52 protein-coding genes (2 of these 52 only partly in view) are annotated in these 56,645 nt (G+C 66.9%); 22 read left to right on the top strand and 30 right to left on the bottom strand.

Annotated elements, in window-relative coordinates; genetic code table 11:
* A protein-coding gene (sdhC, locus tag ABDV78_RS06245) for a succinate dehydrogenase, cytochrome b556 subunit (protein WP_343526460.1) crosses the window boundary here: on the bottom strand, positions 1–387 show its 5' portion. Its footprint begins 24 nt before the window's first position; 387 of the gene's 411 nt are visible here — the first part of the coding sequence; it begins with the start codon at positions 385–387; its stop codon lies off the left edge, out of view.
* Positions 388–621: 234 nt separating this feature from the next.
* Between sdhC and ABDV78_RS06240 the strand changes: the two genes are divergently transcribed.
* The 9 genes from ABDV78_RS06240 to ABDV78_RS06200 all read left to right on the top strand — a co-directional run bounded on the left by ABDV78_RS06240 (position 622) and on the right by ABDV78_RS06200 (position 11,891).
* Positions 622–1,980 carry a methyl-accepting chemotaxis protein gene (locus ABDV78_RS06240; RefSeq protein WP_343526459.1) on the top strand — a complete coding sequence of 453 codons (1,359 nt, stop codon included), beginning with the start codon at positions 622–624 and terminating at the stop codon, positions 1,978–1,980.
* Positions 1,981–2,043: 63 nt separating this feature from the next.
* Complete coding sequence (locus ABDV78_RS06235; RefSeq protein WP_343526458.1) at positions 2,044–2,739, top strand: SDR family oxidoreductase; 696 nt, start codon at positions 2,044–2,046, stop codon at positions 2,737–2,739.
* Positions 2,729–3,661, top strand: coding sequence for a 50S ribosomal protein L11 methyltransferase (locus ABDV78_RS06230; RefSeq protein ID WP_343526456.1), 933 nt, complete (start codon positions 2,729–2,731; stop codon positions 3,659–3,661). Before ABDV78_RS06235 ends, ABDV78_RS06230 begins: the two co-directional genes overlap by 11 nt.
* A 102-nt stretch (positions 3,662–3,763) precedes the next feature.
* Positions 3,764–5,290: an acyl-CoA carboxylase subunit beta gene (locus ABDV78_RS06225; RefSeq protein ID WP_343526455.1), complete on the top strand. Its 1,527-nt coding sequence runs from the start codon at positions 3,764–3,766 to the stop codon at positions 5,288–5,290.
* Positions 5,291–5,323: 33 nt separating this feature from the next.
* Positions 5,324–5,743, top strand: a complete 420-nt coding sequence (mce, locus tag ABDV78_RS06220) for a methylmalonyl-CoA epimerase (RefSeq protein WP_343526454.1) — start codon at positions 5,324–5,326, stop codon at positions 5,741–5,743.
* An 8-nt stretch (positions 5,744–5,751) separates the two neighbouring features.
* A complete protein-coding gene (locus tag ABDV78_RS06215; protein ID WP_343526486.1) occupies positions 5,752–6,510 on the top strand; it encodes an enoyl-CoA hydratase-related protein in 759 nt (252 codons plus the stop codon).
* A gap of 86 nt (positions 6,511–6,596) precedes the next feature.
* Positions 6,597–8,744, top strand: coding sequence for a methylmalonyl-CoA mutase (gene scpA / locus ABDV78_RS06210; RefSeq protein ID WP_343526453.1), 2,148 nt, complete (start codon positions 6,597–6,599; stop codon positions 8,742–8,744).
* Entirely contained in the window at positions 8,744–9,775 is a 1,032-nt protein-coding gene (bioB, locus tag ABDV78_RS06205) for a biotin synthase BioB (RefSeq protein ID WP_343526451.1), read from the top strand. Before scpA ends, bioB begins: the two co-directional genes overlap by 1 nt.
* A 118-nt stretch (positions 9,776–9,893) precedes the next feature.
* On the top strand, positions 9,894–11,891 hold the full coding sequence (locus ABDV78_RS06200) for an acetyl/propionyl/methylcrotonyl-CoA carboxylase subunit alpha (RefSeq protein ID WP_343526449.1): 1,998 nt from the start codon (positions 9,894–9,896) through the stop codon (positions 11,889–11,891).
* Between the two features lie 52 nt (positions 11,892–11,943).
* Here the strand turns inward: ABDV78_RS06200 and ABDV78_RS06195 are convergent, their stop codons facing one another.
* Positions 11,944–12,777 (bottom strand): CoA ester lyase, encoded by an 834-nt coding sequence (locus ABDV78_RS06195; RefSeq protein WP_343526484.1) that lies wholly within the window; start codon positions 12,775–12,777, stop codon positions 11,944–11,946.
* 116 nt (positions 12,778–12,893) lie between these two features.
* On the opposite strand from ABDV78_RS06195, the gene ABDV78_RS06190 reads away from it, so the two are divergent.
* From ABDV78_RS06190 to cyoD, 5 genes are read left to right on the top strand one after another with little or no spacing between them, the layout of a single operon-like run.
* Positions 12,894–13,337 (top strand): hypothetical protein, encoded by a 444-nt coding sequence (locus tag ABDV78_RS06190; RefSeq protein ID WP_343526448.1) that lies wholly within the window; start codon positions 12,894–12,896, stop codon positions 13,335–13,337.
* 48 nt (positions 13,338–13,385) lie between these two features.
* Complete coding sequence (gene cyoA, locus ABDV78_RS06185; protein ID WP_343526446.1) at positions 13,386–14,273, top strand: ubiquinol oxidase subunit II; 888 nt, start codon at positions 13,386–13,388, stop codon at positions 14,271–14,273.
* Positions 14,270–16,282 (top strand): cytochrome o ubiquinol oxidase subunit I, encoded by a 2,013-nt coding sequence (gene cyoB, locus ABDV78_RS06180; RefSeq protein ID WP_343526444.1) that lies wholly within the window; start codon positions 14,270–14,272, stop codon positions 16,280–16,282. Before cyoA ends, cyoB begins: the two co-directional genes overlap by 4 nt.
* Before the next feature lie 13 nt (positions 16,283–16,295).
* Positions 16,296–16,931 carry a cytochrome o ubiquinol oxidase subunit III gene (cyoC, locus tag ABDV78_RS06175; protein WP_343526442.1) on the top strand — a complete coding sequence of 212 codons (636 nt, stop codon included), beginning with the start codon at positions 16,296–16,298 and terminating at the stop codon, positions 16,929–16,931.
* On the top strand, positions 16,928–17,311 hold the full coding sequence (gene cyoD, locus ABDV78_RS06170) for a cytochrome o ubiquinol oxidase subunit IV (protein WP_343526441.1): 384 nt from the start codon (positions 16,928–16,930) through the stop codon (positions 17,309–17,311). Before cyoC ends, cyoD begins: the two co-directional genes overlap by 4 nt.
* Here the strand turns inward: cyoD and glgX are convergent.
* From glgX to ubiA, 8 genes are all read right to left on the bottom strand, one after another.
* Positions 17,308–19,107: a glycogen debranching protein GlgX gene (gene glgX, locus ABDV78_RS06165; RefSeq protein ID WP_343526440.1), complete on the bottom strand. Its 1,800-nt coding sequence runs from the start codon at positions 19,105–19,107 to the stop codon at positions 17,308–17,310. The genes cyoD and glgX overlap by 4 nt on opposite strands.
* A gap of 154 nt (positions 19,108–19,261) precedes the next feature.
* On the bottom strand, positions 19,262–20,887 hold the full coding sequence (locus ABDV78_RS06160) for an alpha-D-glucose phosphate-specific phosphoglucomutase (RefSeq protein ID WP_343526439.1): 1,626 nt from the start codon (positions 20,885–20,887) through the stop codon (positions 19,262–19,264).
* Positions 20,884–22,338, bottom strand: a complete 1,455-nt coding sequence (gene glgA / locus ABDV78_RS06155) for a glycogen synthase GlgA (RefSeq protein WP_343526437.1) — start codon at positions 22,336–22,338, stop codon at positions 20,884–20,886. The genes ABDV78_RS06160 and glgA overlap by 4 nt, the downstream gene beginning before the upstream one ends.
* A gap of 8 nt (positions 22,339–22,346) precedes the next feature.
* Positions 22,347–23,609: a glucose-1-phosphate adenylyltransferase gene (gene glgC, locus ABDV78_RS06150; protein ID WP_343526436.1), complete on the bottom strand. Its 1,263-nt coding sequence runs from the start codon at positions 23,607–23,609 to the stop codon at positions 22,347–22,349.
* 68 nt (positions 23,610–23,677) lie between these two features.
* On the bottom strand, positions 23,678–25,831 hold the full coding sequence (gene glgB, locus ABDV78_RS06145) for a 1,4-alpha-glucan branching protein GlgB (protein ID WP_343526435.1): 2,154 nt from the start codon (positions 25,829–25,831) through the stop codon (positions 23,678–23,680).
* Positions 25,828–28,260: a glycogen/starch/alpha-glucan phosphorylase gene (locus tag ABDV78_RS06140; RefSeq protein ID WP_343526434.1), complete on the bottom strand. Its 2,433-nt coding sequence runs from the start codon at positions 28,258–28,260 to the stop codon at positions 25,828–25,830. The genes glgB and ABDV78_RS06140 overlap by 4 nt, the downstream gene beginning before the upstream one ends.
* A 93-nt stretch (positions 28,261–28,353) precedes the next feature.
* Positions 28,354–29,664 carry an Nramp family divalent metal transporter gene (locus ABDV78_RS06135; protein ID WP_343526433.1) on the bottom strand — a complete coding sequence of 437 codons (1,311 nt, stop codon included), beginning with the start codon at positions 29,662–29,664 and terminating at the stop codon, positions 28,354–28,356.
* Positions 29,665–29,751: 87 nt separating this feature from the next.
* A complete protein-coding gene (gene ubiA / locus ABDV78_RS06130) occupies positions 29,752–30,660 on the bottom strand; it encodes a 4-hydroxybenzoate octaprenyltransferase (protein ID WP_343526432.1) in 909 nt (302 codons plus the stop codon).
* Positions 30,661–30,748: 88 nt separating this feature from the next.
* On the opposite strand from ubiA, the gene ABDV78_RS06125 reads away from it, so the two are divergent.
* Positions 30,749–30,895 carry a hypothetical protein gene (locus ABDV78_RS06125; RefSeq protein WP_343526430.1) on the top strand — a complete coding sequence of 49 codons (147 nt, stop codon included), beginning with the start codon at positions 30,749–30,751 and terminating at the stop codon, positions 30,893–30,895.
* On the opposite strand, the gene ABDV78_RS06120 is transcribed toward ABDV78_RS06125, so the two are convergent.
* Both ABDV78_RS06120 and ppk2 read right to left on the bottom strand, forming a co-directional pair.
* A complete protein-coding gene (locus ABDV78_RS06120) occupies positions 30,892–31,902 on the bottom strand; it encodes a glycosyltransferase family 2 protein (protein WP_343526429.1) in 1,011 nt (336 codons plus the stop codon). The two genes, ABDV78_RS06125 and ABDV78_RS06120, sit on opposite strands and share 4 nt — an antisense overlap.
* An 88-nt stretch (positions 31,903–31,990) precedes the next feature.
* Entirely contained in the window at positions 31,991–32,746 is a 756-nt protein-coding gene (gene ppk2, locus ABDV78_RS06115; RefSeq protein WP_343526428.1) for a polyphosphate kinase 2, read from the bottom strand.
* A gap of 78 nt (positions 32,747–32,824) precedes the next feature.
* Between ppk2 and ABDV78_RS06110 the strand changes: the two genes are divergently transcribed.
* Positions 32,825–33,568, top strand: a complete 744-nt coding sequence (locus ABDV78_RS06110) for a 16S rRNA (uracil(1498)-N(3))-methyltransferase (RefSeq protein WP_343526427.1) — start codon at positions 32,825–32,827, stop codon at positions 33,566–33,568.
* A 45-nt stretch (positions 33,569–33,613) separates the two neighbouring features.
* Positions 33,614–34,987, top strand: a complete 1,374-nt coding sequence (locus ABDV78_RS06105; RefSeq protein ID WP_343526425.1) for a glutamate--cysteine ligase — start codon at positions 33,614–33,616, stop codon at positions 34,985–34,987.
* A 57-nt stretch (positions 34,988–35,044) separates the two neighbouring features.
* Here ABDV78_RS06105 and ABDV78_RS06100 read toward each other — a convergent pair whose 3' ends face one another.
* On the bottom strand, positions 35,045–36,328 hold the full coding sequence (locus ABDV78_RS06100; protein ID WP_343526424.1) for a DUF1295 domain-containing protein: 1,284 nt from the start codon (positions 36,326–36,328) through the stop codon (positions 35,045–35,047).
* A 93-nt stretch (positions 36,329–36,421) separates the two neighbouring features.
* Positions 36,422–36,877 (bottom strand): hypothetical protein, encoded by a 456-nt coding sequence (locus ABDV78_RS06095; RefSeq protein WP_343526422.1) that lies wholly within the window; start codon positions 36,875–36,877, stop codon positions 36,422–36,424.
* A gap of 158 nt (positions 36,878–37,035) precedes the next feature.
* Between ABDV78_RS06095 and ABDV78_RS06090 the strand changes: the two genes are divergently transcribed.
* Positions 37,036–37,236: a hypothetical protein gene (locus tag ABDV78_RS06090; RefSeq protein ID WP_343526420.1), complete on the top strand. Its 201-nt coding sequence runs from the start codon at positions 37,036–37,038 to the stop codon at positions 37,234–37,236.
* 8 nt (positions 37,237–37,244) lie between these two features.
* On the opposite strand, the gene trmB is transcribed toward ABDV78_RS06090, so the two are convergent.
* Positions 37,245–37,925, bottom strand: coding sequence for a tRNA (guanosine(46)-N7)-methyltransferase TrmB (gene trmB / locus ABDV78_RS06085; RefSeq protein ID WP_343526419.1), 681 nt, complete (start codon positions 37,923–37,925; stop codon positions 37,245–37,247).
* A gap of 67 nt (positions 37,926–37,992) precedes the next feature.
* On the opposite strand from trmB, the gene ABDV78_RS06080 reads away from it, so the two are divergent.
* On the top strand, positions 37,993–38,802 hold the full coding sequence (locus ABDV78_RS06080) for a formate/nitrite transporter family protein (RefSeq protein WP_343526418.1): 810 nt from the start codon (positions 37,993–37,995) through the stop codon (positions 38,800–38,802).
* Between the two features lie 50 nt (positions 38,803–38,852).
* Here the strand turns inward: ABDV78_RS06080 and metK are convergent, their stop codons facing one another.
* Together metK and lnt are read right to left on the bottom strand one after the other, a co-directional pair.
* The gene (gene metK, locus ABDV78_RS06075; RefSeq protein WP_343526417.1) at positions 38,853–40,052 is read right to left on the bottom strand and encodes a methionine adenosyltransferase; all 1,200 of its coding nucleotides are present in this window, start codon (positions 40,050–40,052) and stop codon (positions 38,853–38,855) included.
* A gap of 41 nt (positions 40,053–40,093) precedes the next feature.
* Entirely contained in the window at positions 40,094–41,644 is a 1,551-nt protein-coding gene (lnt, locus tag ABDV78_RS06070) for an apolipoprotein N-acyltransferase (RefSeq protein ID WP_343526415.1), read from the bottom strand.
* A gap of 216 nt (positions 41,645–41,860) precedes the next feature.
* Here lnt and ABDV78_RS06065 point away from each other — a divergent pair, with 216 nt between their 5' ends.
* Together ABDV78_RS06065 and ABDV78_RS06060 are read left to right on the top strand one after the other, a co-directional pair.
* Positions 41,861–42,292 carry a VOC family protein gene (locus ABDV78_RS06065; protein ID WP_343526414.1) on the top strand — a complete coding sequence of 144 codons (432 nt, stop codon included), beginning with the start codon at positions 41,861–41,863 and terminating at the stop codon, positions 42,290–42,292.
* Positions 42,289–42,591 carry a polyhydroxyalkanoic acid system family protein gene (locus ABDV78_RS06060; protein WP_343526413.1) on the top strand — a complete coding sequence of 101 codons (303 nt, stop codon included), beginning with the start codon at positions 42,289–42,291 and terminating at the stop codon, positions 42,589–42,591. Before ABDV78_RS06065 ends, ABDV78_RS06060 begins: the two co-directional genes overlap by 4 nt.
* Before the next feature lie 133 nt (positions 42,592–42,724).
* Here the strand turns inward: ABDV78_RS06060 and ABDV78_RS06055 are convergent, their stop codons facing one another.
* The 13 genes from ABDV78_RS06055 to ABDV78_RS05995 all read right to left on the bottom strand — a co-directional run bounded on the left by ABDV78_RS06055 (position 42,725) and on the right by ABDV78_RS05995 (position 53,593).
* Positions 42,725–44,053: a sorbosone dehydrogenase family protein gene (locus tag ABDV78_RS06055; protein WP_343526412.1), complete on the bottom strand. Its 1,329-nt coding sequence runs from the start codon at positions 44,051–44,053 to the stop codon at positions 42,725–42,727.
* Positions 44,054–44,573: 520 nt separating this feature from the next.
* The gene (locus ABDV78_RS06050) at positions 44,574–45,479 is read right to left on the bottom strand and encodes a hemolysin family protein (protein ID WP_343526411.1); all 906 of its coding nucleotides are present in this window, start codon (positions 45,477–45,479) and stop codon (positions 44,574–44,576) included.
* Between the two features lie 9 nt (positions 45,480–45,488).
* On the bottom strand, positions 45,489–46,004 hold the full coding sequence (ybeY, locus tag ABDV78_RS06045) for an rRNA maturation RNase YbeY (RefSeq protein WP_343526409.1): 516 nt from the start codon (positions 46,002–46,004) through the stop codon (positions 45,489–45,491).
* 102 nt (positions 46,005–46,106) lie between these two features.
* Positions 46,107–47,105 carry a PhoH family protein gene (locus ABDV78_RS06040; RefSeq protein WP_343526408.1) on the bottom strand — a complete coding sequence of 333 codons (999 nt, stop codon included), beginning with the start codon at positions 47,103–47,105 and terminating at the stop codon, positions 46,107–46,109.
* A 237-nt stretch (positions 47,106–47,342) separates the two neighbouring features.
* Positions 47,343–48,665 carry a tRNA (N6-isopentenyl adenosine(37)-C2)-methylthiotransferase MiaB gene (gene miaB, locus ABDV78_RS06035; protein WP_343526407.1) on the bottom strand — a complete coding sequence of 441 codons (1,323 nt, stop codon included), beginning with the start codon at positions 48,663–48,665 and terminating at the stop codon, positions 47,343–47,345.
* Positions 48,666–48,712: 47 nt separating this feature from the next.
* Positions 48,713–49,108: a hypothetical protein gene (locus tag ABDV78_RS06030; RefSeq protein ID WP_343526406.1), complete on the bottom strand. Its 396-nt coding sequence runs from the start codon at positions 49,106–49,108 to the stop codon at positions 48,713–48,715.
* A gap of 71 nt (positions 49,109–49,179) precedes the next feature.
* Positions 49,180–49,929, bottom strand: coding sequence for a lysophospholipid acyltransferase family protein (locus ABDV78_RS06025; protein WP_343526405.1), 750 nt, complete (start codon positions 49,927–49,929; stop codon positions 49,180–49,182).
* Complete coding sequence (locus ABDV78_RS06020) at positions 49,926–50,348, bottom strand: Fur family transcriptional regulator (protein ID WP_343526404.1); 423 nt, start codon at positions 50,346–50,348, stop codon at positions 49,926–49,928. The genes ABDV78_RS06025 and ABDV78_RS06020 overlap by 4 nt, the downstream gene beginning before the upstream one ends.
* Positions 50,349–50,448: 100 nt before the next feature.
* The gene (locus tag ABDV78_RS06015; protein ID WP_343526403.1) at positions 50,449–50,919 is read right to left on the bottom strand and encodes a GNAT family N-acetyltransferase; all 471 of its coding nucleotides are present in this window, start codon (positions 50,917–50,919) and stop codon (positions 50,449–50,451) included.
* Positions 50,919–51,557: a tRNA (adenosine(37)-N6)-threonylcarbamoyltransferase complex dimerization subunit type 1 TsaB gene (gene tsaB, locus ABDV78_RS06010; protein WP_343526402.1), complete on the bottom strand. Its 639-nt coding sequence runs from the start codon at positions 51,555–51,557 to the stop codon at positions 50,919–50,921. The genes ABDV78_RS06015 and tsaB overlap by 1 nt, the downstream gene beginning before the upstream one ends.
* 7 nt (positions 51,558–51,564) lie before the next feature.
* Positions 51,565–52,155: a malonic semialdehyde reductase gene (locus tag ABDV78_RS06005; protein WP_343526401.1), complete on the bottom strand. Its 591-nt coding sequence runs from the start codon at positions 52,153–52,155 to the stop codon at positions 51,565–51,567.
* Positions 52,155–52,727, bottom strand: a complete 573-nt coding sequence (locus ABDV78_RS06000; RefSeq protein ID WP_343526400.1) for a NifU family protein — start codon at positions 52,725–52,727, stop codon at positions 52,155–52,157. The genes ABDV78_RS06005 and ABDV78_RS06000 overlap by 1 nt, the downstream gene beginning before the upstream one ends.
* A gap of 83 nt (positions 52,728–52,810) precedes the next feature.
* A complete protein-coding gene (locus ABDV78_RS05995) occupies positions 52,811–53,593 on the bottom strand; it encodes an aspartyl/asparaginyl beta-hydroxylase domain-containing protein (RefSeq protein WP_343526399.1) in 783 nt (260 codons plus the stop codon).
* Between the two features lie 218 nt (positions 53,594–53,811).
* Between ABDV78_RS05995 and ABDV78_RS05990 the strand changes: the two genes are divergently transcribed.
* Positions 53,812–56,645: the 5' portion of an insulinase family protein gene (locus tag ABDV78_RS05990; RefSeq protein ID WP_343526398.1), read on the top strand. 133 nt of this gene lie beyond the right edge of the window; only the first 2,834 of its 2,967 coding nucleotides appear in the window; the start codon lies at positions 53,812–53,814; its stop codon lies beyond the right edge, outside the window.

Raw genomic sequence — 56,645 nt, 5'->3', positions numbered from 1 at the left:
GAAGGCGACCGTCATCACGACGGCGAAGATGATGGTGGCTTGCGACTGACGCTTGTTCGACTTCAGCTCGAAGCCCGCACCGACGTCCATGAACAGGTGGCGGATGCCGTTCGCCATATGCTGGAACAGGCAGGCGGTCAGGCCGATGCCCAGGACATAGCCGATGATGTTCAGCCGACCCGAGTCATAGGTGAAGACGTTGCGGAACGTCGCATAGCTGTCCGGGCCGCCGGCAAGGGCGGCCAGGAACCAGACGAGAAGCGCCGCGCCGACGGTCGCCATGCCCGTGCCGGTGACACGATGCAGGATGGAGACCAGCATGTTGGGGCCCCATTTCCAGATCTGGAGATGCGGCGAGAGCGGGCGTGCGGTGTTGCGGGCGGCCAAGGGCGGATCCTCGAACAATCTGAAGTCGGGCTGGTTTGCGGACATGCCTATGATGAAGACGCCGCCAGGATGCAAGTCGTGAGCGCATCGCATCGTGCGCATCCAATGCCATGGCCGGCTCGCAAGCGCCAACGGAGTTGTGGATTCCGGGTGCGGATAACGTCCCCTTAACCCTTGTCGGGCCAATGTCGCGTCCGAACGTTCCGTTGCGTATGGAATGAGGGGAGCCGCGCTTTGAATTCCGATCTGCCATCGCCCACGGTCATCACGGCGAACATCGATCTGGCCGCGCGCATTCTTGCCTTTGACGGCGGCGACGGATCGCTGGTCCAGCGTGCCGCAGAATTATGGTCGGTGATCGAGCCGCGCGCCGACGAGGTGGTCGAAGCCTATTGGCATCACTGGCGGATGACCAATCCGGGCCGCCCGGAATGGACCCCCATGGATCGCGAGCGGCAGATCACCGCCGGGCGCGCCTATCTGCGCAATCGCTTCAGCGATCTGGCCGGGCGCGAATGGGTCGAGTCGCTCGGCCGTGCGATCGCCTCCGCCTATGCCGCGGGCGTGCCGCCGATGGAGGTGCTCGCCATGTCCTGCGCCAGCGACCGCGCGGCGCTGACCGTCGTGCTGGAGGAGCTGGCGCCCGACGATCCCCGCCGGACGGTCGCGGTCGATACGCTGCTGCGCCTGTACGGGATGGAGACGGAATTGACCGTCGCCCTGTTCACGGGCTTCACCGACTGGTCCGCCGAGCGCCAGCGTGAGCGGCTGGCGGGGGACTTCCGCAACGGGATCGCCGCCGTCGTCGAGAATGCGACGGTCGAGGGGCGCGATCTGCGTCGACAGGCGCAGGAGGCCTCCTTTTCGACCCGGGGCATGTTGGGCAAGTCGAGCGAAGTCGCCGCCGCCGCCGAACAGTCGGCGGTCGCGATGCGCGAGGCGGCACAGACTGCCGCCGGCCTCATCCGCGCGATCGAGGACGCCCGGACCGAGGTCGAACAGGCCGCCGATGTCGCCAATCGCGCCGCCGATCAGGCGGGCCAGGCGGTCGGCATGTCGGAGATGCTGTCGGATCACGCCAAGTCGATCGAGTCGATCCTGGGCCTGATCCGCGACATTGCCGGGCAGACCAATCTGCTTGCGCTCAACGCCACGATCGAAGCGGCGCGGGCGGGCGATGCGGGTCGCGGCTTCGCGGTCGTGGCGCAGGAGGTGAAGAGCCTCGCCAGCCAGACTGCCCGCGCGACCGACGATATCGCGACCAAGATCGCCGCGATCCAGGCGGCGACCCGCTGCACGGTTGAGACCAACGCCTCGATCAAGGCGACGGTCAACGAGGTGCAGGTCTCGGCCGAGCGGATCCGCTATGCGATGGAGGCGCAGGCGCAGACGGTGACCGCGATCACCGCGGCGGTCGACGAGACCGCGCTGGCCGCCGACTCGATGTCGCACACCATCGCCGCGATCCGCCAGGATACCGAGCATGTCGCGCAGGAGATCGACCGGGTCGGGCGCGGTTTCGACCATCTCGACACGCGACTGGGCGACCTGAAGACCAGCGCGACGCAGTTCGTCGCGCGAGTCGCGGCCTGACCGGACACTGCCCGGATCCGCGTGCCGGTTGACGCCTTCGCGATCGACCGGCACGGCAGGGGCATGACGACGATATTGGTAACGGGCAGCAGCCGGGGCATCGGCGCGGCCATCGCAGCGACATTGGGCGACCTGCCCGACACGCGGGTCCTGGGGCATGGGACCCGCAGCGGCATCGCGGCCGACCTGTCCGATCCGGCCGCCCCGGCGCAGCTCTGGGCCGCTGCACTCGCCGAGGCGGGCGGCGCGATCGACATGCTGGTCAACAATGCCGGGATTTTCGAGGCCAGCCCGCTCGCCTCCGCCGACTGGTCGGAAAGCTGGGCGCGCACGATGCAGGTCAACCTGACCGCATCGGCCGAAATGTGTCGACTCGCCGTCCTGCACTGGCAGGAGCGCGGGGTCGGCGGCCGGATCGTCAACATCGCCAGCCGCGCCGCCTATCGCGGCGACAGCCCCGCGCACTGGCATTATGCCGCGTCAAAGGGAGGCATGGTCGCGATGACGAAGACCATCGCGCGGGCCTATGCCGCCGAGGGGATCCTGGCCTTCGCCGTGTGTCCCGGCTTTACCATGACCGGCATGGCCGACGACTATCTGGCCAGCCGGGGCGGGGACACGCTGCTCGCCGATATCCCGCTCGGTCGGGTCGCGGCGCCCGAAGAGATCGCCGCGACCGTCCGTTTCCTGTGCGCCGACGCGCCGCCCTCGATGACCGGCGCGGTCCTCGACATCAATGGAGCCAGCTATGTCCGCTGACAGTTGGAAGCTGACGCTGCCCTGCACCCGCGACGAGGCGGAGGCGATCGATGCGGCCGACGATCTCGCGATCGAAGCCGTGATCATGACCACCGAGGAGGTGGAGGACGACCGCGAGCATTGGCGTCTCGATGCCTATTTCGAGGTCGAGCCGGATCCGGCGACGATCGCGGCGATCCGCGCGCTGGTGCCGAGTGCAGGCGATCATCCCGCCACGGTCGAGCATCTGGCGGCGCAGGACTGGGTGACGATGAGCCAGGCGGGGCTGGCGCCGCTCTCGGTCGGACGCTTCTTCGTCCACACGGGCGACGAGTCGGTGCCGGAGGGCCTGCGCGGCTTCCACATCCCGGCGGGTCGGGCGTTCGGGACCGGTCATCACGAGACGACCAGCGGCTGCCTCGCCATGCTGGACGCGATGGCGGGCGAGGCGGTCTTGAACGCGATCGATGTCGGCACTGGCACCGGGCTGCTCGCCTTTGCGGTGCGGCACCTCTGGCCGGGCGCGAAGGTCGTCGCCACCGATATCGATCCGATCGCGATCGACGTGACCGCCGACAATGCCGCGATCAACGGTGTCGGGGGCGTCGAACTGATCGTCGCGGACGGGGCGCTGGCCGACCCGATCATGGCGGGCGCGCCTTATGACCTCGTCATCGCCAATATCCTCGCGGGACCGCTGATCTCGATGGCGCCCGAACTGGCCGCGATCGCCGGGCCGCGGGCGACGCTGGTGCTCGCCGGGCTGCTCGAGACTCAGCGAACGGATGTGGTCGCGGCCTATGAAGCCTGTGGCTGCGTGATGGAGAGCGTCGACCGGCGCGGCGACTGGAGCGTGCTTCGGCTGCGCGCCGGTGCCGAGCGATATGTTCCAAGCGGCCCCTTCGACCCCAAGGGCCGCGACGGCTGGGCCCTGGATATCTAGGGCGATCTCCCCTTTCCGCTTACGAAAACGGAAATCGTCCGTGCCAATTGCCATTCCTCCATTCTCTCAGGCATAAGCCGGGTAAAGACTGAAGGAGAGGTCATGGCATCGACGATGGTCGAACTGGAACGTCGCCGCGAAGGCGCGCGTGCCGGTGGTGGCGAGAAGCGCGTCGCCGCGCAGCACGCCAAGGGCAAGCTGACCGCGCGTGAGCGGCTCGACGTGCTGCTCGACGAGGGCAGCTTCGAGGAGCTCGACATGTTCGTCGAGCATAACTGCACCGACTTCGACATGACCGAACAGGTCATCCCCGGCGACGGCGTGGTGACCGGCAGCGGCACGATCAACGGGCGGCTGGTCTTCGTCTTCAGCCAGGACTTCACCGTGTTCGGCGGCTCGCTTTCGGAACGCCACGCGCAGAAGATCTGCAAGATCATGGACATGGCGATGAAGGTCGGCGCGCCCGTCATCGGCCTGAACGACAGCGGCGGTGCGCGCATCCAGGAAGGCGTGGCCAGCCTGGGCGGCTATGCCGAGGTGTTCCAGCGCAATGTGCTGGCGAGCGGTGTGGTGCCGCAGCTCAGCCTCATCATGGGCCCGTGCGCAGGCGGCGCGGTCTATTCGCCAGCGATGACCGACTTCATCTTCATGGTGAAGGATTCCAGCTACATGTTCGTCACCGGCCCCGATGTGGTCAAGACGGTGACCAACGAGGTCGTGACGCAGGAAGCACTCGGCGGCGCGGTGACGCACACGACCAAGACGGGCGTCGCCGACGTGGCGTTCGAGGACGATATCGAGGCGCTGCTGGCGGCGCGCGACTTCATCGACTTCCTGCCCGCCAACAACCGCGAGGGCGTGCCCGAACGGCCGACCGCTGACGCCTGGGACCGGATCGAGCAAAGCCTCGACACGCTGATCCCGGCCAGCGCCAACCAGCCCTATGACATGCACGAGTTGATCGCCAAGGTCGTCGACGAGGGCGACTTCTTCGAGGTGCAGCCCGCCCACGGCGCCAACATCATCACCGGCTTTGGTCGTATCGAAGGGCGCACGGTCGGCTTCGTCGCGAACCAGCCGATGGTGCTGGCGGGGGTGCTCGACATCAACGCCAGCCGCAAGGCGGCGCGGTTCGTGCGCTTCTGCGATGCGTTCGAGATCCCGATCGTGACCTTTGTCGACGTGCCCGGCTTCCTGCCCGGCACCGCCCAAGAGCATAACGGCATCATCAAGCATGGCGCGAAGCTGCTCTTCGCCTATGCCGAGGCGACGGTCCCGAAGATCACGGTCATCACGCGGAAAGCCTATGGCGGCGCCTATGACGTGATGGCGTCCAAGCATTTGCGTGGCGACCTCAACTATGCCTGGCCGACCGCCGAGATCGCGGTGATGGGGGCCAAGGGCGCGGTCGAGATCATCTTCCGAGGCAAGACTCCGCAAGAGATCGCCGAGCGGACCGCCGAATATGAGGCGCGGTTCGCCAACCCGTTCGTCGCGGCGTCCAAGGGCTTTGTCGACGAGGTGATTCAGCCGCATTCCACACGCAGGCGTATCGCACTCGGCCTGCGCAAGCTGCGCAACAAAGACCTGGCGAACCCGTGGAAGAAGCATGATAATCTCCCGCTGTGACGCATCGTTGATGTTTAGCCGAGAGGCATTGGCATGACCCTCGGCCGCCTCAACCATATCGGCATCGCCACACCTTCGATCGAGCGTTCGGTGGAGACCTATCGCCATCTGCTCGGCGCGGAGGCGATCGGCGCGCCGTTCGACCTGCCGCCTCAGGGCGTGCGGGTGTGCTTCATCGACGCGCCCAACACGCAGATCGAACTGATCCAGCCACTGGACGAAAGCTCCCCCATCGCCAACTTCCTGACGAAGAACCCGGCGGGGGGACAGCATCACCTCTGCTTCGAGGTCGCCGACATGGCCGTTGCCGTGGCCGAGCTTCAGGCCAAGGGGGCGACGCTGCTGGGTCAGCCGCGCATCGGCGCGCATGGCACGCCCGTCGTCTTCCTCCACCCGCGCGACATGGGCGGGGTGCTGGTCGAACTGATGGAAACGCCGGGGGAGGAGCATTGACCGAGCCCATGCTGCTGGCCGAGCGTCGGGGTGGCGTCCTGGTCCTGACGCTCAATCGCCCCGACCGCCTCAATGCCGCACCCCCCGAACTGTTCGACCGGATCGGCGAAGCATTGGCAGAGCGCGGCGATGCCCGTGCGGTCCTGCTGAGCGGCTCGGGCAAGGGTTTCTGCTCGGGGGCGGACATTTCCGGCGGCGATATCGGCCCGGAGACGGTGCACCGCGCGCTGGTCGATCACTTCAACCCGCTGTTCCTGACGCTCGCCGATCTTCCCATACCTTTGGTCAGCGCGGTGCGCGGTGCGGCGGCGGGGATCGGATGCAGCCTGGCGCTGGCCGCCGATTTCTGCGTGGCGAGCGAGACGGCCTATTTCCTCCACGCCTTCGTCAATATCGGCATGGTCCCGGATGGCGGAGCGAGCTGGATGCTGCCGCGCCTGATCGGACGCGCGCGGGCGGCGGAGATGATGATGCTCGGCGAGCGGGTGACGGCCTCGAAGGCGCTGGATTGGGGCATGATCCACAAGATCGTCGCCGACGATGTGCTCGACGCCGAGGCCTTCGCGCTCGCCGAGCGACTGGCGGCGGGGCCGAGCGTCGCATTGGGGCTGATGCGACGTGCGCTCCATGCCGGTTTCGAGAGCGACTATGCCACCGCCCTAGCCCGCGAGGCCGAGGACCAGCGCACTGCCCGCGCCACCCGGGATGGCGAGGAAGGTGGTCGGGCCTTTTTCGAGAAGAGACCACCGCGCTTCCTGGGGGAGTAGGACGCTGCCCCTTGCGACCGTATCATGATTGCGTTTTAGTGAAACAAAATAAGCAATGCGCGCAACGAGTGGATGAGGAGTGGCCGATGGCCGAATGCCCTGACCTGTCCGACTGGGAATCGCTCGCCGCGCGCGAGGTGAAGGACCGCGACCTCGACTGGCGGACGCCGGAGGGGATCACGGTCAAGCCGCTCTACACGGCGGCGGATGTGACCACCGACCCCGGCCTGCCGGGCTTCGCGCCGTTCACGCGCGGGGTGCGCGCGAGCATGTATGCGGGCCGCCCCTGGACGATCCGGCAATATGCGGGCTTCTCGACCGCCGAGGAATCGAACGCCTTTTACCGCCGCAATCTGGCGGCGGGGCAGAAGGGGCTGTCGGTCGCCTTCGACCTCGCCACCCATCGGGGTTACGATAGTGACCACCCCCGCGTGACGGGCGATGTCGGCAAGGCGGGCGTCGCGATCGACACGGTCGAGGATATGAAGATCCTGTTCGACGGCATTCCGCTCGATGCCATGTCGGTCAGCATGACGATGAACGGTGCGGTGATCCCGGTGCTGGCCTTCTTCATCGTCGCGGCCGAGGAACAGGGCGTTCACCGCTCGAAGCTGGAAGGGACCATCCAGAACGACATCCTCAAGGAGTTCATGGTCCGCAACACCTATATCTACCCGCCCGAGCCTTCGATGCGGATCATCTCGGACATCTTCGCCTATACCTCGGCCGAGATGCCCAAGTTCAACAGCATCTCGATCAGCGGCTATCACATGCAGGAAGCCGGGGCGACGCAGCTCCAGGAGCTGGCCTTCACCATCGCCGACGGCATGGAATATGTGAAATATGGCGTGGCGTCGGGCCTCGACATCGACAAGTTCGCAGGCCGCCTGTCCTTCTTCTTCGCGATCGGCATGAACTTCTTCATGGAGGTCGCCAAGCTGCGCGCGGCGCGTGTGCTGTGGCACCGGGCGATGACGCAGCTCGGGGCGAAGGACGAGCGCTCCAAGATGCTGCGCACGCACTGCCAGACGAGCGGCGTGTCGCTGACCGAGCAGGACCCGTATAACAACGTCATCCGCACCACCATCGAGGCGATGGCGGCAATGCTGGGCGGCACGCAGAGCCTCCACACCAATGCGCTGGACGAGGCGATCGCGCTGCCCACCGACTTCTCCGCCCGCATCGCGCGCAACACGCAGATCGTGTTGCAGGAAGAGACGGGGATGACGAAGGTCGTCGATCCCTTGGGCGGCAGCTATTATGTCGAGAGCCTGACGCAATCGCTGGTCGACGGCGCGTGGGAGTTGATCGAGCGGATCGAGGCAGAGGGCGGCATGGCGAAGGCGGTGGCGGCGGGCTGGCCCAAGGCGATGATCGAGGAGGCGAGCGCGGCGCGGGCGGCCAAGGTCGACCGGGGCGAGGATGTGATCGTCGGGGTCAACAAATACCGGCTGGCCGACGAAGCGCCTGTCGAGATTCTCGATATCGACAATCATGCGGTGCGGGCGGGGCAGATCGCGCGGATCGCGGCGATGAAGGCGGCGCGCGACGAAGCGGCGTGCCGGGCTGCCCTCGATGCGCTGCGCGATGGCGCACGCGGCAAGGGCAATCTCCTCGCGCTGGCGGTGGAAGCGGCGCGGGCACGGGCGACTTTGGGCGAGATTTCGGCGGCGTTGGAAGACGTGTTCGGCCGCTATGGGACGCAGCCGAGCCCCGTGTCGGGCGTTTATGGCGGAGCCTATGCCGAGGACGAGCGCTGGGCGCGCCTGATCCGGGGTGTCGAGGCGGTCGAGCGTCGCCTGGGCCGCCGTCCCCGGCTGTTCGTCGCCAAGATGGGGCAGGACGGGCATGACCGGGGCGCGAACCTCGTCTCCTCGATGTTCGGGGACTTGGGGTTCGAGGTGGTGCCGGGACCGCTCTTCCAGACGCCCGAGGAAGCGGCGCAAGTGGCGCTGACCCGCGATGTCGATGTCGTCGGTGCCTCGAGTCTCGCGGCGGGGCACAAGACGCTCGTCCCCGAACTGATCGGCCATCTTCGCGAGGCGGGCCGCGCCGATATCAAGGTCATTGCGGGTGGCGTTATTCCGGCACAGGATTATCAGGCGCTCTACGATGCCGGGGTGCAGGCGATTTTCGGCCCCGGCACCAACCTTGTGAAAGCGGCCGGAGATGTGCTGAGGCTGCTGGGCCATAATATGCCGCCGGAAGCGGACGAACTACAGGACGCCAAGTGATGATGACGACCACCGCGCTTTCCCCGATTGACGGAGCCGGACCGCGCACCGACTGGACCCGCGAAGAGATCGCCGCGCTGTTCGACCTGCCCTTCACCGAATTGCTGTTCCGCGCCGCCGAGGTGCACCGGGCGCACCATGCCGCCGATCAGGTCCAGCTATCGACACTGTTGTCGATCAAGACCGGCGGCTGCCCCGAGGATTGCGGCTATTGCAGCCAGTCGGCGCATGCCGACACGGGATTGAAGGCGACCAAGCTGATGGACCCGCGCGCCGTGTTGCAGGCCGCGGCGCAGGCCAAGGACCATGGCTCGACGCGTTTCTGCATGGGCGCGGCATGGCGCAACCCTAAGGACCGCGACATGCCCGCCATCGTCGAGATGGTGAAGGGCGTGCGTGCCATGGGCATGGAAACCTGCATGACGCTGGGCATGCTGACCGACGCACAGGCGCGGGCCCTGGCCGATGCGGGGCTCGACTATTACAACCACAATATCGACACCTCGCCCGAGCGGTACGGCGACGTCATCACCACGCGCAGCTTCGGCGAGCGGTTGGAGACGCTGGAGCATGTCCGTGATGCCGGGATCAACGTGTGCTGCGGTGGCATCGTCGGCATGGGTGAGACGCGCGGCGACCGGGTCGGCTTCATCCATGCGCTTGCCACCCTGCCGGTGCATCCGGGCAGCGTGCCGGTGAACGCGCTGGTGCCCGTCAAGGGCACGGTGCTGGGCGATATGCTGGCCGATACCCCGCTGGCCAAGATCGACGATATCGAATTCGTTCGCACCGTCGCGGTCGCGCGCATCACCATGCCGCGCTCGATGGTCCGCCTGTCGGCCGGGCGCGAGAGCATGTCGGATGCGACCCAGGCTTTGTGCTTCCTGGCGGGGGCGAACTCGATCTTCACCGGCGACAAGCTGCTGACCGCGGGCAATGCGGGCGACGACAAGGACGCAGCACTTTTCGCCCGGCTGGGGCTCACCCCGATGGCGGCCGAGTGCAAGGTGGAATTGGAAGCGGCGGAGTAAACAGGCTTCGCCGGCTGTCCCCGACGAAAGCCGGGGCCCAGTTGCGGTGAACCAGGGCTGGTGCGCCACTCGAACGGCATTTGACACGGACCAACGACATAAAAGGAGAGGTATCCCCGTGTTCCAGAAAATCCTGATCGCCAATCGCGGGGAAATTGCGTGCCGTGTGATCCGCACGGCGCGCGCGATGGGCATCGCCACGGTCGCGGTCTATTCGGATGCCGATGCGGGCGCGCCGCATGTCCGGCTGGCCGACGAAGCCGTTCGCCTGGGCCCCGCGCCCGCCGCCGAGAGCTATCTCAAGGCCGAACTGATCCTCGCCGCCGCCAAGGCGACCGGGGCCGATGCGATCCATCCCGGCTATGGCTTCCTGTCCGAGCGTGAGAGCTTCGCCAGGGCCTGTGCCGAGGCGGGTGTCGCGTTCATCGGCCCGCCGCCGAACGCCATCGCCGCGATGGGCGACAAGATCGAGTCGAAGAAGCTCGCCAAGGCGGCCGGGGTCAATGTCGTCCCCGGCTATCTGGGTGAGATCGCCGATACCGAGGAAGCGGTGCGCATCGCCACCGAGATCGGCTTCCCGGTGATGATGAAGGCGTCGGCCGGTGGCGGCGGCAAGGGGATGCGGCTCGCCTGGTCGGAAGCGGATGTGCGCGAGGGCTTCGAGGCGACCAAGCGCGAAGGCCTCGCCAGCTTTGGCGACGACCGCGTCTTCATCGAGAAGTTCATCGAGTCCCCGCGCCATATCGAGATCCAGGTGCTGGGCGACAGCCACGGCAACATCGTCTATCTCGGCGAGCGCGAATGCTCGGTGCAGCGCCGCCACCAGAAGGTGGTCGAGGAGGCCCCGTCGCCCTTCGTCACGCCCGAGATGCGCCGCGCGATGGGCGAACAGGCGGTCGCGCTGGCCCGCGCGGTCGGCTATTATTCGGCCGGGACCGTCGAGCTGATCGTCTCGGGCGCGGACCCGACGGGCGAGAGCTTCTACTTCCTCGAAATGAATACCCGCCTCCAGGTCGAGCATCCCGTGACGGAGGAGATTACCGGTCTCGATCTGGTCGAGCAGATGATCCGCGTCGCGGCAGGCGAGCCGCTGGCGTTCGGCCAGGACGATGTGACGCTGACCGGCTGGGCGATCGAGAACCGCGTCTATGCCGAGGACCCGTATCGCGGCTTCCTGCCCTCGACCGGGCGGCTGGTCCGCTACAATCCGCCCGCCGAGCATCGTGACGACGCGACCCGCGTCCGCGTCGATGACGGCGTCGCCGAGGGGGGCGAGGTCAGCATGTTCTACGACCCGATGATCGCCAAGCTCGTCACCTGGGCCCCGACCCGCGAGGCCGCGATCGATGCCCAGATCGCCGCACTCGACGCCTTCGAGATCGTCGGGCCGGGGACCAACATCGACTTCGTGTCCGCGCTGATGCAGCATCCGCGTTTCCGCGCAGGCGCGCTCACGACCGGATTCATCGCCGAGGAATATCCCGAGGGCTTCCACGGCGCGCCCGCGTCGGAGGGCCTGATCCGAACGCTCGCCGCTGTCGCCGCCTTCGCCGCCACCGCCGAGGCGGACCGCGCGCGGCGGATCGACGGGCAACTCGGCCACCGCTTGCAACCGCCCGCCGACTGGACGGTGCGGATCGGCGGGCAGGACCATGCGGTCAACGTCTCGACCGACGGGATCAGCGTCGACGGCGCGGACCTGGACCTCGCCATCGCCTATACGCCGGGCGACCGGATGATCGCGGTCGAGGACGAAGCGGGCGACACCCTCCACATCCGCATCGCCAAGACCCGCACCGGCTTTCGCCTGACGACGCGAGGGGCCAGTCACACCATCCGCGTGCTCCCCGCCCGCGCGGCGGCCTATGCGCAGCACCTGATCGAAAAGGTGCCGCCCGATCTGTCCAAATTCCTCATCGCGCCGATGCCCGGCCTGCTGGTCCGGCTCGACGTGGCCGAGGGCGACAAGGTCGAGGCAGGCCAGCCGCTGGCCGTCGTCGAGGCGATGAAGATGGAAAACATCCTGCGCGCCGCCAAGACCGGAACCGTCAAGACCATCACCGCCAGGACCGGCGACAGCCTCGCCGTGGACGCGGTGATTCTGGAACTGGAGTAACCGGCACAGGCCCAACATATTCCTCCCCTTGCAGGGGAGGAACGAGAAGGGCTTATGGCTGAGCGAGCGCCAATATCCGTTCGGCCTCGGCCAGATGCAGTCGCTCGACCATCTGGCCGTCGAGCCGGATCGCCCCCGCTTCCGCCTGCGACGGATCGGCAAAGGCCGCGACGACGCGGTGTGCCCATTTGATTTCCGCCTCGCTCGGCCCAAATCCCGCATTCGCCGCTGCGATCTGGTTGGGGTGGATCAGCGTCTTGCCATCGAAGCCCAGCCGTCGCCCTTCCGCGCATTCGGCCGCCAGTCGATCGGGCGCATCGAGGGCGTTGCACACGCCGTCGAGCGCGATCAGCCCGGCACTGCGGGCGGCGACGACGATCTGGATGCGAAGCGGCAACAGGGCCTCGGGGGCGGGCGGGGCGGGCAGGCGCATCTCCTTGGCGAGGTCGTTGGGGCCTGCGACCAGGGCCGCCAGCCCCAATTCCGTCGCGACACCGGCGATCGCGCCCAGCGACAGGATGCCGCGACAGGTCTCGATCATCGCCCAGAGGGGAATGCCCGGACCCAGCGCCGCCCGCGCCGCGGCCAAAGTGGCGACGTCATCGACCTTGGGAAGCAGCACCGCCGCCGGACGGACCTCGGCCAGGGCGGCCAGATCGTCCGCCGCCCAGTCGGTCTCGAGTCCGTTCGCCCGCACGACCAGCGATCGTTCGCCGAATCCGCCTTCCCGTACCGCCGCCACCGCCGCCGCGCGCGCGGCGACCTTCAGATCGGGCGCGACCGCATCCTCCAGGTCGAGGATCACCGCGTCGCTCGCCAGCGTGCGGGCCTTGGCGATGGCGCGGGGGTTGGAGGCGGGGAGGAACAGGGCGCTGCGCAGGGTCATGGCAGGACCATAGACGCGCGGGGCGGGCGCCGTCACGCCTCTGGTAATTCGTCGCTGCTCCCCCAATACTTCAAGGGAACAAGGGGGAAGACCATGCAATCGATGGGAATGGCGGAATGACCGCCGCGTTGCTGCTGCTGGGCTTGATGCTCCTGCTTCGCGGCTGTCCGTATTTGCCGGTCAGCCGCTGGTTGTCGCGAATGCTGGTCGAGGCACCGGCGAAGCGCCTTAATCAGGTCAGCCCGGCGCAATGGGGCGTGATGATCGCTGGCGCGGCGCTGATCGGGCTCGCCATCTGGTTCGAGGTCGATGAGATTCGAATGCTTGCCATGGCTGGCGGGTCGATGGGCGATCTCGTCATGATGGTTTCGGCGATCGAATGGGGCGGGGTGGCCGAACTGGGCATGGCGGCGATGCTGTCCTCCTCGATGCTGGCGCGCTGGCCGGTCGTGCGGCGGATGGTGGCACGGCGCTCCGCCAAGCGGGCCGCGCGGCCGCGTCGCACCCAGCGCCCCGCCAATGACAGTGGCGATGGCGAGGGACGCCGCCTAGCCGCCTGAGCCGAACGGGTGAGGAACGAAAGCGAGGACCCGCCGTTCATCGCCTGAATGCCTCGTGAACCGCGCCTAGCCCCCATTTTCGCGCGTTTCGCGTGCCTTGGGCTGTGTGCCGCGCTGGCCGCCTGTGAGCCCGGTATCCTGAATCCCGCGGGGCCGATCGCGGTGGGCGAGCGCAGTATCTTCTTCAACGCGCTCGCCGTGATGCTGGCGATCGTCGTGCCCGTCATCATCCTGGCTTTCGCCTTTAGCTGGTGGTTCCGTGCCGGTAACAGCCGCGCCAGGCATCTGCCAGAATGGGCCTATTCGGGGCGGCTGGAACTGCTGGTCTGGTCGGTTCCGGCGCTCGCCATCATGTTCCTGGGCGGTATCGCCTGGATCGGCAGCCATGATCTCGATCCGCCGAAACCCATCGCCTCACGTGCAAAGACGATGACGGTCGAGGTCGTCGCGACCGACTGGAAATGGCTGTTCCTCTATCCCGAACAGGGAATCGCCACGATCAACCGGCTGGTGGTGCCGGTGGGTACGCCGGTGAAGTTCCGCATCACCTCGGCAGGGGTCATGAACAGCTTTTTCGTGCCGCAACTGGGCAGCCAGACCTACGCCATGTCAGGCATGGACTCGACGCTCCACCTGCGAGCGGACAGGGTCGGGCGCTATCGCGGGCTGTCGGCGCATTATAGCGGGGAGGGCTTTGCCGATATGGACTTCTTCGTCGATGCGGTGTCGCAGGGCGCGTTTGATCGGTTCGTCGCGACCGCCAAAGCGGGGCAGGGCAAGACGCTCGACTGGGCCGAGTTCGTCGCGATGGCGCATCCCAGCCGCAATGTCCGCCCCGCCAGCTATCCCAGGCTTCAGCCCGGCCTGTACGACCGGATCGTGATGAAGAAGGGCGCGCCCGAGGCGGAACAGGCCAGGGATGGGCGCGAGCAATGACACTGACCGGCAAGCTAGGCTGGGACTCGATCCCGTTTCACGAACCTTTGCCGCTGCTGTCGGCGGGCGTCATCGGTCTGGTCCTGCTTGGGGTGTTCATCTGGGTATGGCGGCGCGGGCATCTGCCGTACATCTGGAGTGAGTGGATCACGAGCGTCGACCATAAGCGGATCGGCGTGATGTATTGCCTGTTGGCGGGCGTGATGCTGCTCCGTGGTTTTTCCGATGCGCTGCTGATGCGGTCGCAACAGGCGTTGGCCTATAGCAGCGACGGTTTTCTGCCACCCGATCATTACGACCAGATTTTCTCGGCGCATGGCACGATCATGATCTTCTTCGTGGCGATGCCGTTCATGATCGGCCTCATGAACTTCGTCGTGCCGTTGCAACTCGGCATACGTGACGTGGCGTTTCCGACGCTCAATTCGGTCAGCTTCTGGCTGACGTGCAGCGGGGCGCTGCTCATCAACATGAGCCTGGTCATCGGCGAGTTCGCCAAGACCGGCTGGCTGGTCTATCCGCCGCTGTCGGAGCTGCGCTTCTCGCCGGGTGTCGGCGTCGATTATTATCTCTGGGCGCTACAGATATCGGGGATGGGGACGCTGCTGGCGGGCGTGAACCTCGTCACCACCATCCTCAAGATGCGTGCCCCGGGTATGGGTTACAGCCGGATGCCGATGTTCACCTGGACATCGCTCGCCTCCAACCTGCTGATCGTCGCGGCCTTTCCGGTGCTGACCGCCGTGCTCGGCATGTTGATCCTCGACCGCTATCTGGGTTTCCACTTCTTCACGCCGGAAGCGGGCGGCAACCAGATGATGTTCGTCAACCTCATCTGGGCCTGGGGGCACCCCGAGGTCTATATCCTGATCCTGCCCGCCTTCGGCATTTTCTCCGAGATCATCTCGACCTTTTCGTCCAAGCCCCTGTTCGGATACCGCTCGATGGTCATTGCGACGATGGTGATCTGCATCCTGTCCTTCATGGTGTGGCTGCACCACTTCTTCACCATGGGGGCGGGAGCCGATGTGAACGGCTTTTTCGGCATCACGACGATGATCATCGCGGTGCCGACGGGGGTGAAGGTCTTCAACTGGCTGTTCACCATCTATGGCGGGCGCATCCGCTTCACCTCGATGATGCTGTGGTCGATCGGGTTCATCGTGACCTTTGTGATCGGCGGCATGACCGGCGTGATGCTGGCGGTGCCGCCAGCCGATTTCGTGCTGCACAACTCGCTGTTCCTCGTCGCGCATTTCCACAATGTCATCATCGGCGGGGTGCTGTTCGGGGCCTTTGCGGGCTTCACCTTCTGGTTTCCCAAGATGTTCGGCTTCACGCTGGACGAAATCTGGGGGAAGCGCGCCTTCTGGCTGTGGTTGAGTGGCTTCTATCTCGCCTTCATGCCGCTCTATGTGCTGGGCCTGATGGGCATGACGCGGCGAATGCAGCATTATGACGTGCCGGGCTGGCATCCCTGGCTGATCGCGGCTGGGTTGGGCGCGCTGCTGATCCTCGCCGGGATCGCGTGTCAGGTCATGATGCTCTATGTCTCGATCAAGACGCGGGCCGATCGTATCGACGAGAGCGGCGACCCCTGGGACGGGCGCACGCTGGAGTGGATCACCACCTCGCCGCCACCCGCGTTCAACTTCGCGGTGCTGCCGGATGTGAAGGGCGAGGAAGCCTATTGGGGGATCAAGGCCAAGGCGCGCGAAAACCGCGCCCTGTCCGACCGCCCCGATTACGAACCGATCGCGATGCCGCGCAATTCGCCGACCGGGTTCGTCACGGCCTTTTTCGCCACGGCCATGGGCTTCGCGTTGATCTGGCATATCTGGTGGCTGGTGATCCTGGGCTTTTTCGGTGCCTGGGGGACGTTCGTGGTCTTCGCGTGGCGCGACAAGGCCGAGTATGAAATCCCGATCGAGGAGGTCGAACGGCTGGACCAGACGCGCCGCCGCAGCAAGGCGACCCTGCTCGATCTGCCGGAAGAGGCCCTGTCATGAATAAGGGCCTGTCATGAGCCGGGCGGCACAGACGCACGACCCCAACAAATGGGGCCGGGGAAGCGAGCCCAATCCCGATGGCCCTGCGCCGAAGCGGATCGTCGTGTCCTATGGCTTCTGGATCTTCCTGCTGTCGGACTTCATCCTGTTCGCCTGTTTCTTCGCCGCCTATGCGGTGCTGGTGGACGCGACCGCGGGCGGCCCGTCGGGCAAGGACATATTCGATCTGAAACTGGTCGAGACCGAGACGGTCCTGCTGCTCCTCTCCAGCTTTGCCTGCGGGATGGCCGGGATCGGGACGCTGGCGCGCGACATGCGCTGGTTCCAGATCGCAATGGCGGTAACGGGGGTGCTGGGGGCCGGGTTTCTCGCGCTGGAGGCGTATGAATTCCTCCACCTTATCGGCGAGGCGCATGGACCGGAGCGTAGCGGTTTTCTGTCGGCTTTTTTCGCGCTGGTCGGCTGTCATGGCCTGCACGTCACCCTTGGCCTGCTGTGGCTGACCACGATGATGGCGCAGGCTTATGCCAAGGGATTCCGCGAGGATATCCTGCGCCGCATCCTGTGCTTCAGCCTGTTCTGGCATGCGCTCGACATCATCTGGGTGGCGCTGTTCACCATGGTCTATCTGATGGGAGTGCGCGGATGAGCGAGCGGCCCGACGAGGAAATGGCGCGTGATGAAACCGCGCCCGGCGAGGATGCGGAGCGGGACTCGATCGTCGGCGGTGTGCGCAGCTATGCGGTCGGGCTGGTCGCGGCGGCGATACTGACGGCGGCGTCCTTCGGCTTGGTGCAGAGCGACATTGTCTGGGGGCCCGCCGTGCCCGCCGCGCTGGTGGCGCTGGCGATCGGGCAGATGGGCGTGCATCTGGTCTTCTTCCTCCACATCACGACGGGGCCGGACAACACCAACAATGTCTTGGCGTTGCTGTTCGGGGTGCTGATCGTGGCGCTGGTGCTGCTCGGCTCGATCTGGATCATGGGGCATCTGAACCACAATCTGATGGGGCCGATGGCGACGCCCTAGCTTTCGAGCATCGTGCCGAAAAGGGCGGTGACGCCGCTCATCCGGTCGAAGCGCAGGATCAGGCTTTGCCCGCCCGCCGGCAGTTGAAGCGCGAAGCCGTCGGCCCGATCCCAGTCCTCGGGCTGCATGGGATCACCGCCAAGCGTGCGCCATTGCGCGTTGGCCAGCCAATCCGTCCAGTCGAGCGGCACTCCCCGGCGAAATTCACTGAGCGTCGCGACGAAACGCTCCAGCGCCTCGTCGCGCATGTTCCAGTCGAGCCAGCTTGTCTCGTTATCCTGCGCATAGCCATTGTTGTTGCCCTGCTGACTACGCCCGAATTCGTCTCCGGCGGTCAGCATCGGGGTGCCGCGCGACAGGAACAGCGTGGCGAGCATCGCCCGGACCGAACGGGCGCGCGCCTTGTGGATGGCGGGATCGTCGCCGGGGCCTTCGCACCCATGGTTCCACGACACTTCGTCGCCGTGTCCGTCGCGATTGTCCTCGCCATTGGCATGGTTGTGCCGCCCGGCATAGGTGACGAGATCGGCCAGGGTGAAGCCGTCATGCGCGGCGATGAAATTGACCGACCGGCTCGTCGGGCTGGTGAACAGGTCCGCCGAGCCCGCCACACGCGTCGCCAGATCGCCCGCCCGCCCGTCGCCGCGCCAGAAGCGCCGCACCTGGTCGCGATAGCGATCGTTCCATTCCAGCCAATGTTCGGGGAAGGCCCCGAGTTGATAGCCGCCGGGGCCGATGTCCCAGGGCTCGGCGATCATGATGCGGGTCGACAGGATGGGATCGGCGGCGATCTCGGCAAAGATGGGCGCATCGGGATCGAAGCCGGGCCCGCGCGCCAGCACCGGCGCCAGGTCGAAGCGGAATCCGTCCACCCCTGCACGAGCGAAATGGCGCAGGGAGTCGAGGATCATCGCGCGGACGCCCGGACGGCTGGCGTCAAGCGTGTTGCCGGTGCCAGCATCGTTGATCAGCGTGCCATCGGGCGTGCGGGCATAGGTGTCGGGATCAAGACCCCGGAAGGACAGCGTGCCCCCATGGATGTCGCTTTCGCCCATATGGTTGAAGACGAGGTCGAGGATCACGCCGATCCCCGCCTCGCGCAGCGCGGCGATGGTCGCGACCAGTTCGGCGACTCCGCCGGGCACCCGTTCGGGGCAGAGCGCCATGGGCACGACCGGGTTATAGCCCCAGGCATTGCGCAGCCCGAGCGGTGGCAGATGGCGCTCGTCGATCGCGGCGGTGATCGGCATCAACTCGACCGCGCCGACGCCCAGCTTATGCAGATGGTCCAGCACCGCCGGATGCGTGAGCGCCGCCAGCGTACCGCGCCGTCCCGCCGGGATAGCGGGGTGGCGCATGGTGAAGCTGCGCAGGTTGAGTTCGTAGATGAGCTGCCCCGGCCGGAAGAGCGGCGAGGCAGGGATGGTGGTCAGCGGCGCAACGACGCGGGCGCGGGGGATGATGTCGGCGGTGTCTTCGCCAGGGATGGCAAGGCGCGGCGACTGGACGAAGGGGCGGTCGAGTTCGAGCGCATAGGGATCGACCAGCAGCTTGGCCGCGTCGAACCACAGGTTGCGGGCTGGGTCATATTCGCCATGCGCGCGGTAGCCATAGAGGTGGTCGGTGCCGGGAATGGTGGTGATCCACACATCATCGTCGCGAGTCATGGCGACGCGGCGTTCCCGGGGGCCGTCAAACAGGCAAAGCTCGACACGCTGGGCGGTCGAGCGCACGGCGAAGCGGGTGCCGCCGGGGACGGGTGTCGCGCCGAGAGCGGAGAGGGGCTGATTCGTCATGGCCTGTACACCCTAACGCACCGCGACCGTCCCGGCGAAGGCCGGGAGCCAGTGGCATCGATCTCTCGGGACGTCCACCGACCTGATGGCAACTACGCCCCGGCAGTCGCCGGGGGCAAGGGGGGAGGGCGTTTCACTCTCCCCCCGATGCCAATCAGGTCACCACATCGGGTTCGGTGCGGCCCGTATGCCGGGTGATGCCGGCGATCTCGTCCGCCGCCGCAATGATGTCGGCGAGCATGTCAGGCGTCTCGCGGTCGAGTTGGTCGGCGGAATAGCGCTCCAGATAGACACGGAGCGTCGCGCCGCTGGTGCCGGTGCCCGACAGGCGGAACACGACGCGGCTGCCCCCTTCGAACAACACGCGAATACCCTGGTTGCGGCTGACCGACTGATCGGTCGGGTCGGTATAGGCGAAGTCGTCGGCCGTCTCGACCGTCAGCCCCGCGAAGCGTTCCCCCGGCAGGCTGGCGAGCTTGCCGCGAAGATCGGCCATCAGCGCATCGGCACGCTCGCTTTCGACGCCCTCATAGTCATGGCGGGCATAGTAATTACGGCCATAGGTCGCCCAGTGATCGCGTGCGATCTGGTCCACCGACTTGCCCGAGACGGCCAGGATGTTGAGCCAGAGCAATACCGCCCACAGCCCGTCCTTCTCACGCACATGGTCCGAGCCCGTCCCTGCACTCTCCTCGCCGCAGATGGTCGCCATCCCGGCGTCGAGCAGATTGCCGAAGAACTTCCAGCCGGTCGGCGTTTCGTAAGCCGGAATGCCCAGCTTCTCCGCCACGCGATCGGCGGCGGCGCTGGTCGGCATCGAGCGCGCAATGCCCTTCAGGCCACCGGCATAAGCGGGCGCGAGATGCGCGTTCGCCGCCAGCATCGCCAAGCTGTCTGACGGCGTGATGAAGCGTCCGCGCCCGATGATCAGGTTGCGATCGCCGTCCCCGTCAGACGCTGCACCGAAATCGGGCGCGTCGGAGGCCATCATCCGGTCATACAGCTCTTTCGCATGGACCAGATTGGGGTCGGGATGATGCCCGCCGAAATCCGGGAGCGGGGTGCCGTTGCGGACCGTGCCCTTGGCAAAGCCCAGCCGGTTCTCCAGGATTTCGGTCGCGTAAGGCCCCGTCACCGCGCTCATCGCGTCGAAGGACATGGTGAAGCCGCCCGCGACCGCCGCCCGAATCGCGGCGAAGTCGAACAGGCTCTCCATCAGCGCGGCATAGTCCGTGACCGAATCGATCACCTCGACGGTCATGCCGCCGACCGTCACCTCGCCCAGCGTATCGAGGTCGATGTCATCGGCCTCTACCGTCAGCCAGCGGTTGATCGTCCTGGTGTTGGCATGGATCGCGTCCGTGACCTTTTCCGGCGCGGGCCCGCCGTTCGAGATGTTGTACTTGATGCCGAAATCCTCGCCCGGGCCGCCAGGATTGTGGCTGGCCGACAGGACCAGGCCACCCATCGCCTTGCGTTGCCGGATCACGTTGCTGGCCGCCGGGGTGGACAGGATACCGCCCTGGCCGACCACCACGCGGGCAAAGCCGTTCGCCGCCGCCATGCGGATCGCGACCTGGATCACCTCCCGGTTCAGGAAGCGACCATCGCCGCCGATCACCAGCGTCTGGCGGGTCTTTTCGTCACCCAGCGCGTCGAAGACCGACTGGACGAAATTCTCGGCATAATTGGGTTGTTGAAAGACGCGGACCTTCTTGCGCAGGCCCGAGGTGCCCGGCTTCTGGTCGAGATAAGGCTCGGTCGCGACAGTCTTGATCATGGGTTCCCCAGGACGGATCGATAGAGTTCGGCATAGTGGCGGCCGCTATGGTGCCAGCTATAATCGGCGTTCATGCCATTCACTTGAATGGTCCGCCATTGGTCTTGGTCGGCATAGAGTCTCATAGTGCGACGCAGCACCGCGACGATATTGTCGGCGTTGACGGTATCGAACTGCAATCCCGTCGCCACGCCCGCCGCCAGCGCCGCTTCATTGGCATCGATGATCGTGTCGGCCAGCCCCCCGGTCCGCGCCACCACGGGCACGCAGCCATAGGCCAGGCCATAGAGCTGGGTGAGCCCGCACGGCTCGAACCGCGAGGGGATGAGGATCGCGTCGCTCCCGCCCTGCAGCAGGTGGGAGACGGGTTCGTCATAACCGATCCGCACCGCGACCCGCCCAAAATGGCGCAGCGCAGCGGTGGCGAAAGCGATCTCCAGTGCCGGGTCGCCGGTGCCCAGCACCACCAGCCGTCCGCCCATCGCGACCAGATCGTCCACCACCTCGACCAGCACGTCCATGCCCTTTTGCCAGGTCAGGCGGCTGATGACGGTGAAGATCGGGCTGTCATCCTGCTCCAGCCCGAATTGCTGCTCCACCGCGCGCTTGTTGGCGATGCGGTCGTCCAGCGTGTCGACGGTGAAGGGGGCGGGCAGGGCGGCGTCGACCCTGGGACTCCAGACGGCGGGGTCGATGCCGTTGACGATGCCACTGACGCATTCGGTACGCGCCGCGATCAGCCCTTCCAGGCCCATGCCATACTGGGGCCGATGAATTTCCTCGGCATAGGTCGGGCTGACCGTGGTGATCGCATCCGCCGTGCGCAGGCCGGCCTTCAGATAGCCGATCTGGCCATAATATTCGACGCCGTCGACCGACCACGCCTCGGGCGGCAGGCCGAGATCGGGGAAGTGATGCGCGGCGAACGACCCCTGAAAGGCGATATTGTGGATGGTGACAATGCTCCTGGCGACCTTGCCGGGGCCGGGTGCGTAATGGAGAAAGGCCGGGGCCAGCGCCGCCTGCCAGTCATGCGCATGGAGCAGGTCGAAATCATAGCCCGGCACCGCGCCCGAGGCGAGGTCCGCCCCCGCCCGCGCCAGCACCGCGAAACGCCGCCAATTGTCGTGCCAGTCATTGCCGTCGGTATCGACATAGGGAAGCCCGTCGCGCTCCCAAAGCTGTGGCGCCTCGATCACCAGCAGCCGGTGCTCGCCGATCCGCGCCTCGCGCAGCCATGCCTCGCTGCCGATGATGTGCGGCCAGTAATGGACGCGGGGAGCGCCGTCGCCGATCGCGCGCATCACCTTGGGGAAGCCGGGGATCAGTGTGGTTACGGCGATGTCATGCGGGCGGAGCGCTTCGGGAAGCGCCCCCACGACATCGGCCAGACCCCCGGTCTTGATGAGCGGAAAGGCTTCGGAGGCGACGGACAGGACGGAAAGGGTCATGGTGTCTTTCAGTGTGCCAGACGATCGATCATCGACTGGGTGATGAGGCATATGCCCTTGTCGGTCCGCCGGAAACGATGGGCATCGAGCACCGGATCGTCGCCGACCACCAGCCCGTCGGGAATCTTGACGCCGCGGTCCAGGATCACCCGCCGCAGCCGTGCCCCGCGTCCGATCTGGCAGAAGGGCAGGACCACCGCCTCGTCCAGCATGGCGAAGCTATGGGTCCGAACCCCGGTCGACAGCAGCGACCGGTGGATCGACGAGCCCGACACGATGCAGTCGCCCGCGACCAGGCTGGCCACCGCCGATCCGCGCCGGCCATCGACGTCATGGACGAACTTGGCGGGCGGGGTGATCTCGGCATAGGTCCAGAGCGGCCAGCTGCGGTCATAGAGATCGAGCTGCGGCACCACGTCGGTCAGGTCGAGGCTGGCCTCCCAATAGGCGTCGACCGTCCCGACATCGCGCCAATAGGCACCGGGCTCGTCGCTGGACCGGACGCAGGAGGCGGAGAAGCGGTGCGCCTGGGCTTTGCCATGCTCGACCAGATAGGGGATGATGTCCTTGCCGAAGTCACGGCTCGACCCCGGCGTCCCGGCATCGCGGCGCAACTGCTCGAACAGGAAGGCGGTGCGGAAGACATAGATGCCCAGCGACGCCAGCGACACATCTGGATTGCCGGGGATGGAGGGCGGATCGGCGGGCTTCTCGACGAAATCGACGATGCGGTCGGCCTCGTCCACATGCATCACGCCGAACGCGCTGGCTTCCGCGCGGGTGACTTCCAGACAGGCGACGGTGACGTCGGCCCCGCTATCGACATGCTGCTGGAGCATCAGCTCATAGTCCATCTTGTAGACATGGTCGCCCGCCAGGATGACCATGAATTCGGGCGCATAGCTCTCGATGATGTCGATATTCTGAAACACCGCGTCGGCGGTGCCCTCATACCATTGGAATTCGCTGATCCGCTGGCTGGCGGGGAGGATGTCGAAGCTCTCATTGCGTTCGTCGCGCAGGAAGTTCCAGCCGCGCTGAAGGTGACGGATCAGCGAGTGGGCCTTGTACTGGGTCGCGACGCCGATGCGACGAATGCCGGAGTTGATCGCGTTGGACAGGGCGAAGTCGATAATCCGCGCCTTGCCGCCGAAATAGACGGCGGGCTTGGCGCGATTGTCAGTCATTTCCATCAGCCGACTGCCACGGCCGCCCGCCAGCACATAGGCCATGGCATCGCGCGCCAGCGGTTGTCCGCGCCTCAGGTCCATTCTCCGTCTCCCGTCCCGTGTGTTGATATATGTGCGTGCTTTGGTATTTCCGGCGATATCGACCGGGGTCAGCCGTCGAAGCGAAGGATGACGGTCGCGAGCGGCGGCAGCGTCACCCAGGCTACGCCGTCGCTGGCATCCACTCCGCCCATATTGCCGAGGCCGGAGCCCCAATATTGGGTCGCGTCGGAGTTCAGCACCTCGGTCCAGCGCCCGTCATGCGGCAGCGGCAGGCGATAGGGTGCACGGGCGACCGGCGTCATGTTGACGACCACCGCGACCGGCCTTTCGCCCGGTGCCTTGCGCAGCCAGGCGAAGACCGAATGGGCGCTGTCGTCGGCGACCAGCCATTCGAAGCCCTCGCGCTCGCAGTCGCGGGCATGGAGCGCGGGCGTGTCGCGATAGAGATGGTTGAGGTCGCGGACCAGCGAGCGGACGCCCTCATGCGCATGGCTGGACCGCAGATGCCAGTCGAGCGCGCGGGCTTCCGACCACTCCTCCCGCTGGGCGAATTCCTGGCCCATGAACAGCAGCTTCTTGCCCGGATAGGCCCACATAAAGGCATAATAGGCGCGCAGATTGGCGAATTTCTGCCAGTCGTCGCCCGCCATCTTGGTCAGCAGGCTGCCCTTGCCATGCACCACCTCGTCATGGCTGAGCGGCAGGACGAAATTCTCGTCGAAGGCGTAATGCAGGCCGAAGAGGATCTCGCCATGATGGTGGCGGCGATGCACGGGCTCGCGCGCCATATATTGGAGCGTGTCGTGCATGAAGCCCATGTTCCACTTGAACCCGAAGCCCAGGCCACCGTCATGCGCGGGGGCTGAGACGCCGGGCCAGGCGGTCGATTCCTCGGCGATGGTGAAGACGCCGGGATGCTGGCCATAGACCTGCCGGTTGACCTGGCGGAGGAATGCGACTGCTTCCCAATTCTCGCGCCCGCCCTGTTCGTTGGGCACCCATTCGCCGTCCTTGCGGCTATAGTCGCGGTACAGCATCGAGGCGACCGCATCGACGCGAAGACCATCGATATGATAGCGCTCGGGCCAGAACAGCGCGTTGTTGACCAGGAAGCTCGCCACCTCGCGCCGTCCGAAATTATAGATGGCGGTGTTCCAGTCGGGGTGGAAACCCTGGCGCGGGTCCTCATGCTCGTAGAGCGCGGTGCCGTCGAAATGCGACAAGCCATGCGCGTCGGTAGGAAAATGCGCGGGCACCCAGTCGAGGATCACTCCGATGCCGGCCCGGTGCGCGCCGTCGACGAAGCGGGCAAAGCCCTCGACATCGCCGAACCGCGCCGAGGGCGCGTAGAGGCCGGTCGTCTGATAGCCCCAGCTCGGGTCGTAAGGGTGTTCGGAAATGGGCAGGAACTCGATATGGGTGAATCCCATCTCGACCACATAGGGGATCAGCCGGCCCGCCAGCGCATCCCAGCTGAGGTACCAGCCATTCTCGTCGCGGTCCCACGACCCGGCATGGACTTCGTAGATGCTGATCGGCACGCGGCGCGGGTCGACGCTCGACCAATGCTCGCGGTGGGCAGCGTCGTTCCACACATGCCGCGGCGGGGCGGTCGTCACCGAGGCCGTCATGGGGCGAAGCTCGGCCGCGAAGGCGAAAGGGTCGGCCTTCATCGGCTGTTCCGCGCCATGCGGGCCGGTGATGGCGAATTTATAGGCGCGGCCCTGGCCGATATTGGGGATGAAGATTTCCCACACGCCGACATCCAGGCGGCGGCGCATGACGTGGCGGCCGGGATTCCAGTCGTTGAAGTCGCCGACCACGGCCACCCGCTCGGCATTGGGGGCCCAGACGGCGAAGTGCACGCCCGCCACGCCCTGATGCTCGATCAGATGCGCACCCATCTTGTCATAGAGGCGGAAGTGATTGCCTTCGCCCATCAGGAAATCATCAACGGGCCCGAGCACCGGCCCGAAGCTGTAGGGATCGGTGATCCACCACTCCGCGCCGTGCCCCCTGGCGCAATATCGAACCGGCTGCGGCTCGCCCGACACGGCGCCCTCGAACAGGCCGCGCGGATCAACCTGCTTCAGGTCCCCCAGCACCTTGCCGGACAGGTCGAAGGCCGTCACCTCCTCGGCACCCGGCACCAGCGCGCGAAGGAACGTGCCGCCCGGTCCCCGATGCGGTCCCAGCAACGCGAAGGGATCGGCGTTGCGGCCCTCGATCAGGGCTTCCAGAGCGGCACGGGGTGGCTTCACATCACGTTCCAGATTTCCTCGGCATATTGCCGGATGGTGCGATCGGAGGAGAACCATCCGACTTTCGCGACATTGTGGATGGCCGACGTCGCCCAACCCGTCTGGTCCTGCCAGCGCACATCGACGCCACGCTGCGCGGCGGCATAGGCGTCGAAATCGGCGGCGACCATGAACCAGTCGCCGTCATACAGTCCGCCCATCAGCCCGGCATAACGGCCGGGATCATCATGCGAAAACACGCCGGAGGCGATGGCGGACACGGCCTGGCGGAGTTCCGGGCTGTTCTCGATAATCTCGCGCGGATTATATCCGTCACGACGCTTGGCGGCCACCTCGTCGGCGGTCAGGCCGAAGATGACGATATGATCGTCGCCGACATGCTCCTTGATCTCGACATTGGCACCGTCGAGCGTGCCGATGGTCAGCGCGCCGTTCAGCGCGAACTTCATGTTGCCGGTGCCCGACGCCTCCATGCCCGCGGTCGAAATCTGCTCGGACAAATCGGCGGCGGGGATGATCTTCTCGGCCAGGCTGACATTGTAGTTGGGAATGAACCCGACCTTCAGCAAATGGCCGACGCTGGGGTCCGAATTGATGCGGCGGGCGACATCATTGGCCAGTTTGATGACCAGCTTGGCATTGTGATAGCTCGATGCCGCTTTCCCCGCGAACAGCTTGACGCGCGGAATCCAGTCGCGCTCGGGATGGCTTCGGATCTGGTCGTAGAGCGCCACCGTCTCGATGATATTGAGCAACTGGCGCTTATATTCGTGGATACGCTTGATCTGGACGTCGAACAGCGCGTCGGGGTCGACACGCAGTCCGCTCGATTCCCGAAGATAATTTGACAGCCCCACCTTGTTGGAACGTTTGATCGCCAGAAAGCGTTCCCGGAAATTCGCGTCCTGCGCAAAATCCGTTAGCGCTATCAACTGCTCCGCATCATCCTCGAAACCGGGGCCGATCGCCTCGCGGATCAGCGCGGTCAATTGCGGATTGCATTGTTGCAGCCAGCGGCGCGGGGTGATGCCGTTGGTCTTGTTGTTGATCCGCGTCGGATAGAGGTGATGCAGGTCGGCGAAGACCGTCTTCTTCATCAACTCGGTATGGAGCGCGGCGACGCCGTTCACGCTGTGGCTGCCCGCAAAGGCCAGGTTCGCCATGCGCACCCGTCGCTCACCGCTCTCGTCGATCAGGCTGATCGCGGCGATGGCACGGTCGTCGATCCCCTCCACCGCGCGCGCCTCGCGCAGCAGCTTGGCGTTGATCGCGTAGATCAACTGCATATGACGCGGCAGCAACCGCTCGAACAGATGCAGCGGCCAGCTTTCCAGCGCCTCGGGCAGCAGCGTGTGGTTGGTATAGCCGAAGGTGCGACGGGTGATGTCCCATGCCTGGTCGAAACCCAGGTCGTGATGATCGACCAGCAACCGCATCAGTTCGGCGACCGACACCGCCGGATGGGTGTCGTTGAGTTGGATCGCGGCCTTGTCGGGCAGGGTGCGGATGTCGTCGAAATACTGGATATGCCGCCGAACAATGTCCTGTAGCGAGGCGGAGGAGAAGAAATATTCCTGCCGCAGTCGCAATTCCTGGCCCGCGGGCGAGCTGTCGGACGGGTAGAGGACGCGCACCAGCGTCTCGGCGGCCAGCGCCCCGGCGAGCGCCCCGGTATAGTCGCCCGCGTTGAACCGATCGAGCTGGATGGGATCGATCGCCTGCGCGGTCCATAGCCGCAACGTGTTCACCCGCTTGCCGCGCCAGCCGACAACGGGGGTGTCGACCGCGATCGCCTCGACCGCCTCGGCGGGCTTCCAATGGACCGCGCCCGTCTCGGTGCCCACCACCTCGCCGCCGAAGCCGACGAAATAGGCGCTTTCGCGGCGTTCGAACTCCCAGGGGTTGCCGTGGCTCAGCCAGGTTTCGGGCAGTTCGACCTGCCAGCCGTCATCGATCCGCTGGCGGAACATGCCGTTCACATAGCGGATGCCATAGCCATAAGCGGGCAGGTCGAGGCTGGCGAGGCTCTCCATGAAACAGGCCGCCAACCGGCCCAGGCCGCCATTGCCCAACGCGGCATCGGGTTCGATCTCCTCGAGTTCGGACAGGTCGACGCCCAGCGTCTGGAGCGCGCCCGCGACCTGCGCCATTACGCCCAGATTGGACAGCGCGTCGCGCAGCAGCCGCCCGATCAGGAACTCCAGGCTGAGATAATAGACACGCTTGGCCCCGGCCGCGTGCGCCGCCCGGGTCGAGGCCATCCAGCGTTCGATGATGTCGTTGCGGACGGTCAGGATCGTCGCGGCCAGCCAGTCATGCGGGCGGGCATTGGCGGCGTCCTTGCCGATCCGGTGCACCAGCGTGTCGACGATCGCATCAGCGAGCGGTCCGGTGTCGTCGACGTGCAGGGTGTTGATGGTCATCGTCATTGATTCGGGCGTCCCGTTTGCGTGCCGTTGCCGGGCAGCTTAACGGCGACCGAACCGATGTCACGCGGCTTTACCGTGCGCTCCTGCAAGGTATCAGCCGGTCGCGATTCCCCACAGGAGCGTCAGGTTCAGCGCGATGATCGTGGCGGCGATCACCCAGGCGACGACGCGCAGCCACGCCGCGCTGGCGAACGGTCCCATCATCGCCTTGTCGGCGGTGAAGCGGACCAGCGGCACGACCGCGAAGGGAAGCTGAAGGCTCAGGATGACCTGGCTGAGGACCAGCAGTTTGGTCGCCCCCGCCTGTCCGCTCGCACCCACCACGAGCACGGCGGGGATGATGGCGAGCCCGCGCGTGATCAGCCGCCGCAGCCAGGGGGCGAGCCGCAGGTCGAGGAACCCCTCCATCACGATCTGTCCGGCAAGCGTCCCCGTCACGGTCGAGTTCTGACCCGAAGCGAGGAGCGCAATGCCGAACACCACGCTCGCCGCCCCCGCGCCCAGCATGGGGGCGAGCAGGCGGTAAGCCTGGTCGATCTCCGCGACGTCGGTGCGTCCCGCGACATGGAAGGTGGCGGCGGCGACGATCAGGATCGCGGCGTTGATGAAGAAGGCGAAGAACAGGGCGACGGTGCTGTCGATCGTCGCCATCCTGATCGCATCGCGCTTGCCCTCGGTCGACAGGCCGAAGGCACGGGTCTGCACCACCGAGGAGTGGAGGTAGAGATTGTGCGGCATCACCGTCGCGCCGAGGATGCCGATCGCGATGTAGAGCATCGCCGGGTCGGTCACGATCCGGCTGGTGGGCACGAACCCCGCCAGCACCGATGCCGGGTCCGGGCGCGAGGCGATCAGTTCATAAAGGAAGCAGCCGCCGATGATCAGGAGCAGCGCGATGATGAACGCCTCGACCTTGCGGAATCCGTAACGCTGGAGCGCCAGGATCAGGAAGACGTCGAACCCGGTGATCAGGACGCCCCAGACCAGCGGCAGGTCGAACAGCAGTTGCAGCGCGATGGCGGTGCCCAGCACTTCGGCCAGGTCGCAGGCAATGATCGCTATCTCGCAGAGCAGCCACAGGATGCGCGCGACCGGCCTGGAATAGGCCGCACGGCACGCCTGGGCGAGGTCCAGCCCGGCGGCGATGCCCAGCCGTGCCGACAGCGCCTGCAGGATCATCGCCATGATGTTGGAGAGCAGGATGACCGACAGCAGCGCATAGCCATAGGCCGATCCGCCCGCGATGTCGGTCGCCCAGTTGCCCGGGTCCATATAGCCGACCGCGACCAGATAACCGGGGCCGGCAAAGGCGAACAGCCGCCGCAGGAAGGATGCCCCTTCCGGGATGGCGATCGAGCGATGGCTTTCGGCAAGCGAGCGGGTGGCGGGCGTGGCTACGGTCATCGACCTTGAGATGTGACGAAGTTTCCGCAACGCGACAACCCGGCAAAGGGTTGCGATCCATCTCGTTCCACCCTTTGCGGAGAGGATTTAGAGGGACGAGCCCACGACCACACAGGCCAGTGCCATCAACAGCCCGGCGAAGCGGTTCGACCGGAAGCGATGCAGCGCCCCCGCGCCGTCGTCGGGATTCAGCGTCGCGACCTGCCATGCCAGGTGCAGTGCGACCGGCGCCAGCGCCGCGATGGCCAGGACGTCCGGGCGAACCAGCCAGATCGCCCCCGCCCAGCACAGCACGGCCGCCGCGTAGAACGCGCCCACGCCCGGCTTCACATGGTCGCCCATGCGCAGTGCCGAGGACCGCACGCCGATCAGCGCATCGTCCTCGCGATCCTGAAGCGCATAGATGGTGTCATAGCCGATCACCCAGGCGATCGACCCGGCGTAGAGCAGCCAGAGCGGCGCGGACAAGGCCCCCGCCACCTCCGCCCAGCCAACCAGCGCGGCCCAGCTGAACACCATGCCCAGCCATGCCTGCGGCCACCAGGTGATCCGCTTCATGAAGGGATAGGCGGCGACCGGCGCGAGGCTGGCAAGCGCAACGATCGCGGCCAGCGGGCGGAGCTGCACCAGCACGACGAGACCGATCAGGCACAGCACGCCCAGCCAGATCGCGGCCAGCTTCACCGACACCAGCCCCGAGGGGATCGGCCGGGCCCGCGTGCGGGCGACCTTGGCGTCCAGGTCGCGGTCGACGATGTCGTTGAACACGCACCCCGCCCCGCGCATCGCGATCGAGCCGATCAGGAACCACAGGATCAGCGGCCAGCGCTGCGGCAGGCCGCCCGCCAGCGCGATCGCCCAGACCCCCGGCCAGAAGAGCAGCCACCAGCCGATCGGCCGGTCGAACCGGGCCAGCAGCGCCAGCCCGCGCAATCGGGGCGGCAGGCGCCCGACCAGTCCCTTATGCTCGCTATCGGGTACGATCTCGATGGTCATGTCCGCTGGCCTATGGGGACGCCCCGTGGCGCGCAAGCCCGTTCGCGGCTATCGTCGCCGCTGTGATCCCCCACGCGTTCTCGAATCCATGATCGGCCTGTCGGTCGCGGTCGGCCGTTTCGTCGAGGCTCTGTTCTGGGCGATCCTTCGTGTCGCCGGGATGATCGGCGGCGTCGTGCTGGCGGCGGCGCTGGGGCTGGCGCTGCTCTGGTGGCTGATCCGACGGCGAGGCTAGGCGTTCAGCATAGCGAGCTGGGAGCGGATGACGTCGAGATTATGCTGCGCCAGATGGCTGCCGCGTCCGGCGACGCTGCCCTCCAGATCGGGGCGCTCGCCGATCGCCAGACAGCGTTCCCATGCACTCTCGGCCAGCGGCAGCCAGTGCGCGATGGCCCGAGCCGGGTCGGCCAGCGCATGATCCAGCAACAGGTCGCCGAGCACGAAGAAGAAGTCGGGCGAGTCGGGCCAATGCGGAAGTTCGGCATCGGCAAGCGCCAGCGCATCGTCCAGCCGCCGCGCCCTGGCGAGCAGTTGCACCGCATTGACCACCAGCTCATGTCGCCAGTTCGCGCCCCTGTCGGTCAGGGCCAGCGCGCGGGCATAATAATCGCATCCCGTCGCGTGGTCGTCGCGCATCTGCGCGTCCTTGCCCAGTTGGTAGAGCAGATAGGGTTCGTCGGGCTTCTCGGCCAGATCGCGCAGCAACAGCGCATGGTTGCGATCCTTCTTCCGCGTGATCTGCGCTGCGTGATAGCCGTCATGGCCGATAGCCAGTGGGATGCGCAGGCGGGGCAGGGGCGATACCACCTGCTCATGCACGCGCCCCTCATAGCGGACGCCACGCGGGATCAGCCGTGTCACCCAGCTACGCAACGTGGTCGTCGCGCCTTCCGCCTCGTGATGAAGGCAGGGGCAGCCCAGTCGGCCAGGCGTTTCGCACCAGGCCCGCAGCCGCTCGCCGCCCGCGATGATCCATTCGTCGGCGTCGAGGACCAGATGCCAGTCCGCATCCGCCAGTTCCAGCACATGGTTGCGCGCCGCCGCGAAACTATCCGGCCAGGGCAGGTGATAGACCTCCGCGCCTAGCCCCCGCGCGAGGGCGACCGTGTCGTCGGTCGATCCGGTGTCCAGCACCACCATCCGGTCGACCCAGGGGGCTACGCTGGCCAAGCAACGGGCGATGCACCGCGCCTCGTCCCGGACGATCAGCGTCGCGGCAATCTGGGGGCTGGGCCGGGGCATGGCAGGACTTCCGATCGCGGCCAGGGCGGGGCACCAAGGCACCCCGCCGCCATGCCACGGCCATGGTAAAGAAGCGCTGAAGCTCCGCCTATTTCGCCAGCCGCCCATCCTCCAGCGCGGCCATGTCGAAGGGGAAGAGCAGGGCCGGATCGGGCAGGGGCACCTCGCCGGCGATCTCCGGCGGGGCGATGCGGTGGAGAATGTGGCGGATGATCGCGATCCGCGCATCCTTCTTGTCGTTGGCGCACACGATATGCCACGGCGCGAAAGGGGTGTGGGTCCGGGTCAGCATCGTGTCGCGCGCCGCCGAATAATCGGCCCATTTGGCCTGTGCGACCTTGTCCATGTCGGAGACCTTCAGCGCCTTGAGCGGATCGGTGCGCCGCGCCTCCAGCCGGTCGGCCTGTTCGTCCTTGGTGATGTCCAGCCAGATCTTGACCAGCCTGATGCCGCTTTCGACCAGCATCCGCTCGAAATCGGGAGCGTCGCGGAGGAAGGCTTCCTGCTCGGTTGCGGTGGAAAAGCCCATCACCACCTCGACGCCCGCGCGGTTGTACCAGCTTCGGTTGAAGATCACGATCTCGCCCGCCGCGGGCAGATGGACGGCATAACGCTGGAAATACCATTGCGTGCGTTCGCGGTCGGAGGGTTTGGGGAGGGCCACGACGCGGGTGGCCCGGACCGACAGATGCTCGGTGATCCGCTTGATCACCCCGTCCTTGCCCGCGCCGTCGCGCCCCTCCAGCACGATCACGACCCGTTCGTCCGATCCCACCATCGCCATCTGGGTGCGCACCAGCGCCAGTTGCAGTGCTTCGAGCTGTTCGCGGTAATGTTTCGCCATCGACACGTCCTTTCGGGGGAAGAACACCCGAAACGGCAAAAGTGGCAAGTCCCGCGCGAGCCGTGTAAGCGGGGCCCCATGCCCGCTACCCCCGCCTGGCCGCCGCAATCCACGCCCCGTCTGTTCGTCGACCAGCCGCTGGGCCAGGGGCCGATCCGCATCGACGGCCCGGCCGCGCATTATCTGCTCTCCGTCATGCGGACCAAGCTGGGTGATCCGGTCAAGTTGTTCGACGATCGGACCGGCGAATGGCTGGGCGTCGCGGCGTCGGTGGGGAAGCGCGACCTGACGCTGGACGTCACCCAATGCCTGCGCGAGCGTGAGGCGGTGCCCGATCTGTGGCTGTGCGCGGCCCCGTTGAAGAAGGGCCGGGTCGACTGGCTGGCGGAAAAGGCGTGCGAACTGGGTGTCGCGCGGCTGGTGCCGGTCGTCACCCGCCGCACCGTGGTCGACAAGCCCAATACCGAGCGGCTGCGCGCCCATATGATCGAGGCAGCGGAGCAATGCGGCCGCACCGCGCTTCCGCACGTCGCCGATCCGGTGAAACTGCCCGCGTTGCTACGCGACTGGCCGGAGGGACGGGCGTTGTTCTTCGCCGATGAAAATGGCGGCGTACCGGCGCTTGACGCCATGCGCGCGCATCGAGGGCCGGCGGCGATCCTGATCGGGCCGGAGGGCGGCTTCGACACCGAGGAGCGTGAGGCGATCCGGGCGCATCCTGCCGCCATCGGCATCGGCCTTGGCCCGCGTATCCTGCGTGCCGACACGGCGGCGGCGGCGGCGGTGTCGCTCTGGATGGCGGCGGCGGGCGATTGGCGGTGATTCAGCCTATGGCGTCGCCGCGCGCGCCCGCGTAAGGCGCGGTTCATGAGCACCAAGACCGCGAGCACCGCCAAGGGCGCTATCATCGAGTCGCGCGACCAGTTGATCGCGAGCTTCGCGCGGGGAGAAAAGCCCCGCGACCGCTGGCGCATCGGGACCGAGCATGAGAAGTTCGTCTATGCGCTGGGCGATCATCATGCGCCGTCCTATGACGAGCCCTCGGGCATCCGCGCGTTGCTCGGCGAGCTGGAGCAATATGGCTGGGAGCCGGTGCTGGAGGGCGGCAACGTCATCGCCATGACCGGCGCGGACGGCTCGATCAGCCTGGAGCCGGCGGGCCAGTTCGAGCTGTCGGGCGCGCCGCTCGACAATCTGCACCAGACCTGTGCCGAAACCGGACGCCACCTGCAACAGGTGAAGGCGGCGGGCGACAAGCTGGGTCTCGGTTTCCTGGGACTGGGCATGTGGCCGGACAAGACCCGCGCCGAACTGCCGATCATGCCCAAGGGGCGCTATGCGATCATGCTGCGCCATATGCCGCGCGTCGGCTCGCTGGGGCTCGACATGATGCTGCGGACCTCGACCATCCAGGTGAACCTGGATTACGCGTCCGAGGCCGATATGGCGAAGAAGTTCCGGGTCGGCCTGGCGCTGCAACCGCTGGCGACCGCGCTGTTCGCCAACTCGCCCTTCACCGAGGGCAAGCCCAACGGGATGCTCTCCTTCCGCAGCCATATCTGGTCGGACACCGACCCTGCGCGCACCGGCATGCTGCCCTTCGTGTTCGAGGACGGGTTCGGATATGAGCGTTACGCCGACTATGCGCTCGATGTGCCGATGTACTTCGTCTATCGCGACGGCAAATATGTCGACGCGGCGGGTCTGTCCTTCCGCGACTTCCTGAAGGGCGAACTGTCGGTCCTGCCGGGCGAACTGCCGACGATCGACGACTGGAACGACCATCTGTCGACCGCCTTTCCCGAGGTGCGGCTGAAGACCTTCCTGGAGATGCGGGGAGCCGATGGCGGCCCGTGGAACCGCATCTGCGCGCTGCCCGCGCTTTGGGTCGGGCTGCTCTATGACGATGGGGCGCTCGATGCCGCCTGGGATCTGGTCAAGGGCTGGTCGCTGACCGAGCGCCAGGCGCTGCGCGATGCGGTGCCCGAACTCGCGCTAGACGCACCGCTGCCGGGCGGCGGACGCCTGCGCGATATTGCGGGCGAGGTGCTCGATATCGCCCATGCGGGGCTGGCGGCTCGGGCGCGGCTGAACGGTGCGGGGGATAACGAAACCGGGTTCCTCGACCCGCTGCGCGAGATCATGCGGTCGGGCAAGGTGCCCGCGCAAATCCTGCTCGACCGCTATCATGGCGAATGGGGCGGGGACATCTCGCGCGTTTATGGCGAGGCGAGTTTCTGACGATATCGCCCGAGCTTGACCTTCGGCACATCGGCGCCGAAGGCCAGGCCCAGGCGATCAGGTCCGCCCCGCCGCCCAGGCCAGGAACCGCGGCACCAGCCCATGGCGCTTCATCCAGGCGGAATAGTCGCGATAGGCCGGATCGGCGGACAGATGCCACTCCTCGGTCCTGGCCCGCCAGTAGTAGACGCCGCTGACCGCGCCGAGCAGGATCGTGCTGCGCGCCGCATCGACCCAGGAGCCGGTCGACAGCACCGGGATCGTCGCAATCCACCAGAACAGGTTCTTCGACAGATAGGCCGGATGTCGCGACACGGCATAGGGCCCGTGGGTCAGGATGCCGCGATGCGTCAGGTTGGAAAAGCGCAGGCCGAACGCGACGGTCGACCAGGCGTAGATGGCGGTCAGCGCGACCAGCACCGCGCCGATCGCGGCGAGGACGACCGGATGCCCCGCGAACCAGTCGCTCCACTCCGCGGTCCCGGGACGATAGTCGAGCGGCCCGCCATTGGTCATCAGGATTGTCGGCGGATAGCAGATCAGCGCCGCCATCCATGCCGCCGCATATGGATTGGCCGAACGGATATGCGCATCGAGCGGCCGCATGGTCAGCATATAGCCGACCGTCGCAAAGGCCACGTCGATCAGGAACATCAGCGTGATCAGCCAATGCGCCAGCGCCACCGGATCGTGCAGCACGACCGAAAGATCGCCATCGATGAAAGCCCGAAATCCCCCGGGCACGACCCCGAGCATGAAGGCGAGGAAGAAGGTCTTCACCGCCCAGGCGCGCAGATGGGCATGGATGGGCTCCGCCTCGATCCCCTTCTGGCCGGTCAGCCAAGCCCCCAGCATCCAGCAGCCGTCCCGCGGCTGGACGAGCCGCCGGTCGATCCACAGCATATAGGGGATCGATCCCAGGAACAGGACCGGCGCCAGCCACGCGAAACACCACATGGCAAAGGCGAACGTCCCCACCCAGTAGAAGCGGAAGGTGAAATAGATCAGCGCGATCCCCGCAAAGGTCGCCCATAGCCCGGCCAGCTTGGTCAGGCTGATGTCCAGCGTCTCGCGCGCCGGCCGCGGGTTCGCCCAGTCGATGCCGGTCGAGGCATTATGATGCACCCGGTCGACCAGCAGCGACCACAGGATCATTGGCACCGCGACCGCGACCAGATGGGTCAGCGCGGCATAGGGGCCGTCCAGATGATGGCGATAGGCAAAGGCGATCCAGGCCAGCGACCCCGCCAGCCCGGCCAGCCCGACGCCGTGGCTGACCGCCGAGGCGGGGCGGGGCGCGCGGGCGGAGGGGAGGGAGGGGGGGCGGGCGGCGTCGGACATGGAAGGCCGATCCTAGCGCAAATTGGTAAGGGAGGCGTTAGGCCGGATCGCCCCTGGCCGCATTCCTCCCGATTGGGGCGGCGGGAGGCGGCGTCAGGCGTCTGGATCGGTCGCCAGGATCCGCTCGATCTCGGTCTGCGCAATTCCGAACGCGGCTGCCAGCCCCGACAGAGAGGCACCCCGCTTGGCCAGTTCGCGAATCCGACCTTCGTCGACCAATGTCGTATAGCCGCGCGTGTCGCGCTGTTCGCGGACCACGTCCTTGCGGCCGGAGGTGCGGTGGCGCTTGGCGGCGGCGGCGTGCGGATCGCGTGCGGCGGCGGCCATTTCGGCTTCGCGCCGGGCGGTTCGCTCCGCCTCGCGCGCCTCGGTTTCGCGGGCACGGTTCGCGGCGCGTGCTTCCATGCGATCGGCCATCAGCGCGGTCCGCTCGCCGGCCCTGGCCTCGCGCGCGCGGGCCCGCGCGGCTGCGCGGTCCTCCAGGCTGTCGTTGGTCCGGACCCGGAAACCCGGATCCGACGGGGACACGCCCCAGCTCTTGTCCACCACGGCTCTGCCTCCACCCCCGATAGTCGCGCCGCGTCTATAACGGACGACCGCCATGGTGCCAGAGGGAAGCGCACCGTTCCGGCGATTCGCGATCAAAGCGAGGGACTTGGCAACTCCATCCCGATCCACTTGTTATTGATTTCGGATAGGATGGGAGGATGGCGATGGATCCGATGCTCGACCCGGACCTGATCGAGTTCATGGACGACGACACGCTGCTGGAAGCCTTCGCGATCGCGACCCGTCAGGAAAGCGACCGCACTGCCCTCCTGGCTGAGATTGCACGTCGGGACCTGACCATGTCGATCATTCCCGGATCGATGATCACATCGCCATCAAGCCCCGAAATGCGGCCGTAAAGTCGCGCCTATTGGCGGATATATCGGAAATACCACACCTCATGCCCCTGGCGTCGTGCCTTGCGCTCGTAGCGCGTTTCGGGCCAGTCGGCGGGGCGGGTCAGGAAGTCGGTCGGGGTGCGCGCCTGCCAGACGAAATCCCGCCGCGCGTTCATGATCATCATCGACCAGCGGCAATAGGTCGGATCGTCCGTCCCCAGCCGGAACTCGCCCCCCGGCTTCAGCTTGCGGGCGATGGTGTCGAGCGGTCCGTGGTTCATCATCCGCCGCTTGGCGTGGCGCGCCTTGGGCCAGGGATCGGGATGGAGCAGATACACCCGGTCAAGGCTGGCATCGGGCAGCCGCTCGATCACCTCCAGCGCATCGCCCATGTGCAGGCGGACATTGGTGAGCGCGCGGTCGCGGATATGGCCGAGCGCGCCGACCACGCCGTTCAGGAAGGGCTCGCAGCCGATGAAGCCGGTGCCTGGCGTCGCCTCGGCCTGCCCCGCCAGATGCTCGCCCGCGCCGAAGCCGATCTCGACCTGAAGCGGACGATCGTCGCCGAACAGGCGCGCGGCATCCAGCGGGCCGTCCTCGGGCACGCTGAGGCCGGGCAGCATGTCTTCGACCAGCGCGGCCTGGCCCTGCCGCAATTTATGGCCCTGGCGCCGGCCATAGAGGCGGCGGATCGTCGTCGGATCGTTCATCGTGGCGAGGCCCTTAGCGTGACGATGAAGGGGAGCCAAGCGCGGCGTCGCTCGTTGCGGTGGGACAATGGATGAACAGCCAGACAGCCCGGAGGGCAAGGCGCAGAAGGCCGCCGATGCGAAAGACCTTCACCGCGCCGTTCGCGAGGCGGGGGAGGGCGAACTCGATCGGCCGGCGGGTGCGCTGTTCTGGTCGGGGCTTGCGGCGGGGATCGCCATTCACAGTTCGCTGATCGCGGAGGGGGCGCTTCATGCCGGGCTGCCGGATGCCCCGTGGCGCGGGCTGGTCGCCGCCTTGGGCTATCCGGTCGGGTTCCTTGTCGTGATCCTGGGGCGGATGCAGTTGTTCACCGAAAGCACCATCACCGCGATGCTGCCGCTGGTGACCAGGCCGTCGGTCTGGGCGCTCCAGCGCACGTTGCGGCTCTGGGGCATCGTGCTGCTCGCCAACCTGATCGGTACGGCCCTGGCCGCGGCGATGGTGGCGACCGGCGTGCTGGGCAGCCCGGAGATTCGCGAGGCGATGATCGCGGTGTCGGCGCGCATCCTGGAGCTTGGCGGATGGGGGACGTTCGTGAACGCCATTCCGGCCGGATTCCTGATCGCGGTCGTCGCGTGGATCCTTCCCAATGGTCGCAGCCAGGCCTTCTGGATCATCCTGGCGATCACCTATGTCATCGCGGCGGCGGGATTCAGCCATTCGATCGTCGGCGCGGACGAGGCCTTCCTGCTGTTGTTCACCGACCGGGTGGATGCGATGCGCGCGGTGTTCGGGCTGATGATCCCGGCCATCCTCGGCAATCTGGTCGGCGGGGCGGGGCTGTTCACCCTGCTGGCGCATGGTCAGGTGCAGGGAGAGGTGCCGGACCAGCCATAAAAAAGGGGAGCCGAAGCTCCCCTTTTTCCGCGATTCGTGCCGTGATCGGCTCAGGCAACGGCGGCCTTGATCTGGTCGACCAGATCGGTCTTTTCCCAGGTGAACAGCGCGCCCTCGGCCTCACGGCCGAAGTGACCATAAGCGGCGGTCTTGGAATAGATCGGCGCGTTGAGCTTGAGGTGCTCGCGAATGCCCTTGGGGGTCAGGCGAACCAGCTTGGGCAGCGCGGCTTCCAGCTTGGCTTCCTCGACGGTGCCGGTGCCGTGCAGGTCGACATAGACCGACAGCGGCTCGGCGACGCCGATCGCATAGGAAAGCTGGATGGTGCAGCGCTTGGCCAGGCCCGCCGCCACGACGTTCTTGGCGAGGTAGCGCGCGACATAAGCCGCCGAGCGGTCGACCTTGGTCGGGTCCTTGCCGCTGAACGCGCCGCCGCCATGCGGCGCCGCGCCGCCATAGGTGTCGACGATGATCTTGCGGCCGGTCAGGCCGGCGTCACCGTCCGGGCCGCCGATTTCGAACAGGCCGGTCGGGTTGACGTAGATCTGCTTGTCCTCGGGCAGCCAGCCCTCGGGCAGCACCTCGGCCAGGACCGACTTCACATAGTCGCGCAGCTTGGCCTGGCCCGCTTCGTTCGACAGCTCGGCCGAATGCTGAGTCGACACGACGATCGCGGTCGCGCGGACCGGCGCGCCGTTTTCATATTGCAGCGTCACCTGGCTCTTGGCGTCGGGCTCCAGGAAGGGGGCCGCGCCGGAGTGGCGGTCGGCCGCCATCTTTTCCAGGATCTTGTGGCTGTAATAGAGGGTGGCGGGCATCAGGCCGGGCGTCTCGTCGGTCGCGTAACCGAACATGATGCCCTGGTCGCCAGCGCCCTCGTCCTTGTTGCCGCTCTCGTCCACGCCCATCGCGATGTGCGCCGACTGGCCGTGCAGGTTGTTCGAGAAGTCGAAATTCTCCCAATGGAAGCCCGACTGCTCGTAACCGATCCGCTTGACGGTGTCGCGCACGGTGCGCTCGATCTCTTCCAGTGCGCCCTCGGCCCACTGGTCGTTCTCGAACACGCCCTTGCAGCGGATTTCACCCGCCAGCACGACCTTGTTGGTGGTGGTCAGCGTTTCGCACGCGATGCGCGCTTCGGAGTCCTTGGACAGGAACAGGTCGACGATCGCGTCGCTGATCTGGTCGGCGACCTTGTCGGGGTGACCTTCGGAAACCGATTCCGAGGTGAAGATGTACGAGTTCCGCATTCCCGTCCTCATAAGGATATAAAGATAGCTTTATATGTCCTCTAGCGGGCGCGGCGGCGGAAGGCAACGCCGATCGCGGCCAGGGCGATGGCGACGGCCAGCGCCATGATGTTGCCGACCCGCGAGAACATGGTGGGGGGCAGTGCGACCGGCAATGTCGCCTGCGCCGCGCCCGCGGTCATGTGAGGCACCTTGGCGACCAGGCGACCATCGGCGGCGATGATCGCGGAGATGCCCGTCGGGGTGGCGCGGAGAACCGGAAGCCCTTCCTCGATCGCGCGCATCCGGGCCTGCGCCAAATGCTGCGGCGGCCCCCAGCGCCCGAACCAGGCATCGTTGGAGGGATTGAAGAGCAGGCGCGGGCGATGCGCCTCGTCCACCACCTGCCCCGAGAAGATGATCTCGTAGCAGAGCTGCACCCCGACCGCGCCGAAGCCGGGCACCCGCAGGTTGCGCGGGCCGGGGCCGGGGGTGAAGTCCATGTCGCCCGGGACGAGTCGCGCCAGGCCCAGCGGCTTCAGCAGCCAAGGCATGGGCAGATACTCGCCATAAGGCACCAGATGCGCCTTGTCGTAGCGGCCGATGATCCGCGCGCGCGGGGAAATCGCGAAGACGCTGTTGGTGGCACTCGTCACGCGAGCCCGATCGGGCGAGAAATAGAGGGCGGTGCCGCCGACCAGCGCGGTGTCGCGTGGCCCCAGTACCCCCGCGATCCGGCGGCGGGTCCATTCGGGCGGGGCATAGTTGAACCCGAAATAGGCCCATTCGGGATAGCCGTCCTCGATCATGTCGCGCACCACGCCCTCGGGCCAGACGACCAGCCTGGGACGCGGGCCGGGGGTGCCGGACAGCCGTTCCAGCCGGTCGAGCAGCAACGGCCCGTCGCTCTGACCGCGCTGATCCTGCCCGATATTGGGCTGGACAACGCGGACCAGCGGCGCATCCGGTGCCGGATCGGGCGCGCGGGTGAGGGGGGCGGACAGCGCGGCAAGGCCGGTGGCGGGCACCATCACCGCCGCCAGATGCCAGCGCCGTCGCATGGCCAGCCAGATCGCCCCCGCCAGCACGACGGTCAGCCCCGACAGCGCATAGGTGCCGACAAGGGCGCTGATCCGCGCCACCCCGATCACCGGCAGCCAGGCCACGGCGAGCGGATCCCAGGCATAGCCGGTGAACAGCCGCGCCCGCAGATATTCGGTGACGATCCACGCCGCGCCGAAGATCAGGACATAAGCCGCATCGGGGGCCGCGCCGGCGCGCGCCTTGCGGAACCGCCATGCGACGCCCGCCGCCGCCATGGGGAAGATCGCCAGATACAGCGCCAGCCCGACCGCGGCGAAATAGCCCAGCACCGGCGGCATCTTGTCCTGAAAGTCGAAGGCGTGCTGGAACCAGTTGTTGTTGACCGTGAAATGCCCGACGCCAAAGGCCCAGCCGCGCCATAGCGCGTGCCGGATGCTCGGCGCGTCATGCACCAGCGCCAGCAGGACGATCAGTCCGCCGAGCAAGGCGGGCCAGAGGTCGAGCGGCGCGAAGCCGCAGGCAGCGACGGCACCGGCAAGCAGTGCGATAAGAGCGGGATAGCGGATCACGGCGACAGGCTATGGCAAGGCGCCGTGACGGGGGCAATGCGGGATATGCCTCGCTTTCATGGCGCCGAGGGGCGGGGGACGCGATGGGGGAGGCTCTTGCGGCCCTGCCCCTGCACCGTGCGGCAAATCCTCCCCAGGGTCGGTCTGAGGAAGGGGGTCGGTCGGCAAGGCCGGGAAGGACTGGCAAAGCGGGCTCGCCGACCCTAGCTTCATGCCATGACCCTGCGCCCCTTCCATCTCGCTTTTCCGGTCCATGATCTTGCCGCGGCTCGGACATTTTACGGCTCCGTGCTGGGCTGTGCCGAAGGACGGTCGAGCGATCACTGGATCGATTTCGACCTGTTCGGGCACCAGGTCGTCGCGCATCTGGATCCTGCGGCCAGGCCGGTCGCGGTCGAGAATGCGGTGGACGGCCATCAGGTGCCGGTGCCGCATTTCGGCGTCGTGCTGACCATGGCCGACTGGGAAGTGCTGGCCGCACGGGTCGAGGCGGCGGGTGTGCCCTTCGGCATCGCGCCCTATGTCCGCTTCAAGGGGCAGCCGGGCGAGCAGGCGACGATGTTCTTCCGCGATCCCAGCGGCAATGCACTGGAGTTCAAGGCCTTTGCCGATGATGCGATGCTGTTCGCCACGGAGATGACCGCATGAGCGCCCCCATTTCGCTCGATATCCCGCATAGCCTGGGCAAGGCGGCGGTGCGCGACCGTCTGGATGGCGGGATCGGCAAGATCGGCAGGCTGATCCCCGGCGGTGCCACGGTCGAGCATCGCTGGGAAGGCGACACCATGCACTTCACGGTCGGCGCGATGGGCCAGTCGATCGGCGCGGAAGCGACGGTCTATGAGGACAAGGTCCATGCCGTGGTGAACCTGCCCGCCTTCCTTGCCCTCTTTTCCAGTCAGTTGGAGGCCGTGATCCGTGCGGAGGCGCCGAAGCTCCTGAAATAAAAGTCCTTTCGGCACCGCTCTGCGCAGCCGGCGATTTTATGAATTGGGCGCGATGATCAGGCGAGAGACAGGCTCTTGCTGATCATCGCGCCCGCGACTTTGGCATCCGTAGTGCGGCGTCGCGGGGCAAGCCTTACCGCGCCGCGCTGACCTTCCAAACGACATTGCCCACATCGTCGGCGACCAGCAGGCCGCCGGTCTTGTCGACGATCACGCCGACCGGCCGCCCCTGCGCCTCGCCTTTCGCGTTGAGGAAGCCGCTGACGACGTCGATCGGCTTGGCCCCTGGCGTCGGGAAGGCGCCTGGGCCGAAGGGCACGAAAACGACCTTGTAGCCCGAGGCGGGCTTGCGGTTCCACGAGCCATGTTCGCCGATGAACGCACCCTGCGCAAAGCGATTGCCCAGCTTGGCTCCTTGCGCGAAGGTGAGGCCCAGCGCCGCGACATGGGGACCAAGCGCATAGTCCGGGCGCTTGACATATTGCTGGAGCGCCGGTTTGGCGGGCTGGACCCGGTTGTCGGGATAGCCGCCCCAATAATACCAGGGCCAGCCGAACTCGTCGCCGAACTCCACCTGGGTCAGATAGTCGGGGGCAAGGTCGGAGCCGAGCATGTCGCGCTCGTTGACCACGGTCCACAACCGCCCGTTCTTGGGGTTGAGCGCCATGCCGTTCGGGTTGCGCAGGCCGGAGGCGTAGATGCCCCAATTCTTGTCCTTGGGCCAGACTCGCAGGATCGCGGCGCGGTCTTTCTCCACGTCCATGCCGTTCTCGGCGACATTGCTGGCGGAGCCGACCGTGACGAACAGGGTCTGGCCGTCGCCCGAGGCGATGACGTTGCGCGCCCAGTGATTGCCGCCCGGTTTCAGCGGCACGACCTTTTCGGGCTTGGCGGTGATCTTCGTCTCGCCGTCCCGATAGGGTACGCGGACCAGCGCGTCGGTGTCGCCGACATAGAGATAGCCATCGAACAGCACCATGCCGAAGGGCGAGTTCAACCCGGTCAGGAAGGGCGTCTTCAGGTCCGCCACGCCGTCGCCATTGGTGTCGCGCAGCAGGGTGATGCGGTTGGCCGAAGGCACGGCCGCACCCGCCCGCCCCAGGAAGAAGTTCATGACCTTCTGGGTCAGGCCCGCCTCTTTCCGCGGCGGCGAATTGGTTTCGGCGACGAGCACGTCACCATTGGGCAGTTCGTACAGCCAGCGCGGGTGGTCGAGATCGGTCGCGAAACGCTGGATCTTCAGCCCCTGCGCCACGGTCGGCTTGGCGCCGTTCGCCCATCCCACCGGCTTGGCGATGTTGACGGTCGGGATCACCTGTTCGCGCGGCGCCCCGATCACCGGCTGCTTGCCCGCCACCTGATCGACGCTGAGTTTTGCAGTGTCCGGCCAGGCCAGCCAGGCGATGACGGCGATGCCGATCAGAACGAGGATGCCGAGCAGGATCAGGACGTGTTTGCGCATGACGCCAGAGATAGGCGGAGCGCGGGAGCGGGGGAAGGGGGCTTGATCGCGACTTTGCCGATCGGGTCCGCGGCCGGTGGTTCCCAGGGGGCGGGAACATGCGGCCCCGCTTTGAAAAGGATAGGAAAAAAGGGTGGCCGCCGACGCCTTTGGGGGCGCGTCGGCGGCCATCGATGACGTGAGGTTTAGGGAGTTACCCCACGTCGTCGAACTGGTAAGCCTTGAAAGCCATGATCCTGTGCGGCGGGGCATCGCACGAAGCTGCGCTCGCGCCGTTGACCCTTTTATAGGGTTCATCGTCCGCCAGTGGAAAACGATTTAACTGCGTTCTGTGATCGTCTGGCTGATTGTCCGGGGGTATAGATCCGGCTCCGAGCACTGCACCCCGACCCCGCTCAACGACCTCGCATGCCCATCCGGCACCATGACGTTCGGGCAAGCACGGCCGTCGAACCGGCGGGACAGGCATCGTGGTCCGCCGCCCGATCGGCGCGGATCACCACGTCCGATATCAGTCTGGCTATTCGACCTCGGCCGTCACCGCGGGATGCAGGCGCAGGCGATGGATGCGGCGCTCGTCCGCTTCGGTCACTTCGATCCGCCAGCCGCTGGGATGGTCGATACAGGCGCCGGTCGGCGGAACCTGCCCTGCCATCACGGCGGTCAGGCCGCCCAGCGTATCCACATCATCCTCGGCCTCTTCAAAGGCCGGGTCGACGGTCCGTGCGACTTCCTCCAGCCCGACCCGCGCATCCGCGTCCCAGGCGCCGCCATCGAGCGGCACGAGCAGCGCCTGCGGCGCATCGTCATGCTCGTCCTCGATCTCGCCGACGATCTCCTCGATCAGGTCCTCGATGGTGACGAGCCCCTCGGTCCCGGAATATTCGTCGAGCACCACCGCCAGATGGACCCGCTTCTGCCGCATGTCGGCCAGGAGATCGAGCGCACCGCGCGACATCGGGACATAGAGCGGCTCGCGGATCAGTCCCGTGATGCTCGCGGGATGCTCCGCGCCGGTCGCCAGGATCGCGAACACGTCCTTGATGTGGACCATGCCGATGATCTGGTCGAGCGTCTCGCGATAGACCGGCAGGCGGCTATGCCCCGCCTCGGCGAAGATCTGGACCAGATGGTCGAAGGTCGTGCGCTCCTCGACCGCCGTGATATCGGCGCGGGGCACGCCCACGTCCCCGGCATCGCGCTCGCCGAAATGGAGCAGGTTGCGGACCATCTGCCGCTCCAGCGGGGTGAGGTCGCCCTTGGCATCGGGGCCGGGATCGCCCTCATGCCGGTCGATCGCCTCCTCTAGCTGGTCGCGCAGCGTATCTTCCTGGTCGCCGCCGAAGATCAGGGTCTTCAGACCCTGCCAGATGCTGTTTTCGTTGGAGTCACCGTTGCCGGTGCTGCTACTGGGGCCGTCGGCCATCGGGGGGTGTCAGTCCTCGCGTATCAGATAAGGGTCGGCGATGCCGAGGCTGGCCAGCGCGTCGCGTTCGATCGCTTCCATCGCATCGGCCTCGTCATCCTGCATATGGTCATAGCCTAGCAGATGCAGCACGCCATGCACCAGAAGATGAGTCGCATGCGTTTCGGGCGAAATCCCGCGCTCGGCGGCTTCCGCGACGCAGACGCCATGCGCCAGCACGATGTCGCCCAGCAGAACCTCGCCATCGTCGGAATTCTGCGTCACCGTCTCGATCAGGTCGGGCTGGACCATCGGAAAGGACAGGACGTTGGTCGACTTGTCCTTATGGCGATATTGCCGGTTCAGCGCATGAACCTCGTCATCGCTGGTCAGCCGAACGGAGATTTCGATGATCGCGGGCGTGTTCAGCAAGGGGCCGTGCGGGGTCCGCTCGATCGTGGCGCGCGCGGCGCGGGTGGCGAGCGCGGTCCACTGGTCCTCGTCGCCGGACCAGGGTTCCTCATGGATCAGCGCAATCTCGATCATCGGGGCCTTTCGGGGCGGCAAAGGGAAGGTAGGAGGCGGTCGGACGGTAAATCGCCGCCCCCTATCAACAGTTCCAGCGTTACGCCATCGAAAGGACGGGCTCTACGCGTTCGGCCCTTCATAGGCATCGACGATCCGTCCGACGATCGGGTGGCGTACCACGTCGGCGGCGGTGAAGCGGCTCATCGCGATGCCTTCCACGCCCTCCAGGCGGCGGACCGCATCCGCCAGCCCGGAGGCCGCGACGCCGCCGGGCAGGTCGACCTGGTTGGGATCGCCGCAGATCACCATCCGGCTGTTCTGGCCGAAGCGGGTGAGGAACATCTTCATCTGCGCCGGCGTGGTGTTCTGCGCCTCGTCCAGGATGACGAAGGCATCGGCCAGCGTCCGGCCACGCATGAAGGCGATCGGCGCGATCTCGATCTCGCCTGAGCTGATCCGCCGCTCCACCTGCTCGGCGGGCAGGCAGTCGTACAGCGCGTCGTAGAGCGGGCGGAGATAGGGATCGACCTTCTCCTTCATGTCGCCGGGCAGGAAGCCCAGCCGCTCGCCCGCCTCGACCGCCGGGCGCGACAGGATCAGTCGCTGGACCGACCCGGTGATGAGCTGCGCCACTGCCTGCGCCACCGCGACATAGGTCTTGCCGGTGCCCGCCGGTCCCAGCGCGAAGATCATGTCGTGGGACACGAGCTGCTTCATATAATGCGCCTGGGCGGGGGTGCGCGGCACGATCGTCTTCTTGCGCGTGCGGATCATGATCGGCGGCGCGGCGGCACGCTCGGCGCTGAGGATGCCGTCGAGCGTCGGTTCGGACGCCATCGCGATCGCGGCATCGACCAGTCCCGTATCGACCTCTTCGCCGCGCTGGATGCGGATGTAGAGGTCGTTGAGCACGTCGCGCGCCATCGCGACCTGCTCGGCGGTGCCCTCCAGCCCGACCCGGTTGCCCCGTGCGGTGATGTAGACGCCCAATCGATTTTCCAACGCGACCAGATTGCGGTCATATTGGCCGAACAGCTGCGCCAGCACTTGCGGCTTGTCGAAGCTGAGTTCCGCCCGGCTGCGTTCACCGGCCTGGGCGGGGAGGGGCTTGCGGCTCATGCGGTCCTTTCACCGTCTGTGGTCCCGCCAAGATGGGATGGCCGGGCACGGAACGCCAGCGAAATTGCATGACAGGGGTGTGACGGAGCGACAGTTTTTTGTGCACAGAGGCGCGGAAGATGCAGAGAGGAAGGGCCGGACGCCGCGATCGGGAGCCGCTCTTTTCCTCTTTGCGCCCTCCGCGTCTCGTCGTGGGCAAGATTGGTGGTGGCTGGGCGGTTTACGCCCTGGGCGGCCTTACGCCGCCGCCTTCACCTTGGCCTGTCCGGTCAGCGAGTTCGGCCCGGCCGCGACCAGTTCGACCTCGACCAGATCGCCGATCGCATGGTCGCCGATCAGGTGGACCGATTGCAGCCAGGGCGATTTGCCCAGCATCTGGCCCGGCAGCTTGCCGCGTCGCTCGATCAGGACGGTACAGGTCCGGCCCACGCTGGCGGCGTTGAACGCATGCTGGTCGCGGTTGAGAGCGGCCTGAAGCCGCTGAAGCCGGTCGTCCATCACGTCGGCGGGAAGCTGATCCGCCATGGTCGCGGCGGGGGTGCCGGGGCGGGGGGAATATTTGAAGCTGAACGCCTGCGCATGGCCCATGGCATCGACCAGGCTCAGCGTGTCGGCGAACTCGGCCTCGGTCTCGCCGGGGAAGCCGACGATGAAGTCCCCCGACAGCGCGATATCGGGCCGCGCCGCACGGACGCGATCGATCAGCCGCATATAGCTGTCGCGTGTATGCTGCCGGTTCATCGCCTTCAGCACGCGGTCATTGCCCGACTGCACCGGCAGATGGAGGAAGGGCATCAGGCTTTCGACGTCGCGATGCGCGTCGATCAGCCCCTGCGTCATGTCATTGGGGTGGCTGGTGGTGTAGCGGATGCGGTGCAGGCCCGGAATCCGGTCCAGTTCCCGGATCAGGCCGTGCAGGCCGCAGTCGAGGGCATCGTTCCAGGCATTGACGTTCTGGCCGAGCAACGTGATCTCGCGCGCGCCCGCATCGACCAGCGCCCGCGCCTCGTCGACGATCGCGGAGAAGGACCGGCTGACCTCCGCGCCGCGCGTATAGGGCACCACGCAATAGGTGCAGAATTTGTCGCACCCCTCCTGCACGGTCATGAAGGCGGACGGGCCGACCTTGCGGCGGCCCGGCAGATGGCCGAATTTCGATTCGACCGGCATGTCGGTGTCGAGCGCGGCCTCGCCCGCTGCGGCCCTGGCGACCAGCGCGGGCAGGTTGTGATAGGCCTGCGGGCCGACCACCACATCCACCTTGGCGCGGCGGACGATCTCCGGGCCCTCGGCCTGCGCCACGCAGCCCGCGACCGCGATCATCGGCTTGCGACCCTGCTCGCCTGCGTCCTTGCGAAGGCGGCCAATGTCCGAATAGACCTTCTCGGTCGCCTTCTCGCGGATGTGGCAGGTGTTGAGCACGACCAGGTCGGCGGCGCTGGCATCGTCGGTCGCGGACAGGCCTTGCGCGGCCATCAGTTCGGCCATGCGCTCGCCGTCATAGACGTTCATCTGACAGCCGAAGGACTTGACGTGAAAGGTCTTGGGGGATGCGGGCATGCGCCGCCCCTTATCGCAAATCGCGCGCCCTCGCCAGCACCCGGCGTTCAGCCACCGGCGGGCAGGCAGACGCGGGTCTCGTCCGCCATCTCGCTGCTCTGGCGGTACAAGTCGGTGAAGGCGGAATAGGCCGCGTCATGGGGTGCGTTCGGCTTGGTCGGGCCATAGCGGGTGATGGTCACCGCTTCCGCATCGCTGACCACCGGGCCGCCGGTCCCGCGCGTCAGGACACGGAGCAGGCTGGTGCGGGTCGGGTCCTTGTGGCTGACATACCAGGCATTGTGCGCCGCGACCGCCCTGGCGAAAATCGGCCATCCGCCGGGCTTGATCCTGCTGTGCCGGATGGTCGCGGGCTGGGTGCCGTCGGGGCAGGGACTGCCCGTCTGAGCATCGGCGGCGGTTGCGGAGAGCAGGCTGGCGGTAACAAGGATCGTCTTGAGCACGGCGTCCCCCCAAAGCGGCTATGTCCGCACAGACCCTATCGCGGTGTCCCACCCATGGCGATGACCGATTTTCAGGACGCCGCGATCCGCGCCCGCGCCTCCGCCGCGATGGCCTTGCGATCGGGGAAAGCGGCCGGGTCGAAGCATGGGAGGAAGTGGAGCGTGACGGTGAACCGCCCGGCCCGTCGCAACACGCGTTTGGCATGGGCGTCGCCCGGATCGGTGCCCAGCCACGCCAGATCGTGCGCCGCCGCGCCATAGTCGATCCGCACCGGCTGCACCCGGATGCCGGGCACCGGCGGGAGCAGGGCGGCGAAGAGCGCGGGCTTGAAGGGCAGGAGGGTCAGCTCGTCACCCGTGGTCCCCTCCGGGAACACCGCCAGCGGTTGTCCATCGGCTAGGGCGGCGCGGATCGCGCTCACCTGGTCCCCGACGCCCAGCCGGTCGCCGCGCTCGACGAAGAGCGTGCGATTGAGGCTCGCCAGCCAGCCGATCAGCGGCAGGCGCGCCACCTCCGCCTTGGCGACGAAGCGGGCGCCAGCGGTTCCCGCGAGCAGCAGGATGTCGAACCAGCTCAGATGGTTGGCCGCGATCATCACATCCCGGCGCAGCGGCGTGCCGATCACCTGGATATCCGCACCCAGAATGATGGCAACCTGGCGCAGGAAACGCCGCGGCCAGGGAGAGAACCGCCCCAGCACCCGCCACAGGCCATGCAGCGCCAAAGCGCCCAGCAGCACGCCCAGGATGCAGAAAAGGCGACCCGCTGCACGCAGGCCGCCCTTGCTGTCGGTGTCCGTCCTGGCGATCGCCGCGATCATACCTTGCGGTCGAGGCTGACGCCGTAAAGCTCCATCCGGTGATCGACCAGGCGGAAGCCCAGCTTTTCCGCGATCGCCTTTTGCAGCAACTCCAGCTCGGGATCGACGAACTCGATCACGCGCCCGGTCTCGACATCGATCAGATGGTCGTGATGCGCCTCGGGCGAGGGTTCGTAACGGGCGCGGCCATCGCCGAAATCGTGACGGTCCAGAATGCCCGCCTCCTCGAACAGGCGGACGGTGCGGTACACCGTCGCGATCGAGATGCCCGGATCGATCTTGGCGGCGCGCTCATAGACCTTTTCCACGTCCGGGTGGTCCTCCGCCTCCGACAGGACGCGGGCGATCACGCGACGCTGTTCAGTGATGCGCAGTCCCTTTTGTGCGCACAGCGCTTCGAGATCGATTTTGCGGGCCATTATAACGTTCAACTCCGGGTGTTCGTCACCCTATGTACGCGCAAAGGCTTGTTGCGAAAAGGGGATAGCGACTCGCAATAACCAGGAAACTGTGATCGGATCAGCCAATCGCGCGGGCATAGCTGTGCGCGTCGTAAAGCTGCCCGTCGCCGCCCTTGTAATAATTGCGCCGCTCGCCGCATTTCGCAAAGCCGTGCGCGGTGTAGAAATGGATCGCCGGGTTGTTGGCGCGCACCTCCAGATGGAGCATGGTCACCCCGCTGGCGGCGCAGTCGCCCATGACCGCATGGACCAGCATGCTGCCGACCCGCGTCCGGCGATGATCCGGCACGACCCCGAGCAGCAGGAGTTCTGCCTCGTCCATCACCGACCGGGTCAGCGCGAAGCCGGCTGGCTCGCCATCGACCTCGGCGATCAGCAACTGGACGCCGGGCATCGTCATCACACCCAGCAGTTGTGCGCGGGTCCATGCCTCGCCCCATTGCGGGTCGAAGGCGGCGGCCATGACCTGCTCCGCCACTCCCGCATCCCGCGCATCCCCGGCGCGCAACTGCACGCTGAGGCTCGCCATCAGGCGGCGACCCCGGGTGGCGTGACCCCGCCGGGCAGCTTGGCGTCGGGGGCTCGGCCATAGACCGGACGCGGGGCCAGATCGATCAGCGTGTCGGGCAGTCGCCACGCCTGCGCGGCCTCGGGCAGCGCCTCGACGACCGGCAGATCGGGCCGCAACGCGGTCAGCCAACGCACGCCATTGCCGACCGCTACTCGTCCTTCGACCGCAGCCAGCGCGGCCTCGGGCTTCATCGATGCGAAGGGGCCGAGCGCGGTCAGGTCGCGGGCATAGCCCTGCACGAACACCTCGCCATGTCCGCCTTCCAGCACGACCGTCAGCATCTGGTCGTCGCGGCTGGCGAACGCCGCCGCGGCGATCAACGCCAGCGAACTGTAGCCGGAAACCGGAATGCCCCAGCCCAGCGCCAGCCCGCGCGCGGCCGCGATGCCGACGCGGATGCCGGTAAAGCTGCCCGGTCCGCAATCGACCAGGATCCGCGCCGCCCGCCCGCCATCGGGCAGGGCGGCGATCATCGGCACCAGCTTTTCGGCGTGGCCGCGCCCGACCACGTCATGCGCGTGCGCGACCACCCGGTCGCCGTCGAGAAGGGCGACCGAGCAGGCAGCGGTGGCGGTGTCGATGACCAGTGTGCGCAAGTTCGGCTCAGACGATCCGGTTGGCCTGTTCGAACGCCAGGCGCGGATTGCGCGGGTGCAGCGTCGCGCGGTCGCCATAGCCGATGGTGGCGATAAAGTTCGACCGAACGCCCGGTTGATCGGCGAAGAAGGCCGCATCGACCTTTCCCTGGTCGAATCCCGACATCGGCCCGGTATCCAGTCCCAGCGCACGCGCGGCGAGGATCAGATAGGCGCCCTGGAGCGAACTGTTGCGGAAGGCCGAGGCCTCGCGCAGTTCGGTATTGCCGTCGAACCAGCTCTTGGCATCGACATGCGGGAAGAGTTCCGGCAGCTTTTCGTGGAAGTTCACGTCCATGCCGATGATGACCGTGGCGGGTGCGACGCGGATCTTCTCGGCATTGCTGCCCGAGGCGCAGTCGGCCAGCTTGTCCTTCGATTCCTGGCTCAGGCACCAGACCAGCCGCGCGGGGCTCTGGTTGGTCGAGGTCGGGGGCATCTTGACTAGGTCCCAGAGCGCGCGGATTTCCTCCTCGCCGACGGGCTGGTCGAGATAATGGTTGAAGGTGCGGCCTTCGCGGAACAGGCGGTCGAGGCCGGTGTCGTCGATCGGATTCATCAAACCGCCCTTACTTCGGTGACTTCGGGAACATAGTGGCGCAGCAACTGCTCGATGCCGTTCTTCAGCGTCGCGGTCGAAGAGGGACAGCCGGCACAGGCGCCCTGCATCTTCAGATAGACCTTGCCCTTGTCGAACCCGCGATAGACGATGTCGCCGCCATCATTGGCCACCGCCGGGCGGACGCGGGTGTCGATCAACTCGCGGATCTGCGCCACGATGTCGGCGTCCTCGGGCGAGTCGGAAAATGCCTCTTCCTCGCCCGGCACGGCGAAATCGGCCGCGCCCTGCTTGAAGAGCGGCATCTGCGCGGAGAAATGATCGAGGAGGATGCCGAGCACATCGGGCTTCACATCCGACCAGTCGACGCCAGGCGCGATCGTGACCGAGACGAAATCGCGGCCGAAGAATACGCCGGTCACGTCACCCAGGTCGAAGATCGCCTCGGCCAGCGGGCTGGCGGCGGCTTCCTCGGGCGAGGCGAAGTCGCGGGTGCCGCTGTCCATGACCTTGCGGCCGGGCAGGAATTTCAGCGTCGCCGGATTGGGCGTCGGTTCGGTCTCGATCAGCATGCCCCCCATGTGGCGCGGGTGGCCGCGGGGATCAAGCGCGGGGCACGAAAGGATGTGTTTCGCCCCGCAAAGCCATGCGCGGGCTAGGCGCCCAGTCGGCGCAGCACCCGGTCGGCGATCCAGCGGCCCGGCTGGCGCAGCGGACGGGCGAAGCGGACCAGCAGCACGATTCGCGCGTCGCGGCTGTCGTTCCAAACCTCGTGCGGACAAGTCTCGTCGAACAGCAGCGTCTCGCCCTCGGCCCAGCGGACCACCCGATCGCGCAGCCGCATCCTGACATCGCCGTCGCGCGGCACCGTGACCCCCAACTGGCAGGTGATCAACGCCTTGGTCGCGCTTCGCGTCGGGCCGATATGCGCGCCCGGCGACAGCACCGCGAAGGCCGCGCTGTGCAGGCCGGGCACCGCGGCGATCGCCTCGGCCGTGCGGGGGCAGCGGGCCAGCCATTCCCCGATCGCTCCGCCGTCCCGCCATAGCGGCACGGTGCCGCTCGCGCTTGGTGAGAAGTCCGGGCCGGTCAGCGCCAGCGCCTCGACCCGGATCTCGGCCCAGCGGCGGCGCAGTTCGGCCGTCCAGCCGAAATCGCGAACGTCGAGCAGCGGCTTGGTCGACACCAGCGAGGATGCGGCGATCACGCGGTTCAGCGCGGCGGCCATCCGGTGAAGGAGCGGCATGGGGCCATCGCAGGGCAGCGGCGCCAGTGCGACCGGCGCGGTCCGATTGGCGCTGCCACACGGAGTCGCCGCCCGGGCGGAATGGAGAGTCGCGGCATGAGGGGCGGGGGGATGGCCGACCGGCTCGCCCGATTTGTGCCATATTGCGCCCGGCGCGTCGCGCAGGACACCGGCATTCATCGTTTTGCTCATAATGCTTTGAACATCCCCGGCAACAAGCCTTGCGCGGGTCGTTGGGCGGCCTCGTGTCGCAACGCTTCGGGAATCGGGATAGGCGGCTTGTGGGTCGAAATCATGGCGATGGGCCGGTGAGCTGGCACCGAAAAGAGGCAGTTTGAGGCGATTCAGGGGCGACTGGCGATCGGACTCGCGGCACGATAAGAGGGGCTATGGCGTTTCCGTCCCGCGCGATGCGCAGTCTTGCCCTGCCGGTCCTTCTCGGACTGGCCTTGCCCGTCATCGGTCAGGCGCCGCGTCCCGGCCCGGCGGACAATCGTTCGATCCCGCCTGCTCCGACCCCGCCGAATTCGGTTCCTCAGGGCCTGCCCGTCCCGGCAACCATCATCGTGCCACCCGCCGGCAAGGCGGCCAGCGATCCGCTGGCCCCGCTGCCGCCCATCCCCGGCGTCGACCAGAGCCCATGGCTCTACAGGGACTCGGACCTGCCGCAGGACAAGGCGTGGAAGTTCGGAACCCTGCCCAATGGCCTGCGCTTCGCCGTGCGTCGCAACGGTGCGCCGCCGGGACAGGTGGCGGTGCGCGTGCGGATCGATGCGGGGTCGCTCAACGAGCGCGATTCGGAGCGCGGCTATGCCCATCTGATCGAGCATCTGTCGTTCCGCGGGTCGCAGCATGTTCCCGATGGCGAGGCCAAGCGCATCTGGCAGCGTCTGGGCGCGACCTTCGGCTCGGACTCCAACGCCTCGACCACCCCGACCCAGACCGTCTATCAGCTCGATCTGCCGGGCGCGACCGAGGCGGGGCTGGACGAAAGCCTGAAGATCCTGGCGGGCATGATGGCAGCGCCGTCGATCAGCACCGAGGCGCTGAATGCCGAGCGGCCGGTCGTGCTGGCCGAGCGGCGCGAACAGCCGGGGCCGCAGGTCCGCGCCTCCGACACGATGCGCGAGACGCTGTTCGCGGGGCAACCGCTGGCCGAGCGTTCGCCGATCGGCCAGTTGGCCACGCTGGAGGCGGCGACCCCCGACAGCGTGCGCGCCTTCCATGATCGCTGGTATCGCCCCGAACGCACGGTGGTCGTCATTTCGGGGGATCTCGATCCGCTCCTGTTCGCCCGGCTGGTGACGAAGAATTTCCGCGACTGGAAGGGCGTCGGCACCAATCCGCCCGATCCCGATTTCGGCACGCCCCGCGCCGATGCGCCGATGGCGGGTGCGCTGGTTGAGCCCGCCATGCCGCCGGTCGTGACGATGGCGGTGATGCGGCCCTGGCGCTATCAAAGCGACACCGCGATCTTCAACCAGAAGCGGATGGTCGACATGCTGGCCGCCCGGCTGATCAGTCGCCGCCTGGAGACGCGCGCGCGGGCCGGGGGCAGTTTCCTGCAGGCCAGCGTCTCGCTCGACGATGTATCGCGCTCGGCCAATATGACGACGGTCAACATCGTGCCGATCGGCGAGGATTGGGAAGCCGCGCTGAAGGACGTGCGCGCGGTGATCGCCGACGCGATGGCGACCCCGCCGACACAGGGGGAGATCGACCGCGAACTCGCCGATTACGACGCCCTGCTGCGCACCGATGTCGAGACCGCACGGGTCGAGGCCGGTGCCAAGCAGGCCGATGACATGGTCGGGGCGCTCGACATTCGCGAAACCGTGACCGCGCCCGAAACCAGCTATGGGATCTACAAACAGGCGGTGGCGGCCCGGATGTTCACGCCGGAGACGGTGCAGGCCTCCACGCACAGGATTTTCCAGGGCATCACCCGCGCGCTGGTCAACACCCGCACCGCGCAACCCGATGTCGTCGCCCGGCTGACCGCCGCGCTGAAGGCCGATGTCCGCCCCCTGGCCGAGCATCGCCGTCGACAGGGGGTGGTCAGCTTCGCGCAACTGCCCCGACTGGGGGCACCCGGCAAGGTCGTCTCGCGACAGGCGGTGGGTGCGCTGGGGCTGGAGAAGGTCACTTTCGCCAATGGCGTCCGCCTGTTGTTGCTGCCCAATGACGGGGAGACGGCGCGTGTCTATCTGCGCGTCCGGTTCGGTCGTGGCTATGCCGCACTGCCCGCGACCCACGAGAGCCCGGCCTGGGCCGCGGGCCTTGCGCTCATCGAGGGGGGGATCGGGCGGCTCGACCAGGGCGATCTCGACCGGCTGACCGCCGGGCGGCGCATGGGACTGGATTTCGCGATCGATGATGACGCCTTCTCGCTGGGTGCGCTCAGTTCGCCCGACGATTATGCCGACAATCTGAAGCTGATGGCGGCCAAGCTGATCGCCCCGCGCTGGGACGCAGCCCCGCTCAACCGTGCCAAGGCCGCGATGCTGGCGGGCTATGCCGGACTCGACTCCTCGCCCGACGGGGTGTTGTCGCGCGACCTGGAACGGCTGCTCCGTGATGGCGATCCACGCTGGGGCACGCCGTCGCGCGAGGTGGTGGAGGCGACCACCCCCGCCGCGTTCAAGGCGCTCTGGGCCCCGATCCTCGCCTCCGGTCCGATCGAGGTGTCGGTGTTCGGCGACGTGAAGGCCGATCAGGCGATCAAGGCGGTGGCGGAGAGTTTCGGCGCGATCCCGCCGCGAAAAGGGGCGGCCGGACCTGTGCCGCCGGTGCGCTTCCCCGCGCATGTCGCGACGCCCGTGGTGCTGACCCATGGCGGCCCCGCCGACCAGGCGGCGGCGGTCATCGCCTGGCCGACCGGCGGCGGAATCGAGGATGATCGACTGCGCACCCGGCTGGACGTGCTGGCGCAGGTCTTTTCCGACCGGCTGATCGACCAGCTCCGCTCGAAGGCGGGGGCGAGCTACAGCCCGCAGGTCGCCAGCCAGTGGCCGGTCGGCCTGCCCGGAGGCGGACGGATGATCGCGATCGGCATGGTCGCGCCCGACAAGGTGGACTTTTTCCTGTCGACCGCGCGCGCCATCGCCGCCGATCTGGCCGCGCGGCCGATCGACGCGGACGAGCTTCAACGGATCATGAGCCCGATGGCGCAGCGGCTGATGCGCATGTCCGCCGGCAACCAGTTCTGGATGCAGCGGCTGGCCGGGGGTGCCTATGACCAGCG

Source organism: Sphingomonas sp. (assembly GCF_039594485.1).
Lineage (GTDB): Bacteria > Pseudomonadota > Alphaproteobacteria > Sphingomonadales > Sphingomonadaceae > Sphingomonas.
This window is presented reverse-complemented; position numbering and strand designations above follow the sequence as displayed.

Bases quoted from the DNA above. Each gene is read 5' to 3' on its own strand.
- miaB (WP_343526407.1), bottom strand. From the start codon at position 48,665: ATGCCCGCATCCCCCAAGACCTTTCACGTCAAGTCCTTCGGCTGTCAG.
- ABDV78_RS06230 (WP_343526456.1), top strand. From the start codon at position 2,729: ATGTCCGCTGACAGTTGGAAGCTGACGCTGCCCTGCACCCGCGACGAG.
- ABDV78_RS06225 (WP_343526455.1), top strand. From the start codon at position 3,764: ATGGCATCGACGATGGTCGAACTGGAACGTCGCCGCGAAGGCGCGCGT.
- ABDV78_RS06140 (WP_343526434.1), bottom strand. From the start codon at position 28,260: ATGACGATGACCATCAACACCCTGCACGTCGACGACACCGGACCGCTC.
- ABDV78_RS06065 (WP_343526414.1), top strand. From the start codon at position 41,861: ATGACCCTGCGCCCCTTCCATCTCGCTTTTCCGGTCCATGATCTTGCC.
- ABDV78_RS06090 (WP_343526420.1), top strand. From the start codon at position 37,036: ATGGCGATGGATCCGATGCTCGACCCGGACCTGATCGAGTTCATGGAC.
- ABDV78_RS06050 (WP_343526411.1), bottom strand. From the start codon at position 45,479: ATGGCCGACGGCCCCAGTAGCAGCACCGGCAACGGTGACTCCAACGAA.
- cyoC (WP_343526442.1), top strand. From the start codon at position 16,296: ATGAGCCGGGCGGCACAGACGCACGACCCCAACAAATGGGGCCGGGGA.
- mce (WP_343526454.1), top strand. From the start codon at position 5,324: ATGACCCTCGGCCGCCTCAACCATATCGGCATCGCCACACCTTCGATC.
- ABDV78_RS06235 (WP_343526458.1), top strand. From the start codon at position 2,044: ATGACGACGATATTGGTAACGGGCAGCAGCCGGGGCATCGGCGCGGCC.
- ABDV78_RS06195 (WP_343526484.1), bottom strand. From the start codon at position 12,777: ATGACCCTGCGCAGCGCCCTGTTCCTCCCCGCCTCCAACCCCCGCGCC.
- glgC (WP_343526436.1), bottom strand. From the start codon at position 23,609: ATGGACCTGAGGCGCGGACAACCGCTGGCGCGCGATGCCATGGCCTAT.
- ABDV78_RS06060 (WP_343526413.1), top strand. From the start codon at position 42,289: ATGAGCGCCCCCATTTCGCTCGATATCCCGCATAGCCTGGGCAAGGCG.
- ABDV78_RS06110 (WP_343526427.1), top strand. From the start codon at position 32,825: ATGCCCGCTACCCCCGCCTGGCCGCCGCAATCCACGCCCCGTCTGTTC.
- ABDV78_RS06015 (WP_343526403.1), bottom strand. From the start codon at position 50,919: ATGGCGAGCCTCAGCGTGCAGTTGCGCGCCGGGGATGCGCGGGATGCG.
- scpA (WP_343526453.1), top strand. From the start codon at position 6,597: ATGGCCGAATGCCCTGACCTGTCCGACTGGGAATCGCTCGCCGCGCGC.
- ABDV78_RS06215 (WP_343526486.1), top strand. From the start codon at position 5,752: ATGCTGCTGGCCGAGCGTCGGGGTGGCGTCCTGGTCCTGACGCTCAAT.
- ABDV78_RS06055 (WP_343526412.1), bottom strand. From the start codon at position 44,053: ATGCGCAAACACGTCCTGATCCTGCTCGGCATCCTCGTTCTGATCGGC.
- cyoA (WP_343526446.1), top strand. From the start codon at position 13,386: ATGCCTCGTGAACCGCGCCTAGCCCCCATTTTCGCGCGTTTCGCGTGC.
- metK (WP_343526417.1), bottom strand. From the start codon at position 40,052: ATGCGGAACTCGTACATCTTCACCTCGGAATCGGTTTCCGAAGGTCAC.
- ABDV78_RS06105 (WP_343526425.1), top strand. From the start codon at position 33,614: ATGAGCACCAAGACCGCGAGCACCGCCAAGGGCGCTATCATCGAGTCG.
- ABDV78_RS06125 (WP_343526430.1), top strand. From the start codon at position 30,749: ATGATCGGCCTGTCGGTCGCGGTCGGCCGTTTCGTCGAGGCTCTGTTC.
- glgX (WP_343526440.1), bottom strand. From the start codon at position 19,107: ATGACGAATCAGCCCCTCTCCGCTCTCGGCGCGACACCCGTCCCCGGC.
- ABDV78_RS06120 (WP_343526429.1), bottom strand. From the start codon at position 31,902: ATGCCCCGGCCCAGCCCCCAGATTGCCGCGACGCTGATCGTCCGGGAC.
- cyoD (WP_343526441.1), top strand. From the start codon at position 16,928: ATGAGCGAGCGGCCCGACGAGGAAATGGCGCGTGATGAAACCGCGCCC.
- ppk2 (WP_343526428.1), bottom strand. From the start codon at position 32,746: ATGGCGAAACATTACCGCGAACAGCTCGAAGCACTGCAACTGGCGCTG.
- cyoB (WP_343526444.1), top strand. From the start codon at position 14,270: ATGACACTGACCGGCAAGCTAGGCTGGGACTCGATCCCGTTTCACGAA.
- ubiA (WP_343526432.1), bottom strand. From the start codon at position 30,660: ATGACCATCGAGATCGTACCCGATAGCGAGCATAAGGGACTGGTCGGG.
- ABDV78_RS06190 (WP_343526448.1), top strand. From the start codon at position 12,894: ATGACCGCCGCGTTGCTGCTGCTGGGCTTGATGCTCCTGCTTCGCGGC.
- ABDV78_RS06025 (WP_343526405.1), bottom strand. From the start codon at position 49,929: ATGATCGCGGCGATCGCCAGGACGGACACCGACAGCAAGGGCGGCCTG.
- ABDV78_RS05995 (WP_343526399.1), bottom strand. From the start codon at position 53,593: ATGAGCAAAACGATGAATGCCGGTGTCCTGCGCGACGCGCCGGGCGCA.
- ABDV78_RS06020 (WP_343526404.1), bottom strand. From the start codon at position 50,348: ATGGCCCGCAAAATCGATCTCGAAGCGCTGTGCGCACAAAAGGGACTG.
- trmB (WP_343526419.1), bottom strand. From the start codon at position 37,925: ATGAACGATCCGACGACGATCCGCCGCCTCTATGGCCGGCGCCAGGGC.
- ABDV78_RS06000 (WP_343526400.1), bottom strand. From the start codon at position 52,727: ATGCTGATCGAGACCGAACCGACGCCCAATCCGGCGACGCTGAAATTC.
- ABDV78_RS06160 (WP_343526439.1), bottom strand. From the start codon at position 20,887: ATGATCAAGACTGTCGCGACCGAGCCTTATCTCGACCAGAAGCCGGGC.
- ABDV78_RS06005 (WP_343526401.1), bottom strand. From the start codon at position 52,155: ATGAATCCGATCGACGACACCGGCCTCGACCGCCTGTTCCGCGAAGGC.
- ABDV78_RS06040 (WP_343526408.1), bottom strand. From the start codon at position 47,105: ATGAGCCGCAAGCCCCTCCCCGCCCAGGCCGGTGAACGCAGCCGGGCG.
- ybeY (WP_343526409.1), bottom strand. From the start codon at position 46,004: ATGATCGAGATTGCGCTGATCCATGAGGAACCCTGGTCCGGCGACGAG.
- ABDV78_RS06135 (WP_343526433.1), bottom strand. From the start codon at position 29,664: ATGACCGTAGCCACGCCCGCCACCCGCTCGCTTGCCGAAAGCCATCGC.
- ABDV78_RS06100 (WP_343526424.1), bottom strand. From the start codon at position 36,328: ATGTCCGACGCCGCCCGCCCCCCCTCCCTCCCCTCCGCCCGCGCGCCC.
- bioB (WP_343526451.1), top strand. From the start codon at position 8,744: ATGATGACGACCACCGCGCTTTCCCCGATTGACGGAGCCGGACCGCGC.
- glgA (WP_343526437.1), bottom strand. From the start codon at position 22,338: ATGACCCTTTCCGTCCTGTCCGTCGCCTCCGAAGCCTTTCCGCTCATC.
- ABDV78_RS06080 (WP_343526418.1), top strand. From the start codon at position 37,993: ATGGATGAACAGCCAGACAGCCCGGAGGGCAAGGCGCAGAAGGCCGCC.